The sequence below is a fragment of the Ruegeria sp. BHSA191 genome, assembly GCF_059613325.1.
Genome location: NZ_JBXWSH010000013.1, coordinates 1 through 55,914, shown reverse-complemented (window position 1 = coordinate 55,914; position 55,914 = coordinate 1). Strand labels below are relative to the sequence as shown.

Here is a 55,914-nt window from a genome sequence, read left to right as displayed (position 1 = left end):
GCGCGATGCTATGCAAGTTCCGCAACAACGGCCAGACCTGCGTCTGCGCCAACCGCATCTATGTGCAGGCCGGTGTCTATGACGCCTTTGCCGCCAAGCTTAAGGCCGCGGTCGAGGCATTGAAAATCGGCGACGGCCTGTCCGAAGGAACAACGACCGGTCCGCTGATCAGCGACGAGGCGGTGGCAAAGGTGCAGGAGCACATCGCCGACGCCAAGGCCAATGGCGGCGCGATCCTGACCGGTGGCCTGCCGCACGATCTGGGCGGCACCTTCTTTCAGCCCACGATCATCACCAACGTGAACCAGGACATGAAGGTCGCGCAGGAAGAGACCTTTGGCCCGCTGGCGCCCCTGTTCAAATTCGAGGACGAGGACGAGGTGATCGCGATGGCCAATGACACGATCTTCGGCCTCGCCTCGTATTTCTACGCCAAGGATCTGAGCCGCGTGTACAAGGTGGCCGAGGCGCTGGAATACGGCATCGTCGGCATCAACACCGGTATCATCAGCTCGGAACTGGGGCCGTTCGGCGGCGTCAAGCAATCCGGCCTGGGCCGTGAAGGCAGCCATCACGGCATCGACGAATATCTCGAGATGAAATACATCTGCATGGCGGTCTGACCGAACCGGCCATGACACGAAGGGCGCCCGACGGCGCCCTTTTTCTTCCGACAATCGAAAAACCCCACGCTCCGAAGGAACGCGGGGCTGGCGATAATCGAGGGAGGAAGCGATTATCGGATCGGTCGGTTGCCGCCTCAGTTCACGGGCTTGGCGTCGACCACGTCCTTTTCGATGGCCTTGGCCGAGGTGATCGCGATCCGGCGCGGCTTCAGCGCCTCCGGCACCTCGCGTTTCAGGTCGATATGCAGCATACCGTTTTCTAGGCTGGCGCCGGTTACGCGGACATGATCGGCCAAGGCGAAACGGCGTTCGAAGGCACGGGTGGCGATGCCACGGTGCAGATAGGTACGCTCCTTGTCGTCAGCGGCCTTCTTGCCGGCCACGACCAACGCGTTTTCCTTCACTTCGACCGACAGGTCATCTTCGCCAAAACCGGCGACGGCCAGCGAGATGCGATAGGTGTCGGCATCGGTCTTTTCGATGTTGTAGGGGGGATAGCTGGGTTGTGACACTTCGCTGGTCAGAACCCGGTCCATGATATCGGCGATCTGATCAAAGCCGATGGTTGCACGATGCAACGGTGCAAAATCAAAACTGCGCATTGTCGTCATCCTCATGTCAGAGCGATCTACGATTTGCCCTCCATCCGGACGGGCGGTGATGTTCAACGGGCCCCGATATGGCGGCCCGCCAGACATGAGATGGGAAGCGGTTCGGCGCGGTTCAAGACCCGCCCGGGCGGATGAATTTCGCGCCCGAGCCGGATTTGCCCGAGCCGACCTGCAGCCGCTTGATCGAGGCCTTGGGCTGCGGCGCATCACGCCGCAGGATCGCCTTCAGGTCCGTCACGATCCCCGACAATTCCATTCCAAAGCCGATCTTGCCCCGACCGTCGTTGCCCACGGCCGAAACGACCGACAGGATCTGCCAGCGCGGCCCGTTGCGGGCCAGAATGGCCGACCCGGACGATCCGAAGGTGATGTCGCAGTTGAAGGTGATCAAGCCCTGCCGCCGCTCGAGGATCCGGCAGGACCGCTCGCGCGTGATCGCCTCGGACCGGCCACGGCCATAGGATGCGATGCTGATCTCGTTTCCGGCCACCCGGCCGCTGTGCAGGGCAAAGGGGTTGGCGATGCCATAGGGGATGGGCTCTTCCAGCCGCATCAGGGCCACGTCGGCGCGCACGCTTTCCGGCGACAGGCCCGCCTTGGGGTCATAATCGGGATGCGCGGCGATCTGCACCACCTTGCGTTCGGCCAGCGCGTGGCCATTGCTGAGGCCCGCGCGAAACGTGACCTCGCCCGGCGCATAGGGCTGCCCGGTGGTTCGGTCCATCGCGCAGTGGGCTGCGGTCAGCACCAGATCCTGCGCGATCAAGGTTCCGGTGCAGAACGACCGGGTTCCGATATCCAGGCGCCCGATCGCCTCCCAGCCGTACAGGTCGTCGCGGTCGGTCAGGCGGCGTTTGCCGCTGTCCTGGGCCAGCGCGGCGCCTGCCAGGACACCCAGGCAAAGCGCTGCCCTGAACATCACCCCGATCATGGCCGCACGAACCTTGCGCCCAGGTTCTTGCCCGCACCCGACGCGCTGCCTGACAGGCCAAAGCCCCGCCCTGCGGACAGTTCGGCCTGCAATACCTCGAGCGATTCTTCCAACGCCGTGCCCAGCGCCACGCGCTTTCCTTCCAGTTCGGCCTTGGCTGAAACGACCGACACGATGCGTGGGTGATCGCCCGAGAAGGAAAAGATCGGCGCCCCCGAGGCGCCGAAATCCACATCGCAGGACATCACCAGAACCCCGGATTGCCGCGCCATGACCGAGCAGACCTCCTGCAGCGAGGGGGCCTCGGCTCGGTCATGCGCATAAGACACGACACCGACATCCTCGCCGCGCGACGGGCGATAGCCGGTCTCGAACGGAACGACGGCGGTGTTGCGGATGGGCTGCCACAGCTCGATCAGCGCGATGTCATGGCGCACACGGGTGACGGTGGCCCTGCCGTCATAGTCATAATCGGGGTGGATTACCGCCTGCCGCGCCGCACGATAGGCCGAGGCCCGTCCCCGCCGCCAACCGGCCAGAAACTCAATTCGCGACGGGTCGATACGTTGGCGCGTGGCCTTGTCGAACAGGCAATGCGCCGCAGTCAGGACAAGAGTCGGGGAAATCAGCGCACCGGTGCAGAACCCGGTGCCGTCGATGTCCAGCCGCCCGACCGCCATCCAGTCGCGCCCCGCCTCCGAGGTCTCGAGGCTTTGCAGCCCGGTATCCTGCGCCATGGCCGCCATCGGCAAGACACACAGCGCAATCGCCCTTATCCATCTGCGCACGCGGTTCTCCGGCTATTTGGTTTCGGGCCATGGTGGTACGCGCCGCGTTTGGCGAAAATAGGGCAGGGCCGAGCCACGGCGATTCCTCCATCGACTGATGCGCCGGCGCACCAAGCCCGCTCACCGCAGGATCGGCACCGTATCCGCAGGCTGTCCGGCCCGGTTCAGCGCGGGAGGCCGAGGCCCGCCCGTGGCCCAGTCCAACAGCTCGACCGTGTGCACGATGGGCAGTCGGGTGCCCGACCCGATCTGCATCATGCAGCCGATGTTCCCGGCCGCGATCAGATCGGGGTTCTTGGCCTCCAACGTGCGCACCTTGCGCTGTTTCAGCTTGGCCGAGATCTCGGGCTGCATCAGGTTGTAGGTGCCCGCGCTGCCACAGCACAGGTGGCTGTCGGCGGGTTCGACCACCGAGAACCCCGCCTTTTTCAGCAGATCCTTGGGATAGGTTTTGATCTGCTGCCCGTGTTGCAGCGAGCAGGCCGCGTGATAGGCCACCGTCAGCCCCTTGTCGTCGCCCTGCGGCAAGTCCAGCTGCATCAGGATTTCGCTGACATCCATGGCAATGCCCGACACCCGCGCCGCGTCCTCGGCCAGCGAGTCGTTGCGGAACATGTGCCCGTAATCCTTGACGGTGGTGCCGCAGCCCGAGGTGTTGATGACGATCGCATCCAATCCCTTGCCGTCCATCTCGCGCGTCCATGCGCGGATATTTGCGGCGGCGGTGTCATGGCTTTCGCGGGTCTTGCCCATGTGATGGGTCAACGCCCCGCAACAGCCGGCGCCCTCGGCCACAACGACCTCGCAGCCCAGCCGAGTCAGCAGGCGGATCGTGGCATCGTTGATGTCGGTGTTCAGCGCCTTTTGCGCACAGCCCGTCATCAGAGCCACGCGTTTGATCGCCTGCCCCTTGGGCGCAAAGCTTTGGGGGTCGTCATTGCGGCTGACCGGCGGGATGTGTTTCGGCGCCATGTCCAGCATCGCCTTCAGGCGCGCGTCGGGCATCAGAAAGCGGAACGGCCGCCCCAGCTTGGCCCCGATCAGCGCCCAGCGGAACCGCATCGGATAGGGCAGGATCCGTGCCAGAACCCACCGCAACGCCCGGTCCGAGAAGGGTCGCTTGTAGCGGTTTTCGATATATTCGCGGGCGTGATCGACCAGATGCATGTAATGCACGCCCGACGGGCAGGTCGTCATGCAGGCCAGGCAGGACAGGCAGCGATCGATATGCTTGACGGTCTTTTCATCCGGCACACGCTCGTTTTCCAGCATGTCCTTGATCAGGTAGATGCGCCCGCGGGGGCTGTCCAATTCGTCGCCCAACACCTGATAGGTCGGGCAGGTGGCGGTGCAGAACCCGCAATGCACGCAGTTGCGCAAAATCTCGTTTGCGCGGCGGGTGCCGGGGTCTTTCAACTGGTCTTCGGTGAATGTGGTCTGCATCGCCCTATCCCATCAGCCCGGGGTTGAACACGCCGCGCGGGTCGAATTTCTGTCGAATCCCCTGTGTCAGAGCCGCAATGCCCTGCGGTTCCGGCTGAAACCGGCCTAGCCGGGCAAAAGTATCGGCCCCGGCCCGCACCAGCGTGGCGTGGCCGGAAAACGCGCCGATGCGCGCGCGCAGGTCGGTGCCTGCGGGCACCAGCGCCCAGATCAGCCCCCCGCCCCAGTCGAACAAGGTCCGGTCGGCCTCGGCCCGCGCGGCGATTTCGGGCGCATCCCCGGGTTTGACCGAGATCCGCCAGACATCGCCTGGCGTGTCGGCAAAATCGACCGCATCGCGGATACTCTGCCACAGCTCAGCCGATGGCTCGACCAGATCAACCGCGCCAAACTGGCCCAGCAGGTCCTGCAGGCGCCCGGTGCGATACGAGACGGACGCAGCAAACCCCTCGATCCGGATCAAGGCGCGCTGCTGCTGCGGATCATAGGCTGCTCCGGAGACTTCAAAGGGTGATTTCAGCGCCTCGGACAGGATGCGAACCGCAGTCGCGGCGTCCTTGGCGGGTACGGCCAGCGTCGCGCTGGCCTCGGGTTTGGGCAGCACCTTCAGTGACACCTCGGTCAGCACGCCCAGCGTGCCCCAAGACCCGGCCATCAGCTTGACCAGGTCATAGCCGGTGACGTTCTTCATCACGCGGCCGCCATTCTTGATGATCTGCCCCTGCCCGTCGACAAAGCGCACGCCCAACAGGAAATCGCGGCAAGCCCCGGCCTGGATCCGGCGCGGCCCCGAGACGTTGGCGGCCACGACACCGCCGATCGTGGGCGCGCCCGAGGACCCCAGCAGGCCGCGATGGTCCATCGGCTCGAAAGCCAGCTGCTGGCCTTCGGCCTCCAATGCCGCCTCGATCTCGGCCAGCGGCGTTCCGGCCTGCGCAACAAGCGTCAGCGCCCCGGGCTCGTACAGGGTGATCCCGCGCAGCCCCTCGGTGCCCAGCACCCGGTCGGGGCTGGTCACACCGCGCGTGCCGCCACCGAGAACGCGTATCGGTTCGTTCAGGCCGGTCACGATTTCGGCCAGTTCAGACTCTGATTCAGGTCTCATTGCGAGGTCCGTTCTGTCTTGGGATTCATTCCGCCGCCATCGGCACGACGCGTCGGTCCGCGCTGGCATCCAGCGGGAACACCTTGGCGGGGTTCAGCAGCCATTTCGGGTCGAACACGTCCTTGACGGCCATCTGCGCCTCAAGGTCCTGAGGCGCGTATTGATGATGCATCAGGTCGCGCTTCTCGATGCCCACCCCATGCTCGCCGGTCAGGCAGCCGCCGGCATCCACGCACAGTTTCAGGATCTCGGCCCCGAAGGCCTCGCATTTTTCCAGATCGCCGGGCTTGTTCGCATCGAACAGGATCAACGGGTGCATGTTGCCGTCGCCGGCATGGAATACGTTGCCCACGGGCAGGCCAAACTCTTTGCTCAGTTCGCCGATGCGGCGCAGCACGTCCGGCAGGGCCGACACTGGGATCGTGCCGTCCAGGCACATATAGTCGTTGATCTGCCCCATCGCACCAAAGGCCGATTTCCGACCCAGCCAGATGCGGGCGCTTTCCTCGGCCGACTGGCTTTCGCGCAGCTCGACCGGGTTGTGGCGTTTGGCGATCTCGACGATCTTGGCCAACTGGCTGTCGATCTCGGCGTCCGAGCCCTCGACCTCGACGATCAGCAGCGCCTCGCAGTTCGGATAGCCGGCATGGGCAAAATTCTCGCAGGCCTCGATGCACAGCCGGTCCATGAACTCGATCGCCACGGGCAGGATGCCGGATTTGATGATGTCCGAGACGCATTCACCCGCCACCGCGTTGTCATCAAAACCCATCAGGACCGGGCGCGCGCCCTCGGGCTTGCGCAGGATGCGCAGCGTCGCCTCGGTGACGACCCCCAACTGCCCTTCCGAGCCGCAGATCACGCCCAACAGGTCCAGCCCGCCGGAATCCAGATGCGCGCCGCCGATCTCGACCACGCGGCCATCCATCAGCACCATGGTCACGCCCAGCAGGTTGTTGGTGGTCACGCCGTATTTCAGGCAATGCGCCCCGCCCGAATTCATCGCGATATTGCCCGCGATGGCGCAGGCCAGCTGCGACGACGGATCGGGCGCATAGAAGAAATCCTGCTCCTCGACCGCGCCGGTGACGCTTAGATTGGTGCGGCCGGTCTGCACGCGGATGAAGCGGTTGTCATAGTCGACCTCAAGCACCTCGTTCATGCGGGCCACGCCCAGGATCACGCAATCGGCGGTGGGCAGCGCCCCACCGGCCAGCGAGGTCCCAGCCCCGCGCGGCACGACCGGCACGCCTTCGTCATGGCAGATGCGCAGAATGTCCGAGACCTCTTGCGTCGAGGACGGCAGAACCGCGATCATCGGCGCGCATTTGTAGGCGGTCAGGGCGTCGCACTCATAGGCGCGGGTTTCGGCCGGGTCCGCGATGATGGCATCTTCGGGCAGGACCTGCCGCAGACGGGCAAGCACGTTAGCCTTGCGGGCCAGAACGTCGGGGTTGGGCTTTGGCATGTCCATGGCGGGTCCTCCAGTTTGGTAAAATAATATTACCAATTTCTGCATCTGGCAAGTTGCCTTCGTCGGACGTACTGTCGCGCCATGACATTGACCGAACGCGCCCTGCTGTTTTCGCCTCTGGACTACGCCGCCATCCTGTTGTTGCTGATCGCCTGGCAATGGATCGGCTGGCGGATCGAGAACCCCGCGCCCGGCAAGCGCTCGGTCGCGGTGATGATGGACGAATTCCGCCGCTGCTGGATGCGCGAAATGGTGACCCGCCAGCCCCGCATGTTCGACGCCCAAGTCGTGGGCACGATGCGTCAGGGCAGCACGTTCTTTGCCTCGACCACAATGATCGCCATCGGGGGCGGGCTGGCCCTTCTGGGCAATACCGAGCGGCTGTCGGGCGTCGCCAAGGATCTGGCGATAGGCAGCGCACCGGCCATGGTGTGGGAGGTCAAGATCCTGACCGTGCTGCTGTTTTTGTCGAATGCCTTTCTGAAATACGTCTGGGCGCACCGGCTGTTCGGCTACTGCGCGGTGCTGATGGCGGCGGTGCCGAACGACCCCGAGGATCCGCAGGCCTATCCCCGCGCGGCGCAGGCGGCCGAGATCTGCGTGACCGCCGCGCGCAGCTTCAACCGCGCCCTGCGCGCCACCTATTTCGCGCTGGCTTCGCTGGCCTGGATCCTGGGCCCGATCGCGCTGATCATCGGCACGCTTCTGACGCTGGGAGTCCTGTACCGGCGCGAGTTTGCCTCGCATTCCCGCGCGATCCTGCTGAGCCTGCCGCCGGACACGCAGACGTGATCGCGCCCCGCCCGATCAGACCCTAGACTGGCGAGATGCGACACCTGATCCTCTGCCTGTTTCTGGCCGCCCCGGCCCTCGCCGACCCGCCGACGGTCGAAAATGTCACCGCGACGCGCACGGGTAAGACCTGGCGATTCGACGTGACCATCCGCCATCCCGATACCGGGTGGGACCACTATGCCGATGGCTGGCGCGTTCTGGCAATGGACGGGACCGAGTTGGGGATGCGAGTGCTGCATCACCCGCACGAGACCGAGCAGCCCTTTACCCGGTCGCTGGGCGGAGTCGCGATCCCCGAAGGCGCGAGCCAGGTTCAGGTGCAGGCCCGGTGCAGTGTCGATGGCTGGAACGCGGACACCACGCTTGTGATGTTGGAATAATCGTCAGAACACGCCCAGCGACAGCCCGGCGCCAAGCGCGGCGCCGATCTCGCGGCATTTGTCCAGTTCATCCTCGGGGATGGTCTTTTCCGCCAATATCGCCTCGGGCGTCTGGGCATGGGTGCAGACAATGAGGGGCGGCTGCACCTCTTTCAGGCGCCAACCGGTGGTGATGCGCGCCAGTTGCCGCGCCGCGTTCTGACCGTCGGACCCGGCGCAGATCATCTGCGCATAGGGCCGCCCCTCGATCCTGCCCAGAACCGGGTAGTAGCAGCGGTCGAAGAAATCCTTCATGACGCCTGACAGCGCCGCCAGGTTCTCGGGCGCGCAAAAGACGTATCCGTCGGCCGCCAACAGATCGTCGGACCCCGCCTGCGCGGCGGGCTTCAGGCTGACCTCGGCCTCGGCGCTGGCCGCCTGTGCGGCCGCCTCGGCCATCTGTCGGCTGCCGCCGGTGCGCGAATGGTAGACGATCAGTAGACGGGCCACAGCGGTCAGGCCCGATGATACGGGCCGCCCGACAGGATCGTCGCGGCACGATAGAGTTGTTCGGACAGCATCACCCGGACCAGCATATGCGGCCAGACCATCGCGCCGAAAGAGATCGAGAAATCGGCTTCGGCCCGTAGCTCCGGGTCGATCCCGTCGGCGCCGCCGATGACAAAGGCCAGATCCTGCCGGCCCATGTCACGCCACCCGGCCAGCTTCTGCGCGAAATCGGGTGACGACATCACCTTTCCTCGCTCGTCCAATGTGCAGATCACCGCCCCGCCGGGCAGCGCCTTGCGCAGCAAGGCGGCCTCGGCGCCCATACCGGCGTTCTTCTTGTCTTCGACCTCGATCACGCGCGCAGGCCCCAAACCCAGGCCGCGGCCGGTCCGGTCGAAACGGGTCAGATAGTCGTCAAGCAGGGTTTTTTCCGGTCCGGCGCGCAATCGCCCGACCGCACAAATGCTGATACGCATGTCGCTCTCGCCGCCGACCCTTCAATACGGGCCGGGATGGCGCCTCAGTTGGCCGAGGCGCTACCGCCCTGAGGCAGCCACATCTTTTCCAGCTGGTAGAATTCGCGCACTTCGGGGCGAAAGATATGGACGATCACATCGCCCGTATCGATCAGTACCCAGTCGCCGGCATCCTTGCCTTCGACCTTCGAGGTGAACCCGAATTCCTGCTTGATGCGATCCGTCAGCTTTTCCGACATCGCCGACACCTGTCGAGTCGACCGGCCCGACGCGATGACCATGTAGTCGGCCACCGAGGATTTTCCGCGCAGATCGATCTGCACGACGTCTTCGGCCTTGTCGTCGGAAAGAGAGGAAAGAACGCGCTCAAGCAGCTTTTCGCTGATTGGCTGAGACTGGGCCATCACCGTGGCCCGATCGTCGGCGGGCAAACCCGCCTGTGTATGCAGAGACAGGACATGGTCCTCCTTGATAAAGCGCCGCCAAACCCCGGCGCCGGGGTAGTAATAAGGTAGCAAGCCGATTGCAACAATTCAATGAATCGCGGGCCGTGTGCGCACAGGCGTGATCACTCCGTGTCGATTTGTTGCGCAACCACGCCGGTCTGCCCCTGGCCCAGAAGGCGCACCTCGCGCTGCGGGAAGGGGATCGAGATGCCCTCGGCCTTGAACGCGTCCCACAGCGCCAGATAGACATTGCCGCGGATGTTGGTCAGGCCGGCGGTCGGGTCGCGGATCCAGAACCGCAACACGTAGTCGACGCTGCTGTCGCCGAATCCGGTGATGTGGCAGACCGGTTCGTGCTTGCCACCGCTCAGCACGCGCTTGACCGTTTTCACCGTCCGCACGGCGGTCTCGCGCACCGTGTGCGGATCGTCGCCATAGCTGGTGCCGAAGGTCAGATCCAGCCGGACGAACTCGTCGGAATGGGACCAGTTCACCACCTGTCCGGTAATCAGATCCTCGTTCGGGATCAGGTATTCGCGCCCGTCGCGGGTGACGACCGAGACATAACGAGCGCCCAGCGCGTTGATCCAGCCGAATGTGTCGCCCAGCGAGATCACGTCGCCCGGCTTGATCGACCGGTCCATCAGGATGATGATCCCCGAGATCAGGTTCGATACCACCTTCTGCAAGCCGAAACCGATGCCCACGCCCACCGCGCCGGACAGCAGCGCGATCCCGGTCAGGTCGAAGCCCAGCGTGCGGATCCCGACCAGAAAGACCAGCCCGTAGAGAGCCACCTGGATGCCCTTGGCCAGCAGAACCTGCATCGAGGGCGAGATGTCGTCGTTGCTTTTCAGCCCCCGTTCAGCCGCCCGGGTGCCCAGTCGGGCCAGAACCAGCAACGTGCCAATCAGCAAGATTGCCTTGAGGATCCCGAGAACCGAGATGTGCATCTCTCCGATCGTGATCGCGACCCCGTCCAGAAACTCGGCCACGTCGTCGGTCAGGCTCAGTGCCACCAGCGTAGCATAGACCCACATCGACCAGCGAAAGATGCGCCGGATCGTGCGGTTGCGTACAAGATGCGACAGCAGCGCAATGACCAGCCACGCGGTTGCCAGCGTTGCCAGAACGCCGATGATATAGCTGCGCGACGGCCATGTGACCTGCTGCATCACCAGGTAGACGCTCCAGGACAGAAGCACGAAATAGACCAATGTCAGGCGCCGCATGAACTGGACCAGAGTCCGTAGCCGCCATTTGGGCCAGCCGCTTCGCGCCCTTGCCCATGTTTCCCATCTGCCAAGTGTGGCGGCCTTCAGAACAAAGGATGCGGCCACCAGAAGCAGCACGATCAACAATTGATACTGACGCCATCCCGGGGTCACGATCAGCTCGATCAGTGCTCCGAACTGAAGCAGGAATGCCTCGACCATTGTATCGAACAGCTCGGAAATCGAGCGGGGGATCAAGTCGTTGTCCAATCGCGCCTCCTGCCTGCCAGCTTGACCAGCTATGCGCCGGTATGCAAGGCACTTGGCGGCCACTGGATTGAACCTTGATTGACAGGCGCTCGCGATATATCTGGATCGCATGAGATTCAATCAGGCCCCTGCTCCCAACCTGCAAGACCGCGCGCGCCTGCGTGAACGGTTCTTCGGGGCCGCCCGCACGGTTCTGGCCCGCCTATAATCGGCGCCCAGCCACTCGCCAGCATTTCTCAATACAGACGGGAGAGGACCGATGTCCCCCAAAACACTCTATGACAAGATCTGGGATGCCCATGTCGTGCACGAAGCCGACGATGGTACCTGCCTTCTTTATATCGACCGCCACCTGGTGCACGAAGTGACCAGCCCGCAGGCGTTCGAAGGCCTGCGCATGGCAGGCCGCAAGGTGCGTGCGCCGGAAAAAACGATCGCCGTGCCGGACCATAACGTGCCCACCACACCCGATCGCGTGAACGGGATCGAAAACCCCGAATCGCGCATCCAGGTCGAAGCGCTGGACAAGAACGCCCGCGATTTCGGCATTCACTACTACCCGGTGAATGACATTCGTCAGGGCATCGTTCACATCGTGGGCCCCGAACAGGGCTGGACCCTGCCGGGCATGACCGTGGTCTGCGGCGACAGCCACACCGCCACTCACGGCGCTTTCGGCGCGCTGGCCCACGGCATCGGCACCTCCGAGGTCGAGCATGTTCTGGCCACTCAGACGCTGATCCAGAAAAAATCCAAGAACATGAAGGTCGAGATTACCGGCAAACTGCAGCCGGGCGTGACCGCCAAGGACATCACCCTGGCTGTGATCGGCGAAACCGGCACCGCCGGCGGCACCGGTTATGTGATCGAATATTGCGGCGAGGCGATACGCGACCTGTCGATGGAAGGCCGCATGACCGTCTGCAACATGGCCATCGAGGGTGGCGCACGGGCCGGCCTGATCGCGCCGGACGAAAAGACATTCGAATACGTCAAAGGCCGCCCGCACGCCCCGAAGGGCGCGCAGTGGGAGGCCGCTCTGGCCTGGTGGAAGACGCTCTATTCCGATGACGACGCCCATTGGGACAAGGTCGTCACCATTCGCGGCGAGGACATCGCCCCCGTGGTCACCTGGGGCACCAGCCCCGAAGACGTTCTGCCGATCACCGCCACCGTACCCAACCCCGAGGATTTCGAGGGCGGCAAGGTCGAGGCCGCGCGCCGCTCGATCGAATACATGGGGCTGCAGCCGGGCCAGAAACTGAGCGACATCGAGATCGACACGGTCTTCATCGGTTCCTGCACCAACGGCCGGATCGAAGACCTGCGCGCCGCCGCCGAGATCCTGAAAGGCAAGAAGATCAAGGACGGCATCCGCGCCATGGTCGTACCCGGCTCGGGCCTCGTCCGCGCGCAGGCCGAAGAGGAAGGCATTGCCGAGATCTTCAAACAGGCCGGCTTTGAATGGCGCCTTGCGGGCTGCTCGATGTGCCTGGCGATGAACCCCGACCAGCTGAGCCCGGGTGAGCGTTGCGCCGCAACCTCGAACCGCAACTTCGAAGGCCGTCAAGGCCGCGGCGGACGCACCCATCTTCTCAGCCCGGCCATGGCTGCCGCCGCAGCAATCACTGGAAAGCTGACAGATGTGCGCGAATTGATGTAAGCTTCCCTCATCATTGATTTTTTGAGGGAGAGAATGAAATGAGTGATTGGGTCAAATGGCTCCTGATGGGGCTGCTGTCGATTGTGTTCGGCATCTTCGTTCTGGGTGCGCCCATCGTGGCATCGGTGGCGGTGACCGTGGTCACCGGCGCACTGCTGCTGATCTCGGGCGTGCTCCAGGTCGTGGGCGGGTTCTCGGTGGAAGGCACCGGAAACAAGATCCTGGCCTTCATCATGGGCGCCGTGATGCTATTTCTGGGCTGGTCCTTTCTGGCCCATCCGCTGCAGGGCGTGCTGACGCTGGCCACGGTGGTGATGATCCTGTTCATCGCCGGCGGTCTCGCCCGGATCATCCTGTCGTTCCAGATGCGCGGCACGCAGTATTTCTGGCCCACGCTCATTTCCGGCCTGCTGTCCCTGGCGCTGGCCGCCTACATCATGGCCAATGCCTCGGTCGGACTGGCGCTCAGCCTGCTGGGAATCCTTTTGGGCATCGAGATGCTGTTCAACGGGTTCGGCCTGATCTTCATGGCGTTCTTCGTCAAGAACGCCGGCAACGAAACGACGGAAGCGAAACAAGCTTGAAACGCGGGGCATGGGGCCGGGCCTCTCCCGCAGGAGTGTGAACATGGAAAAGTTTGAAAAAGTCCACGGCGTGGCCGCCCCCATGCCCCTGATCAATATCGACACCGATATGATCATCCCCAAAGTGCACTTGAAAACGATCAAACGTTCGGGCCTGGGCGTCGTGCTGTTCGACGAGATGCGCTATCACGATGACGGGCGAGAGAACGAAGAGTTCGTTCTGAACAAACCCGCCTATCGCAACGCCGAGATCCTGGTGGCCGGCGACAATTTCGGCTGCGGCTCGTCGCGCGAACACGCGCCTTGGGCGATCAAGGATTTCGGCATCAAGGTCATCATCTCGACCAGCTTCGCCGACATCTTCTTTAACAACTGCTTCAAGAACGGCATCTTGCCGATCGTGGTCGAGGACGAGCATCATGCCATCCTGATGGAAGATGCCCACAAGGGCGAAAACGCCCGCATGACCGTGGACCTCGAAGAGCAGAAGATCGTCACCTCGGACGGGGTCGAGATCACCTTCGACATCGACCCGCACCGCAAGCACTGCCTGCTGAACGGCTTGGACGATATCGGCCTGACGATGGAGAAGGCGCACCACATCGACCAGTTTGAATCCCAGGTCAGCCAGGCCCGCCCCTGGACGTGACGCGGGCGGCGAATCTGCCGATACTCAACCAGACGGGGTCGCCGCGGCGGCCCCGTTCGCGTCTTAGGGGTTGACGGCCAAGCAACCACAACATGTAGTCACACCCGACGAGCCAGCGACGATTCTGCGGCGCAATTGATGCAAAGCCGCACCAGTTTCGCCATCATTTTGCCTGAAATCACCTGTTTCCTGCCCATCGGCTTGAGCAAAATGCCGCTTGTCGCTGATGATGGCGCCAATCGGCATCCGCCACTTGGGAATGGGCGGGCACAAGTTGGAATTGAGTCGGCAAAGAAACGACGGGTCCGGTTTGGAAAGGGTTCGGATAGTGATTGCACGCACAACAGGGGCGGCAGTTCGTGGGATTTTAGTAGCGCTTCTGGTGCTGACCCCCGCGCTGTATCTGCCGGTCTCGGCCACCAACGGTACCGAAGTTGTCGTCTTTGTCGCCATCCTGGCATTCATCCTGACCTTTGCCGAATACAACTCGGCCTTCCCCAGCTTCATCGAGTTCCGCGACGCGCCGCCCGTCAACCGGCTGAGGTTCGTCGGGCTGATGTCGATGGTGTCGGTCCTGACCCTGATCTGCAAGAACGTCTACACGCCAACGGATCTGACCAGCGCCGCCTATTCCGTGGGCCTGGCCGTGGCCAATGTCGTCGACTTTCCCTATTCACCGGTCCGCCTGGTGGTCCTGATGCTGCCGACCGAGGCCAGCGCAACGCTGACCGAACTAGTCCGCATCACCGCAAGCGTCGCCTATGTCGCGGCGCTGGTGACGATCGCCAGCTTCGTCTATGCGGTCAAGGTCCGGGGATGGCCCACGGGGAACGGGGCCTTCAACGTCTGGACCAATCTGCCCCTGTTCGACCCGACCAAGGGCGGAGACGTGGTGACCCGCCTGCAGCGCGACGGGCGCCTGAACATTTCGATCGGCATCCTGCTGCCGTTCCTTATCCCTGCGCTGATCAAGCTGCTGACCAATGTCATCGATCCGCTGACGCTAGCGAACCCGCAGACCCTGATCTGGACCATGAGCGCTTGGGCCTTCCTGCCCGCCAGCATAATCATGCGCGGCATCGCCACGCTGCGAATCGCCGGGCTGATCGTCGAAAAGCGGCGCGCCTATTCCACCTCCGAGGCCACCCAGACCGCATGATCCGCATTCTGGTTCTGGCGCTGCTGCCTTTTGCGGCCCAGGCCGACCCCCTGCGCGTGGCCAGCTTCAACACCGAGTTGCAGCGCGATGGGCCGGGGTTGATGCTGCGAGACATCCGCAAGGAGACACCGCAGGTCCGCGCCGTCGTCGATGTTTTGCTAGCCACGGCGCCGGATATCGTCGCCCTGCAGGGGGTGGACTGGGACCATGACAACCTGGCTCTGTCGGCGCTGACCGATCTGCTGGCGGCTGCGGGTCTGGATTATCCCTATCAGTTCGCCCGTCAGCCCAATTCGGGGCTGATGTCCAACCTCGACCTGGACGGAGACAGCAGGCTTGGCGGGCCGGGCGACGCGCAGGGCTGGGGGCGTTTCACCGGCAATGGGGGAATTGCCGTCCTGTCCCGGTATCCGATCATCGAAAGTCAGATCGCAGACTACTCGACCCTGCTGTGGAAGGATCTGCCGGACGCAACGCTTCCCAGCCGGGACGGCGCCCCGTTTCCCTCGCAGCAGGCGCAGTCGGTCCAACGGCTCTCCTCGACCGCGCATTGGGTCGTTGCGATCGATACGCCGCAGGGCCGGTTGACCCTCATGACCTTCCACGCCACCCCGCCTGTCTTTGACGGCCCCGAGGACCGCAACGGCCTGCGCAACCGCGATGAAATCCGGTTCTGGTCCGTTCTTCTGCGGGGCGATCTGGGGCCGGCGCCGACCCGCCGCTTCGTAATCGCCGGAGATGCCAATCTGGACCCCGAGCGCGGAGAAGGCCACACCGAGGCCCTGCGTGCCCTGCTGACCAACCCGTTGGTTCAGGATCCGCGACCGACAGATGCAACCGGCGCAGACACCACCGTCACCTGGAAAACCGTCGGAGACCGCCGCGTCGACTATGTGCTGCCATCGGCGGATTGGGTGGTCGAAGATGCCGGCGTGTTCTGGACCGGAGCGGACGGTCAGCCCCATCCCGCGGCCCGAGCGGCAAGCCGGCACCGGCTGGTCTGGGTCGACCTGACCGGATCGGGCGCGCAGGACCGGCAGGCCGGTACCGACTGACGTGCCGCCCACCCTTGCCGACCTGCGCCCGCATGACGCGTGATACCCGGGCAAAACGGTCGGAACGCCTCATTGACCATATGCCCCGCAAACGCTAGGCCCGGTTCTGAAAAACGCAAGGAGACCGCTCATGCCCAACCCCTCGCTCCTCATCCTGCCCGGAGACGGAATCGGCCCCGAAGTGATGACCGAAGTGCGCAAGATCATCGACTGGTTCGGCGCCAGGCGCGATCTGAAATTCGACGTGAGCGAGGATCTGGTCGGCGGTGCCGCCTATGACAAGCACGGCGTTCCTCTGGCGGATGAGACGATGGCCAAGGCGCAAGAGGTCGACGCGGTTCTGCTGGGCGCCGTAGGCGGCCCGAAATACGACGATCTGGATTTCAGCGTGAAGCCCGAGCGCGGCCTGCTGCGCCTGCGCAAGGAGATGGACCTGTACTCGAACCTGCGCCCGGCCCAGTGCTTTGACGCGCTGGCCGATTTCTCGTCGCTGAAAAAGGACGTGGTCGCCGGCCTCGACATCATGATCGTGCGCGAGTTGACCTCGGGCGTCTATTTCGGCGAGCCGCGCGGCATCTACGAGGAAGGCAATGAACGCGTGGGCATCAACACCCAGCGCTACACCGAATCCGAGATCGAGCGGGTCGCGCGTTCGGCTTTTGAGCTGGCGATGCGCCGCAACAAGAAGCTGTGCTCGATGGAAAAGGCCAACGTGATGGAATCGGGCATCCTGTGGCGCGAGGTGGTGACCCGCGTGGGCAAGGATTACCCCGAGGTCGAGCTGAGCCACATGTATGCCGACAACGGCGCCATGCAGCTGGTGCGCGCGCCCAAGCAGTTCGACGTGATCCTGACCGACAACCTGTTCGGCGACATCCTTTCGGACTGCGCGGCGATGCTGACCGGGTCGCTGGGCATGCTACCTTCGGCCTCGCTGGGGGCGCCCATGGCCAACGGCCGGCCCAAGGCGTTGTACGAGCCCGTCCACGGCTCGGCCCCCGACATTGCTGGGCAGGGCAAGGCCAACCCGATCGCCTGCATCCTGAGCTTTGCCATGGCGCTGCGCTATTCCTTCGATCAGGGGGCCGAGGCCGACCGTCTGGAAGCCGCCATCGAGAAGGTGCTGGCCGATGGTGTCCGTACCGCCGATCTGCTGGCCGAAGAGGGCGTGCAGCCGGTGTCGACCACCGAGATGGGCGACGCGATCGTCGCCGCGCTGGACGCCAGCCTTTGAGCTTTGATCCGGGCGGCGCCGCGCGCCGCCCGTCCGATCATCCGCGGCCTAGTTGCCGCCGAAGATATCCTTCAACAGATTGTCGACCGCCCGCGCGAAACTGCCCTGCTGTCTGCGGCGGGGCTGGGATTGCTGCGTGGTCTGAACCGGAGCCGCCGGCGCCAGCATCGGCAGGGGCGTGGGGGTCATGCCCTCGGTCACGCGCAGCATGGTTTCCCGCCAGATCTCGGCCGGCAGCCCGCCGCCGGTGACCCCTTTCAGGGGCGTATTGTCGTCATAGCCCATCCAGACGCCGGCCACATAATCGGCAGTGAAGCCGATGAACCACGCATCCCGCGCGGCCTGGGTCGTACCCGTTTTGCCCGCCACCTGCCATCCGGGCAGCTTGGCCCGCTGACCGGTGCCTTCGGACACCACTCGCTCCATCATCCAGATCAGCTGTTTGGCGGCCTCGTCGCGGATCACCCGTTCGCCGATCCCGGTCGTCGTCACCATCACCGGCGTGTCATCGCCCAGCAGCTTCAGCTCGGTCAGGCCATAGGGTTCCACCGCCGAGCCCCCGTTCAGGATACCCGCATAGGCGCCGGTCATCTCGATCAGCGTGCTTTCCGACGCGCCCAGCGCCAGCGCAGGACCCGCCGCCAGATCGCTTTGGATGCCGAAGCCGCTGGCCACCGTGCGCACATTGTCCAGCCCGGCCACCTCGGCCACCTTGACGGCCGGAATGTTCAGCGAGTTCTTGAGCGCATCCGCCAGCGTAACACGACCGTAGAACTTGTTGGTATAGTTCTTGGGGCACCACTGGCCGGACCCCGGGATGTCGATGCAATAGGGCTCGTCCACCACCGTGGCCAGCGGTGAGTAGCCAAGCTCCAGCGCGGTGGCATAGACGAAGGGTTTGAACGAGGACCCGGTCTGGCGCAGCGCCTGCGTCGCGCGGTTGAACGCGCCCGACACCTTGGTCTTGCGCCCGCCCACCATGGCCCGGACCGCACCATCGGCCGACATCACCACGATCGCGGCCTGCGCCTTCGACCCTTCGCTGACCTTTTCGTCGAACACCTGTTTCAGCGCCGCCTCGGCCGCCTGCTGGATCCGCTGGTCCAGCGTGGTCTTGATCACCACGTCCTCGGTGGTGTTGCGGGTAAAGAACTCGGGGCCGCTGGCCATGACCCAGTCGGCAAAATAACCGCCAGCGCGCGCGGCGGCGGCCTCGGACAGCTCGGCCGGGTTGTTGCGCGCCGCGGTCGCCTGTGACGCGGTCAGGTAACCCTGATCCTCCATCAGGCTGATCACCACCTTGGCCCGGTCCTGCGAGCGCTGCAGGTTGTTGGTGGGCGCATAGCGCGTGGGCGCCACCAACAGCCCCGCCAGCATCGCCGCCTCGGCCGCGTCGACCTCGGCCGCGGACTTGCCAAAATAGCGCTGGCTGGCCGCCTCGAACCCGCGTGCGCCGGCCCCCAGAAATGCCCGGTTCAGATAGATGGTCAGGATCTCGTCCTTGGAATACTTGACCTCCATCGCCATCGCGTAGATCGCTTCCTTAGCCTTGCGCCACAGCGACCCCTGGCGGCAATCGGCCTCATACGCCGCTTCCGACTCCCACTGGCTCGGATCATACGGGACACCCAGACACAGCAGCTTGGCCGTTTGCTGGGTGATGGTGGACCCACCATGCCCCGACAGCGGCCCGCGCCCTTCCGACAGGTTGATCCTAACCGCGCTGGCGATGCCGCGCGGGCTGATGCCGAAGTGACGATAGAACCGCTTGTCCTCGGTGGCGATGACCGCGTTCTTCAGATGGGGTGACACGGTATCGGCGGTGATGACGCCGCCGAACTGATCACCGCGCCAAGCGAAGACCTTGCCGTCGCGGTCCAGCAGGGTGACCGACCCACGCGCGCGCCCGTCCAGCAGGGCATCGACCTCGGGCAACGTGCTGTAGACGACGCCGACCGCCAGCGCAATCAACAGCGCCACCACCGCCCCCACGCGCCAGGTCAGGCCCCAGATCAGCCGTCCGATCCATCGGAGCAGCCGGCGAAAGAAACCGCCTTGCCCGCCACCCGAACGCTTGCGCCGGGTTTTGCGCGTTGTGGTCTTGCGCGCCGTCGCCTTCTTGCCCGCCGGTTTCGCCGACCGCTTGGTAGACGCGGTCTTGCGGCCTTCGGACGGATACCGTTTGTCCGCCACCAGCGGTTTTCGACGCTTGGACTCAGTCATGCTCAAACTCTGCCCGTTTTTGCTTTTGTGGCACCATACCGTGCTGTCGCGCCCATGTAGAGGTGTGAAATAGCAGCAATTCCCCTCTCACATTTGCCTGTTTTTTGATCACTTCACATATTTTGTGCAAAAAATGTGCAACTTTGACCCTCTTCCCCAGCGTCTTTTTGCCGAAATCGTTCCTTGAGCGGCCATGTCGGGCTCTTTTTCTGCAGGTGCAAAGCCGGACCCACCGGAACAGAAGAGGGGAAAGACGTGAAACTGATCATTGCGACAATCAAGCCGTTCAAGCTCGAGGAGGTGCGCGAGGCACTGACCGAGGCGGGCGTGCGCGGCATGATGGTGACTGAGATCAAGGGCTTCGGCTCGCAATCCGGTCACACCGAAATCTATCGGGGTGCCGAATACGCGGTGAACTTCGTGCCCAAGATCAAGCTGGAAATCGTGGTGCCTGCCGCGATGACAGACCAGATCGTCGAGACCATCACCAAAACCGCCAAGACCGGCAAGATCGGCGACGGCAAGATTTTTGTCCTCGATGTCGAGCAGGCCCTGCGCGTGCGGACCGGGGAACTCAACGAAGAAGCGCTCTGAGCGCCGCCACCGACAATCATTCGAGGACTGAACATGAACCTGATGAAATCACTCATCCCTGCCGCCGCGATCGTCGCGCTGCCGCAGATGGGCCTGGCGCAGGAGACCGCCGCAACCGGCGAAACCGCGCAGCATACGCAATATATCCTGACTTCGCTGCTGTTCCTGATGGGCGGCTTCCTGGTGTTCTGGATGGCCGCGGGCTTTGCCATGCTCGAGGCCGGTCTGGTGCGCTCCAAAAACGTGGCCATGCAGTTGGTCAAGAACATCGGCCTGTTTTCTTTTGCAGCCATCATGTACTGGCTGGTCGGCTTCAACCTGATGTATCCGGGCGACGGCTGGACCATCACCGGCATTCTGGGTGCCTTCTCGCCCACCTCGTTGGAACCGGTCGGCCTTGAAGGCGTCGAAACCGATCTGTCCTATGCGTCGGTCGGTTCGGACTTCTTCTTCCAGCTGATGTTCTGCGCCACCACCGCCTCGATCGTGTCGGGCACCATGGCCGAGCGGGTCAAGCTGTGGCCCTTCTTCATCTTCGTGATCGTCCTGACCGGTGTCATCTACCCGATCGAAGCCTCGTGGCAGTGGGGCGGCGGCTGGCTGTCCGAAATGGGCTTCAGCGATTTCGCAGGCTCGACCCTTGTGCATGCCGCAGGTGGCTTTGCCGCACTGGCCGGTGCGATCGTGTTGGGCCCCCGGATCGGCAAGTACAGCAAGGACGGAAAGGTCGTTCCGATCCCCGGCTCGAACCTGGCGCTTGCCACCCTGGGTACGTTCATCCTGTGGCTGGGCTGGTTCGGTTTCAATGGCGGCTCGCAGCTGGCCATGGGCACGATCGGCGACATGGCTGACATCAGCCGCATCTTCGCCAACACCAACATGGCCGCTGCCGCCGGCGCCGTCGCTGCCCTGATCCTGACCCAGGTGTTGTATGGCAAGGTCGACCTGACCATGGTTCTGAACGGCGCGCTGGCCGGGCTGGTCTCGATCACCGCGGAACCGCTGGCACCGTCGCTGTTCCAGGCACTGATCATCGGCGGCATCGGTGGCGTGATCGTAGTCTACACCGTGCCGCTGCTGGACAAGATGAAGATCGACGACGTGGTCGGCGCCATCCCGGTTCACCTGATCGCGGGCTTCTGGGGCACCTTCATCGTTGCCTGGACCAACGGCGACGCATCCTTCGTGACCCAGATCATCGGCTTTGCAGCCATCGGGATCTTTGTCTTCGTGGTGAGCTTCATCCTGTTCTCGATCCTCAAGGCCACCGTCGGCCTGCGGGTCGGCGAGGAAGAAGAGATCAACGGCCTCGACATGGGCGAGCTGGGCATGGAAGCCTATCCCGAGTTCTCGAAGGGCTGAACCCTTTTCAAACCAAACAAAAAACCCGGGCATTCGTGCCCGGGTTTCTTTTTTGAGAAATGTCTGAGCTCAGACGCCGACGTCGATGATGGCCTTGGCGAGGATCGGCACGGTGGCATCATTCAACCCGGCGATGTTCATGCGGCTGTCGCCGACCATGTAGATGCCGTGTTCGACCCGCAGCTTCTCGACCAGTTCGGGCGAGGCGCCAAGGCGCGAGAACATGCCGCGATGCTGGGCCAGGAAGCCGAACCGGTCCGATCCGCTCAGCCGCTGCAGCTCATCCGCCAGTTGGCGGCGCAGGCCCAGCATCGACAGGCGCACCTCTTCCAGTTCGGCCATCCAATCAGCGCGCAGACCCTCATCCATCAGGATCGTGGTCACCACGCGCGCGCCGTGATCCGGCGGGAACGAATAGTTCTGGCGGTTCAGAAACGCCAGCGTGCCCTGGTTCAGCGCGGTCTGGCCCGCATCGGCGCTGACAGCCATCAGCAGGCCGGTGCGCTCGCGGTAGACACCGAAATTCTTCGAGCAAGACGCCGCGATCAGGCATTCCTTGACCGAAGAAGCGACCAGCCGGGTCGCCTGCGCATCCTCGTTCAGACCGTCGCCAAAGCCCTGATAGGCGATGTCGATCATCGCCACCAAGCCGCGGTCGTTGATCAGGTTCACCACCTCTTGCCACTGCACCATGTTCAGGTTGGCGCCGGTTGGGTTGTGGCAGCAGCCATGCAACAGCACCACGTCGCCCGCCTTGGCAGTCTTGAGGTCCTCGATCATGCCGTCGAAATCGACGCCGCGGGTTTCCTCGTCGAAATAGCGGTAGGCGACGGTTTCGATGCCCAGATAGTTCAGGATCGAGATGTGATTGGGCCAGGTCGGGTTCGACACGAACACCCGGGCCGAGGGGTTAGCCATGCGGATCAGTTCGAATGCCTGACGGCAGGCACCGGTGCCGCCCGGTGTGGCCACGGCGGCAATATTGGCGCGCGGCACGCTGGTGCCCAGTATCAGCGCGATCATCGCATCGGCATAGGCCGGGTCACCGGCCAGCCCGGTATAGGCCTTGGTCTGCTGTTCTTCCCAGATGCGATGCTCGGCGGCCTTGACCGCGCGCATGACGGGCGTCACGCCCTCGGCATTCTTGTAGACGCCGACGCCCAGGTCGATCTTCTGCTCGCGCGGGTCATCGCGATACATCTGCATCAGCGCCAGGATCTTGTCGGCTGGCTGCGGCTTGAGGTTCTCGAACATCAGGAGTCTCCGGTTGCGACGGGCAGGGTCGGGAAGGCGCCCCATTCGGCCCAGCTGCCGTCATAAAGTGCATGGTCTTTCTTGCCCATGCGCTCGAGCGCAAGGCTGAGGATCGCGGCGGTCACGCCCGACCCGCAGGTGGTGATCGCAGGTTTCGACAGATCGACGCCTGCGGCTTCGAACACCGCGCGGCAGTCCTCGGGCGATTTCATGGTGCCATCGGGGTTCAGCAACTGTCCGAAGGGCACGTTGCGCGAGCCGGGGATGTGCCCTGCCCGCAAACCTTCGCGCGGTTCGGGCTGGGTTCCGGCGAAACGGTCGGCCGCGCGGGCGTCGATGATTTCGTGATCGGCCAGCTTGGCGGCGGCCGATACCTGGGTCACGTCGCGGACCAGGTGGTTCTGCACACGCACGGTCATGTGGCGGTCACGGATGACGGGGGGCAGATCCTCGATCTCGCGCCCTTCGGCGACCCATTTGGGCAGGCCACCGTCCAGAACCGCGATGTTCTCTTGCCCCATCAGGCGGAACAGCCACCAGACCCGCGCCGCCGAAAACAGGCCCGCGCCGTCATAGACCACAACCTGATGGCCGTCGCCCACGCCCATGGCCCGCAGGCGCGACATGAATTTCTCGACCGGAGGGGCCATGTGCGGCAGGTCCGAGCGGTGGTCCGAAATCTCGTCGATGTCGAAGAACCGTGCGCCGGGAATATGTCCGGCCTCGTACTCGGCCCGGGCGTCGCGCCCTTGCTGCGGCAGGTACCACGAGGCGTCGAGGATCCGCAGATCCGGGTCCTTTAGGTGGGCGGCCAGCCATTCGGTGGAAACAAGGGTTTTTGGATCGTCCAGCATCAAAGCCTCCCCTATACGCGCAAGGATTTCCCTATACGTGCAAGGGTGCGGGTTCAAGGCTGGATCGGGTCCCTGCGGCCCTATCGCACCCGTCGCAGGCGGAAATGCTGGATGATGCCGATCACGCTGATGGCGATCCAGAAGCTTTCGATCAGCATCGAGGCCAGGTTGAAGTTCTGCAGCAGCGAATAGACGATCAAAACCGACCCTACCAGGTTGACCACCGGAAAGGCCAGATCGTCGGAATTCATCATCCGCATCTGGGTGGCGAAATAGGCCGCAACCACGATCAGCGCCCCGAAGGACCCGATGCCATCGGCCAGCGTCAGGCCGTTCAGGAATTCCGTCATCGGGTCATCTCCTTCCGCCGTATCAACCGGCCGCAGCGGTCGCGGGCCGGTGTCCGTAGTGATGCATGTTCAAGAAGGCCGCGCCCTCGGGCCCGGCGCGATAGCCATGCGGCAGGTCGGCCGGAAAGCGCAGCCCCTGGCCCGCGCTCAGCGGCACCCATTCGCCGTTCCGCAGCACCTCGAGCGCGCCGCTCAGTACAAAGACTTCCTCGGTTACGCCGGCGGCATGGGCGGGGGATTCGTGGCATTGGTTGCGGTCCAGTTCGACGTGAAAGGTCTCGGCCCCCAGAACCGGGTCGAAGGGAAAGACGATCTTGACCTTCAGACTGCCCGGAAAGGTCACGGTGCGGAACCGGGCCGCATCCGCCGGGTCGCGCAGGGCGCTGGTGCCGATCAGCGCGCTCAGCGGCATCTGGAACCCCTTGGCGATCTTCCACAGCGTCGCGATGGTGGGGCTTGATTCTCCGCGTTCGATCTGGCCCAGCATGGCCTTGCTGACCCCGGTCAATTCGGCCGCTTTGGCGAGGCTCAGCCCCGATGCCGTCCGGACGTCTCTGAGTTTCAGGGTGATGTCGTCCGATTCCATGGCCACGTCCCGCGATTTACCTTGTGCGTTATAACGCACATGTGCTACGTGCGCTATAACGCACGCAACCCTGGTTTTGCAACCGGGCAAAAGGGAAACAGCATCATGCCAATGTACCGATCCAGAACTTCGACCCATGGCCGCAACATGGCCGGTGCCCGCGGCCTGTGGCGCGCCACCGGGATGGGAGACGACGATTTCGGCAAGCCGATCATCGCCATCGTCAACTCGTTCACGCAATTCGTGCCGGGGCACGTCCACCTCAAGGATCTGGGTCAGATGGTCGCCCGCGAGGTCGAGGCCGCCGGCGGTGTAGCCAAAGAGTTCAACACCATCGCCGTCGATGACGGCATCGCCATGGGCCATGACGGGATGCTGTATTCGCTGCCCTCGCGCGAGATCATCGCCGACAGCGTCGAATACATGGTCAACGCGCATTGCGCCGATGCGATGGTCTGCATCTCGAACTGCGACAAGATCACCCCGGGCATGCTGATGGCGGCGATGCGGCTGAACATCCCGGCCATCTTTGTCTCGGGCGGCCCGATGGAGGCCGGCAAGATCGACATTGCTGATCTGGATGTGAAGAAGATCGACCTGGTCGATGCCATGGTCGCCGCCGCCGATGACAAATACACCGACGAGCAGGTCAAACATATCGAAGAAAACGCCTGCCCCACTTGTGGGTCGTGCTCGGGCATGTTCACGGCGAATTCCATGAACTGCCTGGCCGAGGCGCTGGGTCTGGCGCTGCCGGGCAATGGCTCGACCCTGGCCACCCATGCCGACCGCAAGGAGCTGTTCCTGGAAGCCGGGCGTCGCATCGTCGAGATCACCAAGCGTCACTATGAGTTGAACGAAAAAGGCTTCCTCCCGCGCGAGATTGCGACCTTCGAGGCCTTCGAAAACGCCATGAGCCTGGACATCGCCATGGGCGGCTCGACCAACACGGTGCTGCACCTGCTGGCCATCGCGCATGAGGGCGAGGTGGATTTCACCATGTCCGACATGGACCGCCTCAGCCGCAAGGTTCCCTGCCTGTGCAAGGTCGCGCCCAACACTGAAAACGTCCACATGGAGGACGTGCACCGCGCGGGCGGCATCTTCTCGATCCTGGGTGAGCTGAGCCGCGCCGGTCTGCTGCATGACGACTGCTGTACGGTGCATTCGGCCACAATGGCCGAGGCGATCGCCAACTGGGACATCAAGGTGACCAACAACCCCAAGGCGCAGGAGTTGTTCAAGGCCGCGCCGGGCGGTGTACGCACGACACAGGCCTTCAGCCAGTCGAACCGCTACAAGGAACTGGACACAGACCGGGCAAACGGCGTGATTCGGTCCAAGGAACATGCGTTCAGCCAGGATGGCGGTCTGGCCGTTCTGTTCGGCAACATCGCGCGCGACGGCTGCATCGTGAAGACCGCAGGTGTGGATGAGAACATCCTGAAATTCACCGGCACCGCCTATGTCTGCGAAAGCCAGGACCAGGCGGTGAACGACATCCTGACCGGCAAGGTCAAGGAAGGCGACGTGGTCGTGATCCGGTATGAAGGCCCCCGCGGCGGGCCGGGCATGCAGGAGATGCTGTACCCGACCTCGTACCTGAAATCCAAGGGCCTGGGCAAAGCCTGCGCACTGCTGACCGACGGGCGGTTCTCGGGCGGCACCTCGGGCCTGTCGATCGGCCACGTCTCGCCCGAGGCGGCCGAAGGCGGCGAGATCGGTCTGGTGCAGAACGGGGACACGATCGAGATCGACATCCCCAACCGCTCGATCCACCTGGCCGTATCCGACGAGGAACTGGCCGAACGCCGCAAGGCGCAGGACGCGAAAGGCTGGGAGCCGGCCCAGCCGCGCAAACGCAAGGTGTCCACGGCGTTGAAAGCCTATGCGAAGCTGGCCACCAGCGCCGCAAAAGGCGCGGTGCGTCAGGTCTGAACGCTGACGGCCCGCGTCATGCGGGCCGGTCCGTTGCCTGAATCCAAAGGGCTCCCGCGTCTGACAGGACCCATCGGCTGCGCCGCTGCCTCCGTCAGCCTTGGGCCGGGCGCCGCGCTGTGCGCGTCGCCCAGCCCAACCAGAGGAGGTGTCTCGCCAGAGACATCGAGGATGGGTGGGAGCACCCCTGCCTATGAGATCAATCACCCAGCTTGGCGTGAATCTCATCCAGATCGATTTCACCCGTCGGCATCTTGTTGGCCGGATTTTCGAAATCGTATTTGAACAGTTCAAAATCCTGCTTGTAGATCTCGTAGACCAGATGCATCGACAGGTCGTCGAAATAGTCCTCGACCGGATGCGCGCGTTTGGGGCCGTGGCCTTCGGACTCGTTGAAGCGCGGGATTTCGGACAGAGTCACAGGGTGGGGCGTTTCGATCTGATCCAGCACGCCCTGCATGCCCTCGTTGAACTTCTCGGTCCAGAATATCCGGTCATAGCGCCCGCCATTCACGATGAAGGTCGAGACATGCCCCGACATGGCCGACCAGTGGATGTCCGGGTCCATCGGTCGGCGCCAACGGATCGTGTCGCGGGCAAACAGAAGAAACCGGCGGAAACTGGCGATCTGGTCGAATTCGCCCTTGCCGTCTTCGCCCCCGACCTCGATCCCGTAATTGTAGATCAGCGTCGGCACCAGATTGCCCCGGTACCGTTTCCCGTTGCGCTGAATGCCGCAGATCTTGTCGAAGAACGAACTGAGGATCCGCGTATAGGGGTTGCGCACGCAGGTGAAGGCGAAGGACTTGTGCCCGCGCACATTGGCCGAGATCACATCCTGGCTGTGGTCAAACGCCCATTTGTGCATCCCGTCTTTGGCGTCGTGGATATCGCCATCAAAGAACCGGCCATGATCGGAGTAATACATGATCTGCCCGATGGTCGAGCAGGCGCATTTGGGCACCACGCGATAGACCATGCTTTCGCTCTCGGTCATCCATGTGCCGGGAAGTCCCATCTGCCATGCCTCCTCTGCCAGCCGAGTCTCAGGGTGATGAGCCAGCTTTTGGCGCCAGACAAGCAAAAATATTCTGTTTATTCAATCGTTCATCCTCAGTATCACGGTCGGAACCGGGCAGTAACGGAAAACAACCACGCCAATGGCCAGAATCGCCTATGTTCTGCTGTGTCACAAAGACCCCGACGCGATCATCGCGCAGGCCCAACGCCTGACGGCGGTCGGCGACTACATCGCGATTCATTTCGACGCCAGCGCCTCGGCGGCCGATTTCAGCCGCATCCGGGACGCATTGAAAAACAGCCCCAACGTCGCCTTCGCCAAAAAACGGATCAAATGCGGCTGGGGCGAATGGTCGTTGGTGCAGGCTTCTCTGCATGCGGTGCAGGCCGCGGTCGAGGCCTTCCCCCGCGCCACCCATTTCTACATGCTGTCGGGCGACTGCATGGCGATCAAGACTGCGGAATACGCCCATCGCTTTCTGGATGAAAACGACAAGGACTTCATCGAAAGCCACGATTTCTTCGCCAGCGACTGGATCAAGACCGGCATGAAGGAAGACCGGCTGATCTATCGCCACTATTTCAACGAACGCACCCAGAGCAAACTGTTCTATGCCGCCTACGAGGTCCAGAAGCGCCTGGGGCTGACTCGCGAGATCCCGGAGGATCTCCAGATCATGATCGGCAGCCAGTGGTGGTGCCTGCGCCGCCGCACGATCGAGGCGATCCTCGCGTTTCTGCGCCAGCGCCGGGACGTGATCCGGTTCTTCGCGACGACCTGGATTCCGGACGAGACCTTCTTTCAGACCCTCGTGCGGCACCTGATCCCGCGCTCGGAGATCGAGAACCGCACACTCACGTTCCTGATGTTTTCCGACTACGGCATGCCGGTGACCTTCTACAACGATCACTACGACATGCTGCTGAGCCAGGATTACCTGTTCGCGCGCAAGATCAGCCCCGAGGCACATCAGCTGAAACAGAAGTTGGGGGCGCTCTATGCCAGCGAAGGGGTCGCGTTCCAGATCTCGAACGAGGGCCGCAACCTGCATGGTTTCCTGACGGGCCGCGGCCGTGTGGGCCGCCGTTTCGCCCCCCGCTTCTGGGAGGTCGCCAACACGATCGGCCCCGATCGCGACCTGTATCTTGTAGTGTGCAAGAAATGGCACGTGGCCAAACGGCTGATCGACCAGATCGCCTCTGAAACCAACCTGCCCTGCATCGAATACCTGTTCAACGAAGAAGCCGCCCCCCTGCCCGATCTGGGCGGGATCGAGACGACGCTGGTCAAGCGGTCACGCCATCGCCGCGCGGTGATGCGGCTGCTGTTCGATCATTTCGACACCGACAAGCTGGTCATCTGCCTGGACCCGGCCAGCCTGGACATCGTGCAGGATTTCTGTTCGGACCGTGCCCGCACCCACGTTCTGGAGGTGCAATGCACCTATTCCGACGACTACCTGGTGGGGCATGCCCACCGGGTCGGGCTGGCCGGGCAGAACTCACCCGCCGCCACGGTCCAGCGTCTGCTGCCCACGATCCGCAGCGATCTGGCCTATGAATCCGAACAATTGCGCAGCGCCGGGCTGGACCGATTCCACCGGCTGCGCGAAACCGGAGAGCCGGCGGAAAACGTCGACGCGATCTCAAAGTTTCTGGGGGTGCCTGAAGAAACCGCACGTGCCATTTTGCGGCTGGACTACCTGTTCGCCGATTGACGGCCCGGCCGCACCGGGCCGCCGGACCGGGCGGTCAGATGTCGAACTTGACGCCCTGCGCCAGGGGCAGCTCGGCCGAATAATTGATCGTGTTCGTCTGCCGCCGCATATAGCCCTTCCAGGCGTCCGAGCCGCTTTCGCGTCCGCCACCGGTTTCCTTCTCACCGCCGAACGCGCCGCCGATCTCGGCGCCCGAGGGGCCGATATTCACGTTGGCGATGCCGCAATCGGACCCGGCGGGCGACAGGAACTGCTCCGCCTCGCGCATGTTCAGCGTGAATACGCAAGACGACAGGCCCTGCGGCACGTCGTTCTGCATCTCGAGCGCCTCGTCGAAACCGTCGTAGCCCATGACATAGAGGATCGGCGCAAAGGTTTCGGTCTTCACGATCTCGGTTTGGCCCGGCATTTCGGCGATCGCGGGCTGTATGTAGACACCGCCCTCGGGCACACCGTCGGTGACGCGCTTGCCGCCGAAGACGGTGCCGCCCTCGGCCTCGGCCGCCTTCAGCGCGGCCTCCATCGCCTGCCCCGAGGCCTCATCCACCAGCGGCCCGACCAGCGTGCCTTCGGCCAGCGGATCACCGATGGGCAGACCGGCATAGGCTTTTTTCAGCCGCGCAACCAGATCGGCACGGATCGAGTTGTGCACGATCAGCCGCCGCAGCGAGGTACAGCGCTGACCCGCGGTGCCCACGGCCGAGAACACGATGGCCCGCACCGCCATTTCCAGGTCGGCCGAGGGGCCCACGATCATGGCGTTGTTACCGCCCAGTTCCAGGATGCACTTGCCGAACCGCTGCGCCACGATCGGCGCGACCGCGCGGCCCATTCGGGTCGAGCCGGTGGCCGAAATGATCGGCACCGTCTCGCTGGCCACAAGCGCCTTGCCCAGATCGGCGCCGCCGATCAGCAGTTGCAGCAGCCCGTCGGGCGCGTCGCCGAACCGAGCCACGGCCTTTTCAAAGATCTTCTGACAGGCCATCGCGGTGAGGGGCGTTTTCTCGGACGGTTTCCAGATCACCGGATCGCCGCAGACCAACGCCAGCGCCGCGTTCCACGACCAGACCGCGACCGGGAAGTTGAAGGCCGAGATCACGCCGACCGGCCCGGCCGGGTGCCACGTCTCCATCATCCGGTGGCCGGGGCGTTCGGAGGCGATGGTCAGGCCATACAGCTGCCGCGACAGGCCGACGGCGAAATCGCAGATGTCGATCATCTCCTGCACTTCGCCCAAACCTTCCGAGGTGATCTTGCCGGCCTCCCAGCTGACCAGCGCGCCCAGGTCCTCCTTGGCCGCGCGCAATTCCTCGCCCAGCAGGCGGATCAGCTCGCCCCGGCGCGGGGCGGGCACGGTGCGCCAAGCCTTGAAGGCCGCCGTGGCGCGGGCAAAGACCGCGTCCATGTCGGCAACAGGCGTTTCATGCACCCGCGCCAGCACGCGGCCGTCGATGGGCGAGCGGACCTCCAGCGTGCCGCCGGTCAGCTCGGCCGCCGTCAGGCCCAGTTTTTCGAGTGTGTGTTCTGCAGTCATGACTACGTCTTTCATGTTCAGGCCGCCTTGTTCTGGGGGGTCACTTCGCCAGCGCGGTACAGCTGGCCGAATTCGGTGTTCAGGAAATCATCCAGCCGGACCTGCTCTTGCCGGACAAAGCCTTGGGTGGGCAGTGCGCCGGTGCGCATCAGATCGACCACGCCCAGAACGCCGGCGGCGGTGGTGATCTGGATCGCACTCCAGACCTGGCCGTCGATGGTGCGGGCAAAGGATTTGTTGATCAGGGATTTCTCGCGCAGTGCCCCGTCGATCATGCCCTTGGCCGTGCAATAGACCAGAACCACGTCCTGATCGGTGCGCGGCAGCGCAGATTCAAAGATGTCCTTCAACAGGTCGCGGCGCTGGCCCAGGCCCAGATCCGTCAACAGCAGTTTCAGGATGTCGCGATGGCCGGGATAGCGGATCGAGCGATAGGACACCGCCCGGGCCTTGCCGGCCAGCGTCTCGGGCAACGTGCCCAGGCCGCCCGAGGTGTTGAAGCATTCGTATTCCACACCGTCATGGCCGATGATCTCGTAATCCTCGAGCGGCGCGGTCTTGACCCGCTCGCCATTCACGATGGCGTCGCAAGGGTTGCAGTATTCGTTGATCAGCCCGTCGGTGGACCAGGTCAGATTGTATTTCAGCGCATTTGTCGGATAGAGCGGCAGCGCGCCCACCCGCATGTGCAGGCTGTCCAGCGTGTCGAACCCGGCCGCAAGAGAGGCCCCCGCAATGCCAACGAAACCCGGTGCCAACCCGCATTGCGGCATGAAGGCGGTGCCGCTGTCGCGGGCCAGTTCGCGCACGGCGTTCGTGGCGGCGACATCCTCGGTCAGGTCGAAATAATGCGCACCCGCGGCCTTGGCTGCCTTGGCGATGGCAGGCGTCAGGAAAAACGGTGCGGCCGAGATCACCGCATCGAACCCTGCAACCCCCTGTGCCAGCCCGGCTTCGTCGCCCGCGTCGATCTGGCGGGTGGTGATGCCCTGCCTGTTCAACGCCGACAGGGCCGTCAGGTCATGATCGGCCACGGTTACAGTGTAGTTGTGCGATTTCTTCAACAGGGCGGCGATCATCTGTCCGATCTTCCCGGCCCCGACGACGCAGATGTTCCAACTCATTGCGCGCCTCCTCCTCTGCTCTGGTTCCAGTATGACCGCGCCGCCGTCCGAGCACAGCAATCGAGTTGACGAAACGGACAGCTTTTCCGTCATATTGACGGTAATTGAATCAAAATGTCAGATCGAGATCCGCAGCGCTTCGAAACCTGAAGTCAGGGGAGGAAATGCTTTGCAACCGATTGCACCATTTTTGCAATGATGCGACATTCAACAGATCCAATCGACCGCATAGAGGAGAGCAAGCAGTTGGGCGTTACGCTGAAGGAAGTTGCGGCCTTGGCCGGGGTGTCGCGGTCGGCTGTGTCGCGCACCTTCACGCCGGGCGCCTCGGTCTCGGCCAAGACCCGCGCCAAAGTGGAAAAGGCCGCCAAGGAACTGGGCTACAGCCCCAACGCGCTGGCCTCGTCGCTGACGACGGGGCGGACCAAGCTGATCGGCCTGATCTCGAACAACTTCCACAACCCGATCTTCCTTGAGGTTTTCGACCAGTTCACCCGCGCCCTGCAGGAACGCGGGCTGCGCCCCCTGATCGTGAACCTGACCGACGAGACCGAGCCCGCCAATTCTGTGCGCATGCTGCGGCAATATTCAGTGGATGCGGTAATCGTCGCCTCGTCGACCCTGCCACCCAGCTTTGCCAAGGCGTTCCACGATGCAGGGGTGCCGGTGGTGCACACCTTCGGGCGCTCGGCGACCTCGCCCGAGGTGCATGTGGTGGGCATCGACAATGTGGAATGCGGACGCATGGCCGCGCGCGAGTTGGTCGCGCGGGGCTATGCCAGCGTGGGCTACCTGGGCGGGCCAGTCGATGCGACCTCGGCGCTGGACCGGCAACGGGGCTTCATCGAGGAAATGGCCAACCATCCGCAGATTCCGGTCAGCCACTCTTTCGCCGGGGCTTATTCCTTCGAGTCCGGCCGGGCCGAGATGCTGCGCCTGCTGGCGGGTGAGCCGGCGCAGGCCTATTTCTGCGGCGACGACATCCTGTCGATCGGGGCGCTGTCGGCGCTGGCCGACCACGGGCTGAAACCCGGCACCGATATCGGGATCATCGGCCTGAACGACATGGAGATGTCGCGCTGGGAATACATCAACCTGACGACCATCCATCAGCCGATCAAGCAGATCATCACCGCGTCGGTCGATCTGGTCGAAGAGATGCTGAAGACGCCCGATCGCTACCCCGAGGCGCGGATTTTCCCCTGCCGGGTGATCGAGCGGGGCACGTTGCGGCCCCGCCCCTGATCAGCGGAACATCGGCGGGCGCGCGTCCTGCCAGGCGCCCTCCGCCCGGGCCGAGGCCACCGCTGCGTGCACCGCGGCAATCGAGCGGACGCCATCGGCGGCATCGGGCAGCCCGTCCCGCGGCTCACCCCGGATCGCGTCTGCCAAATCGCAATAGATATTGGCCACGGCCAGCGGAAAGCCCTCGGGATGGGCAATCGCCACGCGCGACAGGCGCATCGCGTCTTCATGCAGGCCGCCCTCTCCCTTTTCGATGATCTGCGTGCGTCCACCGACCGGTGTGTAGAACAGCTGGTTGGGATGTTCGGACGCCCAGCGCAACCCACCGGTTTCGCCGAAGACCTGGATATCGAACCCGTGCTGCCGCCCGATCGCCACGGACGAGGTCCACAACCGGCCCACGGTGCCGCCCTCCATCCGAAAATTGACCATGGCGTCGTCTTCCAACTGACGGCTGGGAATGGTCGAGGCCATGTCGGCCGACAGCGTCGCGACCTCGTCATCGCAGATGAAGCTGGCCATGTGCAGCGCGTGGATGCCGCAATCGGCGAATTGCCCCGACACGCCCGCCATGGCCGGATCATAGCGCCAGCGCACGCGCGGATTGTCCGCGTCGGTGGCATCCCCATGATGGCCGTGGCTGAAATTGGTGACGACCAGGCGCACCTTGCCGATCTCTCCGGCGCGGACCATGGCGCGGGCCTGTCGCACCATCGGATAGGCCGAATAGCAGTAGTTGACCGCACAGATCTTGCCCGAGGCCCGGGCCACGCGCACGATCTCCTCGCCCTCTTCCACGGTCATGGTCATCGGCTTTTCGCACAGGACGTTGAACCCGGCCTCGAGATACGCTTTAGCGATCTCGAAATGGGTCGCGTTCGGGGTGGCGATGGTCACAAGGTCGATCCGGTCGGGCCGGTCCTTTTCGCCGGCCAGCATTTCCTGCCAGTCGCCATAGGCCCGGTCGGCGGGCACACCCAGCCGCTGCGCATAGGCGCGTCCCTCTTCGGGCCGGTGGTCCAGCGCGCCGGCGGCGAATTCGAACAGGCCGTCGGCCTGTGCGCCCAGACGGTGGGCGGGCCCGATCTGGCTGCCTTCTCCGCCCCCGATCATGCCCCATTTCAACTTTGCCATGGTCTTGGTCTCTCTGCGAACGATGTTGGAAAACGTGTCGGGCCTAGAACGCGCTGACGTCCTGCCAACCGCGACTGTCGGCTGAGGCCAGAGCTGCGGCCAACACCCGGTTGACCTCGTGCCCGTCCCGGAAGGTCGGCCAGATGTTCCGGCCGGAGTGAATGGCGGTCAGAAAATCCTTGGCCTCGATGATGATCTGATCCTGATATCCGGTGCCGTGGCCGGGACCCTGGCAAAAGGGCTCATAATCGGGATGCGCCGGACCGGTCAGGATCTTGGTGAAACCGCGCTGGGCCTCGGGGCCTTCGCGGCGATAGAGCCACAGGGCGTTCTGATCCTCTTGGTCAAAACGGATCGCGCCCTTGGTGCCTGAGATCTCGTAGGCATAACCCATCTTGCGGCCGGTCGCGATGCGGCTGAAATAAAGGTTCCCCATGACGCCGTTTTCAAACCGGCACATCATCTGGGCTTGATCGTCATTGGTAACCGCGCCGCCCGGGCGGGTGTGGTGAACGGTTTCCACATCGGCCATAACCTGCGCGATCGGCCCAACCAGAGCCAGCGCGCCATTGACCATGTGCGGCGCCAGATCACCGATGGTGCCGTTGGCCATACCGGTCGTGCGCCAAGTCGCCGGGGCCTCGGGGTCGGCATAGAAATCCTCGGTATGTTCACCGCGGAACCATGTGATGTCGCCAATCGCGCCGTCGGCGATCAGCTGGCGGGCAAACTGGCTGGCCGGGGTGCGGATATAGTTGAACCCGACCATGTTGACGGTGCCCGAGGCCTCGGCCGCCGCCACCATGGCGCGACTGTCCTCAAGCGACGCGCCCAGCGGTTTTTCGCACAGCACCGGCTTGCCCAGCGCCAGCGCCGCCTCGGCGATCTGCCGGTGCGTGGACTGGGGCGATGCGATCACGACGGCCTCGACCGCCGCGTCAGTGACCAGCGCCTGCCAGTCGGCCGTGGCGCGTCGGAAGCCGTAGGCGGCGCGGTAGCGTTCGGCGCTATCGGGGCTTGAGGCGCAGATCATCTCGAGCCGCGGTCTGAGCGCGGTGTCAAACACTGCGCCCACGGCGGACATGGCCACCGAATGGGCCTTGCCCATATAGCCGCCTCCGACGATTCCAATTCCGATTTCTGGCATTTTGGGCGGCTCCGAACATACTGATTGCAACCGGTTGCAAAATCAGTATCGTGAGAATCGATCCAATGCAAGATCCATCGGATCGGCGGGTCAAAATGCCTGGGAGGAACAGTTTGAGTCACTTGATCGACGGAATCAAAGGAAACCGGTTTGCCGTTTTCGGCCGGGCCGGCATGGACCTGTTCGCCGATCCGGTCGGTGTCAAAAGCGAACATGCCGACATGTTTCGCGCCGATCTGGGCGGCTCGTCCGCGAATATCTGCGCAGGTCTGGTCAAGCTGGGCAGCCAGGCGTCGCTGATCACCTCCGTCTCGGATGACGCGGTAGGTCGGTTCTGCCTGAACAAGCTGCACCACTACGGCGTGGACACGTCCTACATTCGCGTCGTCGGCGGTGAATACCGCACGTCTCTGGCCGTCTATGAAAGCTGCATCGAAGACTTTCAGAACGTCATCTACCGAAACGGCGCCGTCGATTTCCAGGTCACCGCAGATGACATGGACCGAGTCGACTATGGCCGCTTCAGCGCAGTAATCTCGGCCGGAACCGTGTTTGCCGCCGAACCGTCGCGCAGCGCCACGTTCCGCGCCTTCGACAACGCGCGCAAGGCTGGCCTGCCGGTGATCTTCGACATCGACTACCGGCCCTACAGCTGGCCCTCGGCGCAGGTCGCCGCGGATGTGCTGTCGCGCGCGGGCGAGGCCAGCGACATGATCGTCGGTAATGACGAAGAGTTCGGCTTCATGGCCGGCGGGATCGAGAAAGGCTTCCGGAAAGCCTGCGATCTGGCCGAGAAACCCGGCCGCATCGTCATCTACAAGATGGGCGAAAAGGGCGCCGTCACCCTGACCGACGGGCAAGAGATCCACACGGGCATCTACCCGGTCACCGCCGTCAAACCCAACGGCGCGGGCGACAGCTTCATGGCCGGGCTGCTGGCCTCGATCGCGGCGGGCCATTCGCTGGAACAGGCGGTGTTGCGCGGATCGGCCTGCGCCTCGATCGTCGTGTCCAAACCAGGCTGCGCGCCCGCCATGCCAACCACCGAAGACCTGGACGCTTTCCTTGCGTCCCACCCCGGCCCCACCCCGGCCGGATAGGAGAGCCCGATGCACATCCCCCCGTTCGACAACCAGAACAAACCCATCGTCGATGTCGATGACCCAACCGTGCCGCTGAACTATTTCAACATCGTCAAGTTGAAGCGGGGCGAAGCTTTTGAATATCAGGTCCCGGGATACGAGACCTGCATCGTGCCCGCCACCGGCAGCGTCGACGTGGATGTCGAGGGCGTGAACTTTGCCCATCTGGGCAACCGGGGCGAGGATGTCTGGGACGGCGAGCCCGAGGGCGCTTATGTCCCGTCGGGGGCCCGGGCGCAGATGGTTTGCGTGTCGGAGACGGCCGAGGTGTTCGTGGCCGGCGCAAAGTATGACAAGGTGCTGGACCCGTTCGACGTGCGCGAGCACGACTTGGTGCAATATGGCAGCGACGACACCAAGACCCATCGCAAGATCAAGCATATCCTGGGTCAGAAACAGCATGACAAGGTCGGCCGCCTGCTGGTGAGTGAGCTGTTCACCGTGGGTCAGGGCGGCTGGTCGGGCTTTCCCAGCCACAAGCACGACACCAACCGCCTGCCGGACGAGACCCGGCATGACGAAACCTACAATTTCCGTTTCAAACCCAACTGGGGCTCGGGCCTGCAGATGTTGCAGCGCGAGGACAACGAACCGGGCGATGCCTATCACATCGTCGATGGCTCCACGATCTGCATCGACAAGGGCTATCACCCCTGCTGCGTTCTGCCGGGATACGAGATGTATTACTTCACCATCCTCGGCGGGCTGACCCAACGGTCGCTGGTGCAGTATTTCCAACCCACCCATGCCTATCAGATCGAGACGATCCCGGGTATCAAAGACATGATCGCCAAATTCAAATGACCCTCGCTACGCTCAAAGACGTCCTGCAACCCGCCTATGAACAGGGCTATGCCGTCGGCGGCCTGGTGACGCTGGGCTGGGAGGACATGCGCGCCTATGTCGCCGCGGCCGAGGCCGAGAACGCCCCGGTGATCCTGCAGGCCGGCCCCAGCTGCCGCGAACACACGCCGCTGCCGATCCTGGGCAAGATGTTCCGGTATCTGGCCGAGAACGCCTCGGTACCCGTCGTGGCGCATCTGGATCACGGCTATACGTTCGAGGATTGCAAGATCGCGCTGGACAGCGGGTTCACCTCACTGATGTTCGACGGATCGCGTAAGCCGCTGCAGCAGAATATCGACGAGACCGCCGAGATTGCCGAAATGGCCCGCGCCGCGGGTATCTCGTGCGAGGGCGAGATCGGATTCGTCGGCTATTCCGGCGGCGAAGGCTCGGCCGGGACCGACCCGGACGAGGCAGCCACCTTCGCCGCCCAGACCGGCGTGGATGCGATGGCGATCTCGGTCGGAAACGTCCACCTGCAGCAGAACAAGGAAGGCGGGCTGGACGAGGACCGCATCCGCCGGATTCAGGCCGTGACCAACGTGCCGCTGGTGATCCACGGTGGATCAGGTGTGCCGGTCGAACAGCGCGCGCGGCTGGCGCGTGAAACCGCGATCTGCAAGTTCAACATCGGGACCGAGCTGCGCATGGCCTTCGGTGCCGCCCTGCGCGAGGCCGTGAACCGCGACCCCGACCGGTTCGACCGGGTGACTATCCTGAAGGAAACCCATGACCCGGTTGAGGCTGCTGCCCGCACCGTGATCCGCGCCTTTGGTGCGCCGCCGCAGCGGTGACGCTCAGAGCGTGAATGCCGACCGGAAGGCGTCCAGCGCGTCTTCCGGATCGCCTGAGGCAAAGGCTTCCATCCCGACAGGGCCACGATAGCCTAGGTCGTTCAATGCACGCGCCACTGTGGCATAATTGATCTCGCCGGTCCCGGGCTCGCAGCGGCCGGGATTGTCGGCCACCTGCACCTCTCCGATCCAGGGCAGGCATTTTTCACACCAGCGGATCAGGTCCCCCTCGCCGATCTGGGTATGGTAAAGGTCGAGATTGATCCGCAACTGCGGACGATCAATCGAAGAAACCAAGGAAAGCACGTCCGCCGTTGACCCAAACGGACAGCCGGGATGGTCTAGCAGATTCAGGTTTTCAAGCGTGAACACCACATCGTTGGCCTCGGCCAGATCGCAGATGCGGTTCAGGGTGTCCCGAGCCTTGAGCCACATCGACCCTGTGACCACGTCATGCTGCCAGATCGGGATTCCGCCATCGCCCAGACCGGTGCCATGCAGGTTCAGACGTGCAACGCCAAGTCGCTTGCCGACCTGAATTGTTTCGGCGGCCGAAGCCAGCAGCATATCGGCCCCGTCATCATCAGCCAGCCGCCCCCGAAGATAGCCGTTCATGATGGTGAAACTGGCGCCGGTTGCGATCAGCTTGTCAATATCGAGATCCGGCCAGTTCCACAGCCCGACGCCGAACCCCAACTCGGCCAGCCGGGCGGCGCGCCATTCCATCGGCCTGTCCAGCCACAGCATCTCGGCACAGGCCGCAAGTTGAAACGGTTGAGGCATTGATTTCGCTTTCGGCATGAAAGTACTCAGATCGAGCCGCCCTCGACCATGAAGTTCCCGGCACTGCACATGGCCGCGTCGTCCGAGGCCAAAAACAGCACCATCCGCGCCACATAGACCGGGTCGATCGGGTCGGGCAGGCATTGGCGGTCAATCTGTTTGGCCAGCGCTTCGGGGGTGACCCACAAGTCTTTCTGGCGCTGGGTCATGATCCAGCCGGGCACGACCGTGTTGACCCGGATCCGGTGATCGCCCAGTTCCCGCGCCATGGTGCGGGTCAGGCCGTGCACAGCGGATTTTGCGGTGGCATAGGCGGGAAAGCCCGCGCCGGCCTCCCACCACGAGTTCGAGCCGATATTGATGATCGACCCCGCGCCCTTGTCGATCATGCCGGGCGCCACGGACTGGATGGCAAAGAACATATGGCGGAGGTTGGTCGCCATGCGCTCGTCCCAATAGTCCGACGTTACCTCGCGCCAGTCGTGCCGGTCGTCATGCGCGGCGTTGTTGACCAGAACGTCCGCCGCGCCCAGCGCGCCCGCCAGCTCGTCAAAAGCGGACCGCAGCGCCGCGATGTCGCGCAGGTCGCAGGCGGCAAAGGCGTGGGTTCCGTCCAGTTCGGCCAGCAGCGCATTGCCGCCCTCGGCGTTGATGTCAACAAAGCCGACCTTGGCCCCCTGTTCGGCAAATCCGCGCACGATCTCGCGCCCGATGCCCGAGGCTCCGCCGGTCACGAACACCGTGCGCCCCTTCAGGCTGGGATAAATGGCAAAGGCCTTGGTCATTTGTCGCGCTCCATGATCCATTCGACTTCGGGCGCCGGAACGAAACGCCATTTGCGCAGCGGCCCGGCCATGACGTTCAGGTAATACATCTCGAACCCATAGGGCGCCCCGCAGGGGTGGTGCCCGCGCGGCACCAGTACCACATCGCCATCGGACACGGCCATGGTTTCGTCCAACTGACCGTCATCGGTATAGACGCGCTGGATGCCAAAGCCGCTGGCCGGGTTCAGGCGGTGGTAGTAGGTCTCTTCCAGATAGGTGATGCGGGGATAGTCATCCTCGTCATGCCGGTGGCTGGGGTAAGATGACCAATGGCCGCTGGGGGTAAAGACCTCGGTCACCAGAAGGCTGTCGGCATAATCTTCGGCCTCCATCGCGATGTTGTTGATGTGGCGCGTGTTCGTTCCCTTGCCGCGCTCGGTCAGGGTGATGCCCTCGGGCCCGATCCGGCGCGGGGCATGGCCGCCCTTGCCCGGGGCCGAGCACACGGCGATCACGCAATCGGTTTCGGCCGTGGCCTCCCACTCGGTGCCGTTGGGCAGGTACAGGCAATGGGGCGGAGATTTTTCGAACACGTTCATCCGGTCGCCCAACACGCCCCAATCCTGCCCGGCGCCGGTGATCCGGGCCTTGCCCTCGACCATCACCAGAATGACCTCGCGGTCGCCGGTGACCTCGGCGGCGCGGTCGCCCGCCCGCAGGTGAAAAAGACCAAAGCCCACATAGCGCCAGCCGGCGCTGGCGGGCGTGATGTCATGCACCTTACCATGGGTTCCGAACGGTTTTCTCAGAAGTTCTGCCATCGGTTTCACCTGTGTTGGGGCAGCACCGGCCGCCCGGGTTCCCTCATGCCGCCTGCCGCAACCGCAGCGCGTCCAGCGCCTGTTCCAACTGCGCCTGCGTCCAGCTTTCCGACACCGCCCGGCGCAGGATGTCCGCCTGGCTGGGCGGAGCGTTCCCACCTATCGGCGGATCGGTATCCAGATTGGTCGGAAAGGGATAGCCTTCGGCCGTGGCCGCGATTGCGGCGCCGATGCGGGCATCATCCAGATCGCCGCGCTGTTTCAATGCCACCAGCGCGGGGAATACGGCCAGACACATCGCGTTGCGATCCACAGCTTCCATCGCGCGCCCGAAGGCCGACGAAACCTGCAACAGGTTGGCCATCCGGTGGATGTCGGCGCTGCTGTTTTCGCCGGCGGCATGGAACAGCGCCGGGTTGAAGAACACCGCATCGCCCTTGGCCAGCGGCAACTGGATGCAGGCCTGTTCGAAATGCGCCCGATGCGCGTCGTCGTGGAAGGCGACATAGCCGGGGCCATAAAGCTGCGAGAACGGCAACAGTTTGGTCGGGCCACTTTCGATGGGCATGTCGCAATGGGCAACCGCGCCCTGCAGGGTCAGCGCGGCGGTGACCATATGGGCATGCGACGGGAACTGCGCCGCCTTGTCGGCGGTCTGGAACCCCAGGTGATAATCGCGATGCGCCTGCTGCGCCTTTCCACCCGGCCGCACCTGGTTTATCTGCGCGGTCATCTGGTAATCGGGACCCAGCCAAGCCTCGCAGGCGGCGGCAATCGCCGTGTTGCCGAAATAGAGCGCAAAGCCCTCGGGGTCGCGCAGGCATTGCTTTTGCAGCGCGTTCCACACCCTGTCATTCGCGCCCGAGGCCGCAAAGTGATCGCCTTCGCCGCCATCGGCCTGACGCTCATCTTCGATGATCCGGCGAAACACCTCGGTTGCCCGGTCGATGACCGTGGTATCGGCATAGGCGCCTTTCAACGCGATCACCCCGGCAGATCGGCCCAAAACCCAGCCCCATTCCGCCAGCAGGGCGCGCCGGGCTTCGGGTGTTTCCAAGGCGGGCCGCAGCGCGTGCATGTCATAGACCGGCACGTTCTTTTCCACCGCGGCCGCGTGGGGTACCTGCTCGGGCCGCAGACTCTGCGAGGTCAGCGCCTTGAATTCGTCCAGATCACAGGACTCACGACCGAAATAGCCGACGAAACCAGGTTGCTGACGGACCATGAAACGCTCCTTTCCCATGGCGGCGCCCCGGGGGGCGAAAGATCAGGCCGTGATCGTCAAGCCGGCCTGACCGCAGACCTCGACGATGTGGTCATAGCCCATCTTCGAGTATTCATAGGGCGGGGCCTTGGCCGGGTCCTGCTCGGCCTCGACCACGATCCAGCCTTCGTAATCCATGGCTTTCAACGCATGGGCGACCTCCTGAAAGTCGATGCAGCCATCGCCGGGAACCGTGAAGGCCCCCGCGATCACCGCATCCAGGAAACTGCGCCGGTTGCCGCGGGTGTCGCGCACGACGCCGGGGCGGATGTCCTTGAAATGCACATGATGCACCCGGTCGCCCCAGCGGTTCAGCGTGGCCAGCACATCACCGCCGCCAAACAGCAGATGCCCGGTGTCAAAGCACAGTTTCACCTCCGGCCCGGATCCGTCCATCAGCCAGTTCACGTCATCTTCGCTTTCTATGATCGTGCCCATGTGGTGGTGATAGGCCATCGGCATGCCCTGATCGGCCATCCACTTGGCCAGTTCGGTGATCTTGGCGCCATAGGCCCTGATCTCATCCTTCGACAGCTGCGGGCGGTCATTGACCGGGGTGCCGATCTGGCCCTGAACCGTGTTCGAGCATTCGGCATAGACGATGCAGGGGCTGTTCAACGCCACGAACTGTTCGACCTGCGCGCGCACGGCGTCGCGTTCAGCGGCGAAATCGTTGACCAGCGAATTGCCCGAACACCAGCCACCGCACAGGGCAATGTCGTTGCCTTCCAGATAGGCGCGCAGGCCTGCAGTATCGGCGGGCATACGCTGCCCGCGCTCGACCCCGGTATAGCCGATCTGACGCGCCTCTTTCAGGGCTTGTTCCATCGTGAACGCCGCCGTCAGGTCGGGCAGGTCGTCATTTTGCCACGCAATCGGAGAGATGCCGATCTTCACGCTCATTTGGTGTTTCTTTCCTTGATAGCAGCCTCGTAGGCTGCGCGTTTTTCATTCACTTCGGGGCGGGTGCTGACCTCGGGCACCGCCACCTCCCACCACGTACCGCCATATTCGGTCGAGGGGTACGGGTCGGTGTCGATGACGATCACATAGGGGCCTTTTACGTCGCCGCGTTTGGCCAGCGCCTCTTCCAGCTCGGCGATCGAGCCGACCTTGACCGAGGTCGCCCCCATCGCCGCCGCGTGGGCCGCAAAGTCGATGGCCGAGGGCGTCTCGTGCACCGCATGGTCCAGCAGGTTGTTGAACTCGGCCCCGCCGGTGCCCATCTGCAGCCGGTTGATGCAGCCAAAGCCCCGGTTGTCGGTGATCACCACGGTGAAGGACACGCCCATCATCGCTGCCGTCGCCAGTTCCGAGTTGGCCATCATGTAGGTGCCGTCCCCGGTGAAACAGATCACGTCCCGGTCGGGCTGGGCCATCTTGATGCCCATGGCGCCGGCGATCTCGTAGCCCATGCAGCTGAAGCCGTATTCCATGTGATAGGCCCCCGGACGCGGCGCCTTCCACAGCTTGTGCAGCTCGCCCGGCATGGTGCCGGCGGCGCACATCACCACCGTGTCGTCATGCGCCGCGCGCTGTACCGCGCCTACCACCTGCATGTCGGTGGGCAGCGCGTTGGCGTCGCCCGGCGCATCCGTCAGCGCATCGACCTTGGCAAACCACTCGGCCTTGAGCGTGTCGGGAACCGGCTGGGGGCGATAGCCCTGCAGGGCCGCACCCAATTCCTCGATCCCGACCCGCGCATCGGCCAGCAGCGGCATCGCGCCGTGTTTCGCGGCGTCATAGGCGGCGGTGTTCAGGCAGACCATCTTGCGCTCGGGGTTGGAAAATAACCCCCAGGACCCGGTGGTGAAGTCCTGAAACCGCGTGCCGATACCCAGGATCAGATCCGCCTCGGCGCACACGGTGTTGGCGGGTTCGCCCCCGGTCACGCCGACCGGGCCCAGGTTCAGCGGGTGATCCCAGGCCAGGGCCGATTTGCCGGCCTGCGTCTCGGCCACGGGGATGTTGTGGGTCTCGGCAAAGGCCTGCAGCGCATCGATCGCGCCGGAGTAATGGACACCGCCGCCGGCCACGATGATCGGGCGTTTGGCCGACCGGATGGCCTCGGCGGCGCGGGCCAGCTCGCTTTCGTCGGGGCGGATGCGGCGCTGGTGCCAGATGCGCGGCTCGAAGAAGCTGAGCGGATAGTCATAAGCCTCGGCCTGCACGTCCTGGCAAAAGCCCAGGGTCACCGGCCCGCAATCGGCCGGGTCGGTCATGGTGCGGAAGGCGCGCGGCAGGACAGTCAGCAGATGTTCGGGCCGGGTGATCCGGTCGAAATAGCGGCTGACCGGGCGGAAACAGTCATTGGCGCTAACGGTGCCGTCGGTGAAATCCTCGATCTGTTGCAGAACGGGGTCAGGGCCACGGCTGGCGAACACATCGCCCGGCAACAGCAGCACCGGCAGGCGGTTCACATGAGCCAGCGCGGCGGCCGTGACCATGTTGGTCGCCCCCGGCCCGATCGACGAGGTGACCGCCATGGCCCGGCTGCGCCGCATCTGCTTGGCATAGGCGATCGCGCAATGGGCCATGGTCTGTTCATTGTGACCGCGATAGGTGGGCAGGCTGTCGCGCACGCCGTAGAGCGCTTCGCCCAGACCGGCCACGTTGCCATGGCCGAAAATCGCCCAGACACCGGCGATGAAGGGCTCGCCGTCTTCGTTCATCTGCGCGCCGAGGTAACGCACCAGGGCCTGCGCCGCGGTCAGTCGGATTGTCTTGCTCATCATGATCCCTTTCAGAACGAGGCCGCCGTGGGCAATCAGTTGCAATCATTCTGTCGTGAAAGGATCCGACACGCCCACCACCCAGACCGGGTGGCCCGGCCTGCCGGACCCTGGTGATACTGGCGCCCCCCATGATGCGGGACACCGGGGAGAATCCTTCAGACGGTGCCGCCCAGCGACCCTTCCAACTCGGCCATCTCCTGCCCGCCGGCCATCATGTCCTGCAGCTCTTCGGGCGAGATCTCGCCGCGCCGGGCGGTGCCCAGCGTCTTGCCGCGGTTCAGAACCGTGAACCGGTCGCCCACGGCCAGCGCGTGCCGGACATTGTGGCTGATGAAGACCACGCCGATACCCTGGCTGCGCACCTTGTCGATGGTGGCCAGCACGTTCGAGGTCTGCCGCACGCCCAGCGCCGAGGTCGGTTCGTCCAGGATCAGGATCTTGGCGCCGAAATAGACCGCTCGGGCGATCGCCACGGTCTGGCGCTCGCCCCCCGACAGGGTGCCTACCGCCTGATCGGGGCCACGCAGGTTGATGCCCATCTTGCGCATCTCTTCCATGCAGACCTCGTTGGCGTGCTCGATGTCGAACCGTTTCAACAGGCCTTTCCCCTTGGTCGGCTCGCGCCCCATGAAGAAATTGCGCGTGACGCTCATCAGCGGGATCATCGCCAGGTCCTGGAACACGGTGGCGATGCCCGCCTCCATCGCGTCGCGAGGCGTGTCGAAGGACATCGGCTGACCTTCGAAATAGATCTCGCCCTTGGTGGGTTTGTGCACGCCCGACATCGTCTTGATGAAGGTCGATTTGCCCGCCCCGTTGTCACCCAGCAGGCAGTGGCATTCACCCGGTTTGACGTCGAAGCTGACGCCCGCCAACGCGATGATATTGCCGAAATGCTTTTCGATGTCCTTCATTTCGACGATCGGGGCCACATCCCTGACCGCGTCGCCGTGATGGAACTTGGTATCTTCGGTCATGTCAGCGCTCCCCGGTTACGCGTTTGCGGATCGCGTTGTTGAACAGAACGGCGATCAGCAGCATCGCCCCCAGGAACACCTGGAACCAGTCCTGATCGAAATCGGTATAGGTCAGGCCGATGACCACCATGCCGAAGATGATCGCCCCGAAGAACGCTCCGATGGCCGAGCCATACCCGCCGGTCAGCAGACAGCCGCCGATCACCGCGGCGATGATCGCCTCGAACTCCTTCTGGAAGCCGCGCCGCGCGTCGGTCGAGCCGGCGTCGATCACGGTGATGATCGCCACCAGCGCGGCGCAGCAGGCGGTCAACATGAACAGGGATATCTTGACCCGGTTCACCGGTACGCCCGAGTTCGACGCGGCAACCCGATCGCCGCCCGAGGCGAAGATCCAGTTGCCGGCCGGAGTGCGCAGCAGAACATAGGTGGCGGCGATGGCGAAGGCCACGAACCACAGGATTTCAACCGGGACACCCGGCACTTTGGGCGCGCCGCTTTTGAAAGTGTCGATCAAGCCCTTTTCGGCCAGCCAGGTGAACAGGCTGCCGAAGGCTTCGCCGGAAAAGAACGGCGCGAGCCAGTCATTTTCGACCTGGTCGCGCACTCCGCGCAGCTGGGTCGACCCGCCAGTGGCGGCTTTGAGCCCCACCAGGGACAGGCCACGCAGAATGAACAGAAACGCCAGCGTCACGATGAAGGATGGCAGGCCCGAGCGGATGACGATGGTGCCGTTGACTGCCCCGACAAAGGCCGCAAAGGCAAACGTCATCGGGATCGCGGCCGCCAGCGGCAGTTGCCAGGTCACCACGCAGACCCCGAAGAACAGGCCGGCAAAGGCCACCATGGAGCCGATCGACAGGTCAAACTCGCCCCCAATCATCAGCAGCGCCGCGCCGATGGCCAGAATACCCAGTTGGGCGGCCGGGGTCATGAAGTTCATGATGCCGGCAAGCGTGAACATCGATTCATCGGCCGTGATGGCGAAGAAGATGAAGACAAGGATCGCCCCTGCAATGGCCCCCAGTTCGGGCCGCTTCATCAGCTTGGTCAGGAACGGTTCCTTTTTGATCCGTTCGTCCACCGCCACTTGTGCAGACTCGGTCATGGTTTCCTCCCGTTTGGCAGGGGCGGCGCCCTAACGCCGCCCCGATTTTCAGCCCGCCGGTATCAGCGGATGCCCTGAGCGGACAGCTCGACCACCTGACCGGCCTTGTCGGCGGTGATCAGGTTCGGACCGGAAGGCACGTTGCCGCCCGGCATCAGGCCGTACTTGGCGTTCAGCGCCATGAATACGACCGGCAGATAACCCTGCAGATACTGCTGCTGGTCCACCGCAAAGGCCGCGTCACCGTCGACGATCGACTGCAGGAAGTTGGCCGACAGGTCGAACGAGGCCACGTTCACGTCGCGCCCCGACCCTTTGACGGCGGCCACGGCGGGCTCACCGGCCGAGCTTGCGCCCAGCGCCATCACGGTATCGACGCTTTCATCCGCAGCCAGAGCCGCCGACACTTTCGACTCGATCTCGGACGGGTCGTTCGACGTGGGCAGAACGGTCACGTTGCCGCCAAAGCCCTCGGTGAAACCGGCGCAGCGCAGGTCCAGCGCGACGTTGCCGACTTCGTGGTTCACACAGATCGCATTCTTGCCGCCCATTTCGGCCAGCTTCTCACCGGCGGCCTTGCCGGCGTCGAACTCATCCTGGCCGACATGCAGCGCCGCGCCCAGCTCCTTGGACACGTCCGAGCCCGAGTTCATCGAGATTACCGGGATGCCCGCGGCAACCGCGCGTTCGATCGAGGGGCCAAGCGCGTCGGCATCCGGGATCGAAACGATCAGCCCGTCGGGTTCCTGGTTCACGGCGGCGTCGATCAGCTGCGACATGGCGACCATGTCGAAAGTTTCGGGCGCGCGGTATTCGACGTTCACGCCCATGTCCTTGCCGGCCTGCTCGACGCCGTTCTTGACCACGTTCCAGAACGCGTCATTCGCCTGGCCGTGCGACACGACCACGATATCCTGCGCAAAGGCCGGAGTGGCCAGCGCCAGCGCGCCGGCGGCGAGCGCCCCTTTGAAAAATTTGTTCATTACGTTTCCTCCCACTAGGACAGATCATTTCCTTGTCCGGGTCTTAGGACCCTTTCATTCGACCGAGGCCGAATCTCTGCCGTCCCGTAGAGCTACGAGACCATTTCAGTTTCCGCATCTGGCGTCATTTTGCAACCGGTTTCAAAAATTCCTCCAATCGGACCGGCGCGCCGGTCCGCGCCGAGCGGGTCGCGGCCTCGGCCATCGCCAGCGCGGCGACCCCGTCTTCCAGGGTGACCGGCACCTGGCTTCCGGTGGTAATCGCCGTCACGAACGCATCCCATTCGGCGCGATACGCCGCCATGTAGCGTTCGAGAAAGAAATAGGTCGGTTTGGCACTGAGGACCCCATCGGCGGTTGATTTGACGACCGTGTGTTCCAGAACGTTCTGCGCCTGCAGCAATCCGCCCGAGCCCAGAATTTCAACGCGCTGGTCATACCCATAGACCGCGCGGCGCGAATTCTTGATGACCGCGATCCGCCCATCCGCATAGGTCATGGTGACGACAGCGGTATCGACATCACCGGCGGCGGCGATTTCCGGGTCGACGACCGAGGTTCCGACCGCCGAGATGGTTTCGGGCAGCGCGCCCATCATGTAGTTGGACAGGTCGAAATCGTGGATCATCATGTCCCGGAACAGCCCGCCAGACACTTTGATGTAGCCGACCGGCGGCGGCGCCGGATCGAACGAGGTCACGGCCAGCAGTTCGGGCGCACCGATCTCGCCGTCCTGCAACGCGGCCTTTAGAGTCGCGAAATTCGGGTCGAACCGGCGGTTGAACCCGATCATGACGGGTTGCCCGTTCTGCGCGGCGACGCGCTGACAGGCCATGGCGCGGGCCAGGTCAAGGTCCACCGGCTTCTCGCACAGCACCGCCTTTCCCGCAGCGGTTGCGGCCTCGATCAGGTCCGAATGGGTATCGGTCGGCGTCGCGATCAGGACCGCGTCGATCTGCGGGTCCGCGATGATGTCATCCGAACGGCGCATGTCGGCACGATGGGCCGCGGCCAATGTTCGGGCGTTGTCCTCGATTGCATCCGAAACCGCGGACAGGGCACTGTTCGGGTGCTGCGAGATCGTCCGCGCATGAACCTGCCCGATACGACCCGCCCCAAGCAATCCGACCCTGAGCATTTCGATCCCCCCAGATTATAAATCTGAGGGGACCATGTTATTTTTTGCAACCGGTTGCAAGCCTTTTCTTCGGGGTGGGGCGCCACTAGTGACAGCGGCAACCGGACAAGCGCCAGGCGCGCTGTTCCAATACAGCCTACCGCGACAGACAATCGGCCAAAGTCTGCGCCATGTTGCGGATCGTCTGCGGATACAGATCCGCGCCCGGCTCAAGATTCGCCCCCAGCGGGTCTATGACAGCAGTCTCGGCCGTTGACCCCTCCAAAACGGTTGCGACGAGACCCGGGTTGAATTGCGGCTCGGTCAACACGCAATCGACGCCTTCGTCACGAATGCGCGCCCGGATTTCCGCAAGTCGCGCGGGCGACGGGTCGGTCGCGTCGCTGATCGAGATCGCACCGGAGGCCGGGAAATCGAACGCGTGCTCGAAATACTGATAGGCATCGTGGAACACGACGAACCGCCCGCCCCGGACCGGCGCAAGCATGGTGGTCAGTTCATCGGTCAGAGCCGACAGATCCTCTTGCGCAGCTGCGGCGTTGGCGTAGTAGGTGCCTGCATTCTCGGGATCGGCCGCCGAAAGCTGTGCTGCGATCAAGGTCAGCCAGTTTTGGGCGTTTTGCGGCGACAGCCAGGCGTGCGGATCATGCGCGCCATGTGCATGACGATGTTGGTCCGCGTGGTCATCGTCATGCTCGTCCTCGTGGCCATGGGCGTCATGGTCGTCGTGCTCATGATTGTCGTGATCCGCATGGTCGTGCCCTTCATGGTCAGCATGATCATCGTGATCGGCATGACCATCATGGTCGTGTGCTTCGAACAAAGCCCCTTCGCGGATGTCCAAAAAATGCGTGCTATCGGACTCCAGCAGGGTGGTCACGGTCGCCCCGCCCGCCAGCGAATCGATCGCACCTTCCAACCAGGGGGTCAGATCTTTTCCCATCCAGAACACCAGATCGGCCTCTTGCAGCGCGGCGGCTTCGGACGGACGCAGATTGTATTCATGGGGCGAAGCGGTGGGCGGCACGATCAGGTCAGGGCTGCCCACCCCGGCCATGACCCGCACCACCAGCGAATGGACCGGCGCAATATCGACAGCCACGCGGGGCACATCTGCCATGGCCGCGCCCCCGAGCAAGACCGCGGCGATCGTTTTCAAGACAAGCGTTCTGGACATCGGACTCTCTGTGTGATTTTATAACATAGCGAGCGACATACATGATATGAAATAACATGACAAGTGATCCGCAATCCCTGCCGTCCGACCACACGGCCCCGGTCGGCTTTCGCGCACATGACCATGACAGTTGCGTTGAAACGGCCCTAGCCGCGGCCGAAGCACGGTGCAAGGAACGTGGGCTGCGCCTGACCCCGGTCCGGCGCAAGGTGCTCGAGATGTTGTTGCAGGAACATCGCGCGATGGGCGCCTATGCCATTCTGGATCGCCTGCGCGAAGCGGGATTCGGCTCTCAGCCACCTGTGGCCTATCGGGCGCTGGAATTCCTTGTCAAAAACGAGTTTGCCCACAAGATCGAGCGCCTCAACGCGTTTGTCGCCTGCTCGCATCCCGGGGCCACCCATTCGCCGGCCTTCATGATCTGTCGAAAATGCGATGCGGTCGCCGAGGCACAGGCGGCAACGGCAAAGGGAGGTTTGGGCGCCGCCGCCCGCGCGGCAGGGTTCGAAATCGAACGCACCGTGGTGGAAGCCGAAGGCTTGTGCCCGGATTGCACCGAAAAGGCCCAATAATGCCCCTCGTAGCCGTTGAAAACCTCAGCCTGCGCTACGGCGCCAACACCGTTCTGCGCGACGTGGACATGGTGATCGAACCGGGCGAGATCGTCACTATCGTCGGCCCCAACGGGTCGGGCAAGACCAGCCTGTTGCGGGCCGTTATCGGCGCGGAGAAACCAAGCTCCGGCCGGGTAATCCGCAAGCCCGGCCTCAAGCTTGGCTATGTGCCACAAAAGCTGCATATCGACCCGACACTGCCGATCTCGGTCGAACGGTTCATGCGCCTGACCCACCCGGTGACGCACAAAGACTGCGTCGCGGCCCTGAACCGCGCCGGTGCGCCCGACCTGATGAAGCGCCAGATGTCGCAGCTGTCCGGCGGGCAGTTTCAGAGGGTTCTGCTGGCGCGCGCGCTCATCGACCAGCCCGATCTCCTTTTGCTTGACGAAGCGACCCAGGGCCTGGACCAACCCGGCTCGGCCGCCTTCTATCGTCAGATCGAGGAGGTTCGTAGGGAAACCGGCTGCGCCATTTTGATGGTCAGTCACGAGTTGCACGTGGTCATGAGCGCCTCGGACCGGGTCATCTGTCTCAATGGGCACGTGTGCTGCGCGGGCTCTCCGGCGGTGGTGGCCTCGGCACCGGAATACCGGGCACTGTTCGGAACGGGCACCGGCGGCGCGCTGGCCTTGTACCGCCACGACCATGACCACGCCCATGACCAATGCGACACCACGCGAGAAGCTGCTGAATGATGCTTGATGATTTCATGATACGCGCCACGCTCGCGGGGGTAGGCGTCGCCTTTGCCGCGGCCCCTTTGGGATGTTTCGTCGTCTGGCGCCGTATGGCCTATTTTGGGGATGCGACCGCCCATGCCGCGATTCTGGGCGTGGCGCTCTCATTGGCATTTCAGATGTCGGTCTTCACCGGCGCCCTGGTCGTTGCTCTTCTGATGGCCCTGACGGTCACCATGCTGTCACGGCGCGGCTACGCGATGGATACGTTGCTGGGCGTCATGGCTCACTCGGCGCTGGCTTTCGGGTTGGTGGCGGTGTCCTTCCTGTCCGGCGTACGAATCGACCTCATGGCGTATCTCTTCGGCGACATCCTGGCAGTGTCGCCCGCGGATCTGGCCGTGATCTGGGGCGGGGCCGCTCTTGTCGTCGCGCTGATCGGCTGGCGCTGGTCGCGGTTGCTGACGGCGACATTGAACGAGGATCTGGCCTATGCCAGCGGATTCGACCCAAGGAAGGAACAACTGATTCTGACGATTGCTCTGGCCGTGACGGTGGCGGTTGCCATCAAGGTCGTTGGCGTGCTGTTGATCGCAGCGATGTTGATCGTTCCGGCCGCTGCCGCCCGCAACCTTGCGCGATCGCCCGAAGCCATGGCCTTGGCCGCAGCGGCCATTGGTGGGGCGTCAGCAGTTGCCGGACTTCGTGCCGCCTATATGGCGGACACGCCGGCAGGCCCGACGATCGTCTGTGTGGCAGCCCTCGTTTTTGCTTGCCTGAGCTTGTTCGCACCGAGCGTTCAGGGCCGCCGCTAGGATCCCGGATCCCAACGGGTCTTTTCGTTTTAGACCGATCCGGTTGCCTTGGCGTGCCACTTCGTGGTGGTCCGGTTTGATTGTTAGTTCATCGTGGGCCTTGCGACCATCGGGACGACGCTTTGGGGCGCGGTTGGGCGGTAGCCCAATGCGCTGTGCGGCCTGACGGTGTTGTAGTGTGTGCGCCAATGCTCGATCAGGATTTGAGCTGCCCGAAGGGTGTAGAACAACTCGCCATTCAGCAACTCGTCCCGGAACCGCGCGTTGAAGCTTTCACAGTATCCGGTTTCCCAGGGTGATCCCGGCTCGAAATAGGTCGTCTTTGCCCGGACCGCCGCGATCCAGTTCCGCACCTTCTGCGCGATAAGTTCCGGGCCATTGTCGGATCTTGTATATTGGGGCGGTCCGCGCAGTATGAACAGGTTCGTCAGCGCATCCAGTACGTCCGTGGAGTTGAGTTTGGGATCGACGCGGATCATAGCGCCCGTATTGATCGGCCAACTCGATGATGTCGTCCGTTAGACGTTGCTCATCGGCACGGCCATGGGGCACTTCGCGCTGGGTGGATCGGTGCTGACCGAGCGTGCGACAGGCGCGGCGCTCAGACACGCCAAGCTCCCGCCGCACATGGTCGATGCATTTCCGACGACGCGAAGGGCTCAGAAGTTTCCCTTCGCAGCTTCCGTCAGAACGAGATTGTCCAGCGTCTGGTCGGATATTTGCCAAGAGGGTAAACGTGATCCGTCGCGAAACCCTCTATGAGCATTTCCTCTGTCCCGTGTCGCGTCGTCGCCGCTGAGAGGCCTCGGGGCTGGACGTAATTGATTGAACCCTTTGAGGAGCGGAGGGACGCGCTTTCAGCGCCATGTCGCATATAAAAGCCGCGCTGAGGGCGGCGCTAGCGTATTGTAATATATGTTGGAATTTGGTTGCGGGGAGAGGATTTGGCCTATACCGAACGTTAACGGAACTATTAATCTAAGAAGCCATCTCTACGCATTCCCTGTCTGTTTGAAATAATGGCCGTTTTGGACTAAAAAGTGACAATCAAGAAACCCGTTTCAAGGTCCGCACTGAGCCCTTACGGACATGATCCAGCTCTGACGCTCGCAGATGCGGCGTAAAATCGACTGAAGCTTTCAGCTGCGCCGCAAAAAATGCGGTCGTTCATGATGACCGCACCGAGTTCCCGGGCATCAATGTCCGAGTTTCGGACCAAACGGACCTTCATCCATTCCGTCTCAATCGGCGCGATAGCGGCTCAAACTGGTCATTGATTTCAGGCGCAGAGAAGTTCCGTTTCGAGCCCTTTTGTGACCGATGCTGCGCCACGCACTAAGGTCTGAGATGGGTCTATTTTGTTGAAAAACTTGCCCTTGATCGGAACCGAAGTCGCTGATTCAATTTCCGTGTTAGATGGGGGATTGAACGATGATGGGACCGAGGCAGGAAGCGCAGGCATCACTGTTCTATGAGTTCTCACTCGAAGATCACGTGCCTCAGGGCCATTTGTTGCGGTCGATTGACCAGTTTGCCGATCTGAGCGGCATCCACGCCCACCTGGCGGATTGGCTTTTCACACGCCGTTCGCGGTGGCCCGCCAATGCTGCAGAAGAAAAGAATGAGGTCACTCAGGTGCAGTGCAGCTTTTCTTCTCAAGACAACGGTTGTGGTGTATGGCGATTTCGCAAGTCGATCACATCCCCAAGAGCACGCGGGCAGCTCGGGCCAGCACCATCGGATCGAGGTCAGTGCGTGCCACTGCTGGCGGCGGGTCCACCCGCCCTGTCAAGCTCGACACGGCAGCGCGCGCGGAGCGCACAGAATACTCCACTGTGAAAACGCAATCCCGTGGCAGCTCGCAATATTGCCCGATCACCGCAAAGTTCCGCGCGCCAATCGGGCGCACATCGGGACGATCTCCTGGGCGACGCGGCATGAACTGGCTGGTAATGAACGGCATCCGACAGGGCAGTACGCGCGCGCCATTGAACCATGCCTTTTGCGCATTGTTCAGCCTCAGATGACAGGAGAGCTCGGAGATGATCTCATCACCCGTGGCCTCCCACATGGGTTTGTGTACGAAATCGCCGGAACGTTCACCCCGCAGCCCATAGCCCCAGAACGTGTATGTGCCATGTTTCTGACCGCGAAAGTGGGGCTGGTGAAAGAGCACGATGGAAAGGGTCCAGGCAGAATCGGCAAAGGTGACAAGTCCTCCGGTTCCGGTCCGATTGTTGGTGTAATCCTCCATGAACTCAAAGAAATCCGGACCATCCAGGGTGGCGGTGAAGGAATGCCAAGCGGTCTTGCCGGTGTCGCTGCAGAACGCCTCGGGATGGCCAAAGCCTTCATGTTGCGCCGCGAGCTTGCGCCAAAGCAACCAGGCGCCGCCCTCTCTATCCTCCAAGGATGGTGCGCGGTTATTTGAACCCATGACAGACGAGTCAGTCATGGAGCCGAGAGTCAGATAGACGCGATCAGATTCGGTTATCGGTGCCGTAGTGCCATCCGCAAACTCCAGAGCGGTGACGCGGCGGTCCCGGCTTGCACCCTCAATCCTCACATCGACGACCTGCGCGCCGATGGCGATATGAACCCCCCTGTCTTGCAACCAGGTCACGATAGGTGCAATCAGCGAGTCGTACTGATTGTACCGAGTGCGCAGGATCCCGGCGATCCGGGTGAAGCCGGGAAACAGGTGGATGAACCGCCGCAAGTAGCGCCGCATCTCGCTTAGCGCGTGCCAAGGCTGAAACGAGAACATGGTGGACCACATCAGCCAGAAATTGCTTTCAAAGAAGGATGGCTTGAACCAGTCGTCGATTCTCTGGGAGCCCAGGCTGCGTTCCGAATGCAAGATCAGACGGTTGATATCGATGATGTCACGGGCTTCGAGCGTAAGGTCGTAGCGATCCGCAGCCGGTTTTCCGTCACGCACAAGGCGGCAGTTGGAGGATCCTGTCACCATGCCATTGAAAGCCAAAATGTCCTCGGTGACGGAGACGTTGGGGTCGTCCACTGAAGGAATGGTGTCCAGAAGGTCAAAGGTGCAAACGAAATGCTCTTCGAACATCCGACCGCCGCGGATCAGGTATCCATCCGCAGCGTTACCAGACCCGTCGAGAGACCCCCCGGTTACGTCGAACTGTTCATAAATTCGGACTCTTTCGCCTTCGACACCCGCGTCCCGGACAAGGAATACGGCCGCTGCCAACCCGGCAATACCGCCACCCACAATATGGTGCTCTACATGTGGTACGTCGGCTGGCATGGCGTATGGCCCTTTCGTTGTGGACAATGCTCTTGTGGCACAGTTCCCGTGGCATGGCGTTGTCCCAAATCAAGGCAAGGCGCCTTGAAGCAAGCAGGCGCAGCGAAAGTCCCCTATCCGGAACTTAGTTCCCTTTCTCGTGTGATGCAGCATCCGCTTTGGGTTCGAAGCAGTCGTTGCTTGAATTCAACTTAAAGTCTGCTCTGCGGGCGATACAGACTTAGAATGTCTCTGTCGCTACGCGTTATGTGTGCACCTTAGAAAGGTTGAGCAGACTTTACATCACAGTGAAGGATTTTGCGACGGGCAGGTCTAATCTTTGGGTAGCGGAGGGACGCGCTTTCAGCGCCATGTCGCATATGAAAGCCGCGCTGAGGGCGGTGCGAGGGTATTGTAATATATGTTGGAATTTGGTTGCGGGGAGAGGATTTGAACCTCTGACCTTCAGGTTATGAGCCTGACGAGCTACCTGGCTGCTCCACCCCGCGCCATTTTTTTGGCGTTCGGCCTGCAGAGATTTT

At 63.2% G+C, this 55,914-nt stretch carries 53 protein-coding genes, 1 tRNA gene and 2 pseudogenes (1 of these 56 only partly in view); 22 read left to right on the top strand and 34 right to left on the bottom strand.

Going from position 1 to position 55,914, the window contains the following annotated elements; translation table 11 throughout:
* Positions 1 to 623: the final stretch of an NAD-dependent succinate-semialdehyde dehydrogenase gene (locus AC2FNS_RS13155; RefSeq protein WP_496712771.1), read on the top strand. 853 nt of this gene lie to the left of the window's left edge; only the last 623 of its 1,476 coding nucleotides appear in the window; the start codon falls outside the window, past its left edge; its stop codon occupies positions 621 to 623.
* Between the two features lie 137 nt (positions 624 to 760).
* Here the strand turns inward: AC2FNS_RS13155 and AC2FNS_RS13150 are convergent, their stop codons facing one another.
* The 6 genes from AC2FNS_RS13150 to AC2FNS_RS13125 all read right to left on the bottom strand — a co-directional run bounded on the left by AC2FNS_RS13150 (position 761) and on the right by AC2FNS_RS13125 (position 6,978).
* On the bottom strand, positions 761 to 1,228 hold the full coding sequence (locus AC2FNS_RS13150; RefSeq protein ID WP_005979400.1) for an Hsp20 family protein: 468 nt from the start codon (positions 1,226 to 1,228) through the stop codon (positions 761 to 763).
* Between the two features lie 121 nt (positions 1,229 to 1,349).
* Positions 1,350 to 2,156 carry a trypsin-like serine peptidase gene (locus tag AC2FNS_RS13145; protein ID WP_496712723.1) on the bottom strand — a complete coding sequence of 269 codons (807 nt, stop codon included), beginning with the start codon at positions 2,154 to 2,156 and terminating at the stop codon, positions 1,350 to 1,352.
* An 8-nt stretch (positions 2,157 to 2,164) separates the two neighbouring features.
* Positions 2,165 to 2,956, bottom strand: a complete 792-nt coding sequence (locus AC2FNS_RS13140; protein WP_496712721.1) for a trypsin-like serine peptidase — start codon at positions 2,954 to 2,956, stop codon at positions 2,165 to 2,167.
* A gap of 120 nt (positions 2,957 to 3,076) precedes the next feature.
* Entirely contained in the window at positions 3,077 to 4,399 is a 1,323-nt protein-coding gene (gene glcF / locus AC2FNS_RS13135) for a glycolate oxidase subunit GlcF (RefSeq protein WP_496727651.1), read from the bottom strand.
* A gap of 4 nt (positions 4,400 to 4,403) precedes the next feature.
* The gene (locus AC2FNS_RS13130; protein WP_496712613.1) at positions 4,404 to 5,504 is read right to left on the bottom strand and encodes an FAD-binding protein; all 1,101 of its coding nucleotides are present in this window, start codon (positions 5,502 to 5,504) and stop codon (positions 4,404 to 4,406) included.
* Positions 5,505 to 5,529: 25 nt separating this feature from the next.
* Complete coding sequence (locus AC2FNS_RS13125; protein ID WP_496712611.1) at positions 5,530 to 6,978, bottom strand: FAD-linked oxidase C-terminal domain-containing protein; 1,449 nt, start codon at positions 6,976 to 6,978, stop codon at positions 5,530 to 5,532.
* A gap of 81 nt (positions 6,979 to 7,059) precedes the next feature.
* On the opposite strand from AC2FNS_RS13125, the gene AC2FNS_RS13120 reads away from it, so the two are divergent.
* A complete protein-coding gene (locus tag AC2FNS_RS13120) occupies positions 7,060 to 7,770 on the top strand; it encodes a DUF599 domain-containing protein (RefSeq protein ID WP_496687470.1) in 711 nt (236 codons plus the stop codon).
* Between the two features lie 35 nt (positions 7,771 to 7,805).
* Positions 7,806 to 8,153, top strand: coding sequence for a hypothetical protein (locus AC2FNS_RS13115; protein WP_496712609.1), 348 nt, complete (start codon positions 7,806 to 7,808; stop codon positions 8,151 to 8,153).
* Positions 8,154 to 8,156: 3 nt separating this feature from the next.
* On the opposite strand, the gene AC2FNS_RS13110 is transcribed toward AC2FNS_RS13115, so the two are convergent.
* From AC2FNS_RS13110 to AC2FNS_RS13095, 4 genes are all read right to left on the bottom strand, one after another.
* Positions 8,157 to 8,642: a flavodoxin family protein gene (locus AC2FNS_RS13110; protein WP_496687465.1), complete on the bottom strand. Its 486-nt coding sequence runs from the start codon at positions 8,640 to 8,642 to the stop codon at positions 8,157 to 8,159.
* A 5-nt stretch (positions 8,643 to 8,647) separates the two neighbouring features.
* The gene (gene rlmH / locus AC2FNS_RS13105; RefSeq protein ID WP_496680528.1) at positions 8,648 to 9,118 is read right to left on the bottom strand and encodes a 23S rRNA (pseudouridine(1915)-N(3))-methyltransferase RlmH; all 471 of its coding nucleotides are present in this window, start codon (positions 9,116 to 9,118) and stop codon (positions 8,648 to 8,650) included.
* A gap of 44 nt (positions 9,119 to 9,162) precedes the next feature.
* Positions 9,163 to 9,522: a ribosome silencing factor gene (rsfS, locus tag AC2FNS_RS13100; RefSeq protein WP_149775947.1), complete on the bottom strand. Its 360-nt coding sequence runs from the start codon at positions 9,520 to 9,522 to the stop codon at positions 9,163 to 9,165.
* A gap of 164 nt (positions 9,523 to 9,686) precedes the next feature.
* Positions 9,687 to 11,048, bottom strand: coding sequence for a mechanosensitive ion channel family protein (locus AC2FNS_RS13095; RefSeq protein WP_496712608.1), 1,362 nt, complete (start codon positions 11,046 to 11,048; stop codon positions 9,687 to 9,689).
* A gap of 109 nt (positions 11,049 to 11,157) precedes the next feature.
* Between AC2FNS_RS13095 and AC2FNS_RS13090 the strand changes: the two genes are divergently transcribed.
* From AC2FNS_RS13090 to leuB, 7 genes are all read left to right on the top strand, one after another.
* Positions 11,158 to 11,256 (top strand): isopropylmalate isomerase, encoded by a 99-nt coding sequence (locus AC2FNS_RS13090; protein ID WP_496687460.1) that lies wholly within the window; start codon positions 11,158 to 11,160, stop codon positions 11,254 to 11,256.
* A 51-nt stretch (positions 11,257 to 11,307) separates the two neighbouring features.
* Complete coding sequence (leuC, locus tag AC2FNS_RS13085) at positions 11,308 to 12,711, top strand: 3-isopropylmalate dehydratase large subunit (RefSeq protein WP_496712607.1); 1,404 nt, start codon at positions 11,308 to 11,310, stop codon at positions 12,709 to 12,711.
* A 38-nt stretch (positions 12,712 to 12,749) separates the two neighbouring features.
* Positions 12,750 to 13,295 carry an HdeD family acid-resistance protein gene (locus AC2FNS_RS13080; RefSeq protein WP_496680532.1) on the top strand — a complete coding sequence of 182 codons (546 nt, stop codon included), beginning with the start codon at positions 12,750 to 12,752 and terminating at the stop codon, positions 13,293 to 13,295.
* A gap of 43 nt (positions 13,296 to 13,338) precedes the next feature.
* A complete protein-coding gene (gene leuD, locus AC2FNS_RS13075; RefSeq protein WP_496680533.1) occupies positions 13,339 to 13,944 on the top strand; it encodes a 3-isopropylmalate dehydratase small subunit in 606 nt (201 codons plus the stop codon).
* A gap of 328 nt (positions 13,945 to 14,272) precedes the next feature.
* On the top strand, positions 14,273 to 15,103 hold the full coding sequence (locus AC2FNS_RS13070) for a hypothetical protein (protein ID WP_496712605.1): 831 nt from the start codon (positions 14,273 to 14,275) through the stop codon (positions 15,101 to 15,103).
* A complete protein-coding gene (locus AC2FNS_RS13065; RefSeq protein ID WP_496712604.1) occupies positions 15,100 to 16,158 on the top strand; it encodes an endonuclease/exonuclease/phosphatase family protein in 1,059 nt (352 codons plus the stop codon). Before AC2FNS_RS13070 ends, AC2FNS_RS13065 begins: the two co-directional genes overlap by 4 nt.
* Before the next feature lie 130 nt (positions 16,159 to 16,288).
* Positions 16,289 to 17,392 (top strand): 3-isopropylmalate dehydrogenase, encoded by a 1,104-nt coding sequence (gene leuB / locus AC2FNS_RS13060; protein ID WP_496712602.1) that lies wholly within the window; start codon positions 16,289 to 16,291, stop codon positions 17,390 to 17,392.
* 48 nt (positions 17,393 to 17,440) lie between these two features.
* Here the strand turns inward: leuB and AC2FNS_RS13055 are convergent, their stop codons facing one another.
* A complete protein-coding gene (locus AC2FNS_RS13055; RefSeq protein ID WP_496797497.1) occupies positions 17,441 to 19,615 on the bottom strand; it encodes a transglycosylase domain-containing protein in 2,175 nt (724 codons plus the stop codon).
* A 255-nt stretch (positions 19,616 to 19,870) separates the two neighbouring features.
* On the opposite strand from AC2FNS_RS13055, the gene AC2FNS_RS13050 reads away from it, so the two are divergent.
* Together AC2FNS_RS13050 and AC2FNS_RS13045 are read left to right on the top strand one after the other, a co-directional pair.
* Positions 19,871 to 20,209 (top strand): P-II family nitrogen regulator, encoded by a 339-nt coding sequence (locus tag AC2FNS_RS13050; RefSeq protein WP_093963790.1) that lies wholly within the window; start codon positions 19,871 to 19,873, stop codon positions 20,207 to 20,209.
* A 33-nt stretch (positions 20,210 to 20,242) separates the two neighbouring features.
* Complete coding sequence (locus AC2FNS_RS13045) at positions 20,243 to 21,571, top strand: ammonium transporter (protein ID WP_496712598.1); 1,329 nt, start codon at positions 20,243 to 20,245, stop codon at positions 21,569 to 21,571.
* 69 nt (positions 21,572 to 21,640) lie between these two features.
* Here the strand turns inward: AC2FNS_RS13045 and AC2FNS_RS13040 are convergent, their stop codons facing one another.
* The 4 genes from AC2FNS_RS13040 to AC2FNS_RS13025 form a co-directional block, all read right to left on the bottom strand.
* Positions 21,641 to 22,825 carry an amino acid aminotransferase gene (locus tag AC2FNS_RS13040; protein WP_496712597.1) on the bottom strand — a complete coding sequence of 395 codons (1,185 nt, stop codon included), beginning with the start codon at positions 22,823 to 22,825 and terminating at the stop codon, positions 21,641 to 21,643.
* Positions 22,825 to 23,679 carry a 3-mercaptopyruvate sulfurtransferase gene (gene sseA / locus AC2FNS_RS13035; protein WP_496680546.1) on the bottom strand — a complete coding sequence of 285 codons (855 nt, stop codon included), beginning with the start codon at positions 23,677 to 23,679 and terminating at the stop codon, positions 22,825 to 22,827. The genes AC2FNS_RS13040 and sseA overlap by 1 nt, the downstream gene beginning before the upstream one ends.
* An 80-nt stretch (positions 23,680 to 23,759) precedes the next feature.
* The gene (locus AC2FNS_RS13030) at positions 23,760 to 24,029 is read right to left on the bottom strand and encodes a CBU_0592 family membrane protein (protein WP_496712595.1); all 270 of its coding nucleotides are present in this window, start codon (positions 24,027 to 24,029) and stop codon (positions 23,760 to 23,762) included.
* 22 nt (positions 24,030 to 24,051) lie between these two features.
* Complete coding sequence (locus AC2FNS_RS13025; RefSeq protein WP_496712594.1) at positions 24,052 to 24,615, bottom strand: helix-turn-helix domain-containing protein; 564 nt, start codon at positions 24,613 to 24,615, stop codon at positions 24,052 to 24,054.
* A gap of 105 nt (positions 24,616 to 24,720) precedes the next feature.
* On the opposite strand from AC2FNS_RS13025, the gene ilvD reads away from it, so the two are divergent.
* Positions 24,721 to 26,553, top strand: a complete 1,833-nt coding sequence (gene ilvD / locus AC2FNS_RS13020) for a dihydroxy-acid dehydratase (protein ID WP_496712593.1) — start codon at positions 24,721 to 24,723, stop codon at positions 26,551 to 26,553.
* 199 nt (positions 26,554 to 26,752) lie between these two features.
* Here ilvD and AC2FNS_RS13015 read toward each other — a convergent pair whose 3' ends face one another.
* Positions 26,753 to 27,571: a sulfotransferase family protein gene (locus AC2FNS_RS13015; protein WP_496712591.1), complete on the bottom strand. Its 819-nt coding sequence runs from the start codon at positions 27,569 to 27,571 to the stop codon at positions 26,753 to 26,755.
* 142 nt (positions 27,572 to 27,713) lie between these two features.
* Between AC2FNS_RS13015 and AC2FNS_RS13010 the strand changes: the two genes are divergently transcribed.
* Positions 27,714 to 29,291, top strand: coding sequence for a DUF5928 domain-containing protein (locus AC2FNS_RS13010; protein ID WP_496712589.1), 1,578 nt, complete (start codon positions 27,714 to 27,716; stop codon positions 29,289 to 29,291).
* Positions 29,292 to 29,325: 34 nt separating this feature from the next.
* Here AC2FNS_RS13010 and amaB read toward each other — a convergent pair whose 3' ends face one another.
* Complete coding sequence (gene amaB, locus AC2FNS_RS13005; RefSeq protein ID WP_496712614.1) at positions 29,326 to 30,825, bottom strand: L-piperidine-6-carboxylate dehydrogenase; 1,500 nt, start codon at positions 30,823 to 30,825, stop codon at positions 29,326 to 29,328.
* A gap of 17 nt (positions 30,826 to 30,842) precedes the next feature.
* Positions 30,843 to 31,949, bottom strand: a complete 1,107-nt coding sequence (locus AC2FNS_RS13000; RefSeq protein ID WP_170342542.1) for a saccharopine dehydrogenase family protein — start codon at positions 31,947 to 31,949, stop codon at positions 30,843 to 30,845.
* 246 nt (positions 31,950 to 32,195) lie between these two features.
* On the opposite strand from AC2FNS_RS13000, the gene AC2FNS_RS12995 reads away from it, so the two are divergent.
* Positions 32,196 to 33,194: a LacI family DNA-binding transcriptional regulator gene (locus AC2FNS_RS12995; RefSeq protein ID WP_496680586.1), complete on the top strand. Its 999-nt coding sequence runs from the start codon at positions 32,196 to 32,198 to the stop codon at positions 33,192 to 33,194.
* Here the strand turns inward: AC2FNS_RS12995 and AC2FNS_RS12990 are convergent, their stop codons facing one another.
* Entirely contained in the window at positions 33,195 to 34,328 is a 1,134-nt protein-coding gene (locus AC2FNS_RS12990) for a Gfo/Idh/MocA family protein (protein ID WP_496712588.1), read from the bottom strand.
* 43 nt (positions 34,329 to 34,371) lie between these two features.
* Positions 34,372 to 35,475 carry a Gfo/Idh/MocA family protein gene (locus AC2FNS_RS12985; protein ID WP_496712586.1) on the bottom strand — a complete coding sequence of 368 codons (1,104 nt, stop codon included), beginning with the start codon at positions 35,473 to 35,475 and terminating at the stop codon, positions 34,372 to 34,374.
* Positions 35,476 to 35,570: 95 nt separating this feature from the next.
* Here AC2FNS_RS12985 and iolC point away from each other — a divergent pair, with 95 nt between their 5' ends.
* Genes iolC through AC2FNS_RS12970 form a run of 3 tightly spaced genes read left to right on the top strand, consistent with a single transcriptional unit; the run spans position 35,571 to position 38,257 of the window.
* Positions 35,571 to 36,575 (top strand): 5-dehydro-2-deoxygluconokinase, encoded by a 1,005-nt coding sequence (gene iolC, locus AC2FNS_RS12980; RefSeq protein WP_496712584.1) that lies wholly within the window; start codon positions 35,571 to 35,573, stop codon positions 36,573 to 36,575.
* A 9-nt stretch (positions 36,576 to 36,584) separates the two neighbouring features.
* Positions 36,585 to 37,421: a 5-deoxy-glucuronate isomerase gene (locus tag AC2FNS_RS12975; protein ID WP_496712583.1), complete on the top strand. Its 837-nt coding sequence runs from the start codon at positions 36,585 to 36,587 to the stop codon at positions 37,419 to 37,421.
* Positions 37,418 to 38,257, top strand: a complete 840-nt coding sequence (locus AC2FNS_RS12970; RefSeq protein ID WP_496712581.1) for a class II fructose-bisphosphate aldolase — start codon at positions 37,418 to 37,420, stop codon at positions 38,255 to 38,257. Before AC2FNS_RS12975 ends, AC2FNS_RS12970 begins: the two co-directional genes overlap by 4 nt.
* 3 nt (positions 38,258 to 38,260) lie before the next feature.
* On the opposite strand, the gene AC2FNS_RS12965 is transcribed toward AC2FNS_RS12970, so the two are convergent.
* The 11 genes from AC2FNS_RS12965 to AC2FNS_RS12915 form a co-directional block, all read right to left on the bottom strand.
* Positions 38,261 to 39,040 carry a TIM barrel protein gene (locus AC2FNS_RS12965; protein WP_496712579.1) on the bottom strand — a complete coding sequence of 260 codons (780 nt, stop codon included), beginning with the start codon at positions 39,038 to 39,040 and terminating at the stop codon, positions 38,261 to 38,263.
* 26 nt (positions 39,041 to 39,066) lie between these two features.
* The gene (locus AC2FNS_RS12960) at positions 39,067 to 39,825 is read right to left on the bottom strand and encodes an SDR family NAD(P)-dependent oxidoreductase (protein ID WP_496712578.1); all 759 of its coding nucleotides are present in this window, start codon (positions 39,823 to 39,825) and stop codon (positions 39,067 to 39,069) included.
* A complete protein-coding gene (iolB, locus tag AC2FNS_RS12955; RefSeq protein WP_496680566.1) occupies positions 39,822 to 40,628 on the bottom strand; it encodes a 5-deoxy-glucuronate isomerase in 807 nt (268 codons plus the stop codon). Before iolB ends, AC2FNS_RS12960 begins: the two co-directional genes overlap by 4 nt.
* Positions 40,629 to 40,671: 43 nt before the next feature.
* Positions 40,672 to 41,853, bottom strand: a complete 1,182-nt coding sequence (locus AC2FNS_RS12950; RefSeq protein ID WP_496712577.1) for a phytanoyl-CoA dioxygenase family protein — start codon at positions 41,851 to 41,853, stop codon at positions 40,672 to 40,674.
* A gap of 42 nt (positions 41,854 to 41,895) precedes the next feature.
* Positions 41,896 to 42,795: a myo-inosose-2 dehydratase gene (gene iolE, locus AC2FNS_RS12945; RefSeq protein WP_496712575.1), complete on the bottom strand. Its 900-nt coding sequence runs from the start codon at positions 42,793 to 42,795 to the stop codon at positions 41,896 to 41,898.
* The gene (iolD, locus tag AC2FNS_RS12940) at positions 42,792 to 44,624 is read right to left on the bottom strand and encodes a 3D-(3,5/4)-trihydroxycyclohexane-1,2-dione acylhydrolase (decyclizing) (RefSeq protein ID WP_496712573.1); all 1,833 of its coding nucleotides are present in this window, start codon (positions 44,622 to 44,624) and stop codon (positions 42,792 to 42,794) included. The genes iolE and iolD overlap by 4 nt, the downstream gene beginning before the upstream one ends.
* A 158-nt stretch (positions 44,625 to 44,782) precedes the next feature.
* Positions 44,783 to 45,604, bottom strand: a complete 822-nt coding sequence (locus AC2FNS_RS12935; RefSeq protein WP_496712572.1) for an ATP-binding cassette domain-containing protein — start codon at positions 45,602 to 45,604, stop codon at positions 44,783 to 44,785.
* 1 nt (position 45,605) lies between these two features.
* Positions 45,606 to 46,712: an ABC transporter permease gene (locus AC2FNS_RS12930; protein WP_496680574.1), complete on the bottom strand. Its 1,107-nt coding sequence runs from the start codon at positions 46,710 to 46,712 to the stop codon at positions 45,606 to 45,608.
* A 62-nt stretch (positions 46,713 to 46,774) separates the two neighbouring features.
* A complete protein-coding gene (locus AC2FNS_RS12925) occupies positions 46,775 to 47,695 on the bottom strand; it encodes a sugar ABC transporter substrate-binding protein (RefSeq protein ID WP_496680575.1) in 921 nt (306 codons plus the stop codon).
* Between the two features lie 124 nt (positions 47,696 to 47,819).
* Complete coding sequence (gene iolG / locus AC2FNS_RS12920) at positions 47,820 to 48,833, bottom strand: inositol 2-dehydrogenase (protein WP_496713646.1); 1,014 nt, start codon at positions 48,831 to 48,833, stop codon at positions 47,820 to 47,822.
* 136 nt (positions 48,834 to 48,969) lie between these two features.
* Positions 48,970 to 50,010, bottom strand: a complete 1,041-nt coding sequence (locus AC2FNS_RS12915; protein ID WP_496713644.1) for a zinc ABC transporter substrate-binding protein — start codon at positions 50,008 to 50,010, stop codon at positions 48,970 to 48,972.
* 56 nt (positions 50,011 to 50,066) lie between these two features.
* Here AC2FNS_RS12915 and AC2FNS_RS12910 point away from each other — a divergent pair, with 56 nt between their 5' ends.
* Genes AC2FNS_RS12910 through AC2FNS_RS12900 form a run of 3 tightly spaced genes read left to right on the top strand, consistent with a single transcriptional unit; the run spans position 50,067 to position 52,119 of the window.
* Positions 50,067 to 50,582: a transcriptional repressor gene (locus tag AC2FNS_RS12910; RefSeq protein ID WP_496713642.1), complete on the top strand. Its 516-nt coding sequence runs from the start codon at positions 50,067 to 50,069 to the stop codon at positions 50,580 to 50,582.
* Entirely contained in the window at positions 50,582 to 51,322 is a 741-nt protein-coding gene (locus AC2FNS_RS12905; protein WP_496713640.1) for an ATP-binding cassette domain-containing protein, read from the top strand. Before AC2FNS_RS12910 ends, AC2FNS_RS12905 begins: the two co-directional genes overlap by 1 nt.
* Entirely contained in the window at positions 51,322 to 52,119 is a 798-nt protein-coding gene (locus tag AC2FNS_RS12900) for a metal ABC transporter permease (RefSeq protein WP_496713649.1), read from the top strand. Before AC2FNS_RS12905 ends, AC2FNS_RS12900 begins: the two co-directional genes overlap by 1 nt.
* An 83-nt stretch (positions 52,120 to 52,202) precedes the next feature.
* On the opposite strand, the pseudogene AC2FNS_RS12895 reads toward AC2FNS_RS12900, so the two are convergent.
* Positions 52,203 to 52,838, bottom strand: a pseudogene (locus tag AC2FNS_RS12895) (integrase core domain-containing protein); the annotation flags it as partial.
* Positions 52,839 to 53,550: 712 nt separating this feature from the next.
* Between AC2FNS_RS12895 and AC2FNS_RS12890 the strand changes: the two are divergent.
* Positions 53,551 to 53,691: pseudogene (locus tag AC2FNS_RS12890) on the top strand (IS5/IS1182 family transposase); the annotation flags it as partial.
* Between the two features lie 124 nt (positions 53,692 to 53,815).
* Here AC2FNS_RS12890 and AC2FNS_RS12885 read toward each other — a convergent pair.
* Both AC2FNS_RS12885 and AC2FNS_RS12880 read right to left on the bottom strand, forming a co-directional pair.
* The gene (locus AC2FNS_RS12885; protein WP_496797499.1) at positions 53,816 to 55,393 is read right to left on the bottom strand and encodes an oleate hydratase; all 1,578 of its coding nucleotides are present in this window, start codon (positions 55,391 to 55,393) and stop codon (positions 53,816 to 53,818) included.
* 411 nt (positions 55,394 to 55,804) lie between these two features.
* Positions 55,805 to 55,881 (bottom strand) — tRNA-Met (locus AC2FNS_RS12880).
* Positions 55,882 to 55,914 lie beyond the last annotated feature (33 nt).

Coding starts and splice junctions, on each gene's coding strand:
- AC2FNS_RS13010 (WP_496712589.1), top strand. CDS start 27,714: ATGGCCAGAATCGCCTATGTTCTGCTGTGTCACAAAGACCCCGACGCG.
- AC2FNS_RS12990 (WP_496712588.1), bottom strand. CDS start 34,328: ATGGCAAAGTTGAAATGGGGCATGATCGGGGGCGGAGAAGGCAGCCAG.
- AC2FNS_RS12930 (WP_496680574.1), bottom strand. CDS start 46,712: ATGACCGAGTCTGCACAAGTGGCGGTGGACGAACGGATCAAAAAGGAA.
- AC2FNS_RS13055 (WP_496797497.1), bottom strand. CDS start 19,615: ATGACTGAGTCCAAGCGTCGAAAACCGCTGGTGGCGGACAAACGGTAT.
- AC2FNS_RS12935 (WP_496712572.1), bottom strand. CDS start 45,604: ATGACCGAAGATACCAAGTTCCATCACGGCGACGCGGTCAGGGATGTG.
- AC2FNS_RS13080 (WP_496680532.1), top strand. CDS start 12,750: ATGAGTGATTGGGTCAAATGGCTCCTGATGGGGCTGCTGTCGATTGTG.
- AC2FNS_RS12925 (WP_496680575.1), bottom strand. CDS start 47,695: ATGAACAAATTTTTCAAAGGGGCGCTCGCCGCCGGCGCGCTGGCGCTG.
- leuC (WP_496712607.1), top strand. CDS start 11,308: ATGTCCCCCAAAACACTCTATGACAAGATCTGGGATGCCCATGTCGTG.
- AC2FNS_RS12915 (WP_496713644.1), bottom strand. CDS start 50,010: ATGTCCAGAACGCTTGTCTTGAAAACGATCGCCGCGGTCTTGCTCGGG.
- glcF (WP_496727651.1), bottom strand. CDS start 4,399: ATGCAGACCACATTCACCGAAGACCAGTTGAAAGACCCCGGCACCCGC.
- AC2FNS_RS13030 (WP_496712595.1), bottom strand. CDS start 24,029: ATGACGGAATTCCTGAACGGCCTGACGCTGGCCGATGGCATCGGGTCC.
- AC2FNS_RS13065 (WP_496712604.1), top strand. CDS start 15,100: ATGATCCGCATTCTGGTTCTGGCGCTGCTGCCTTTTGCGGCCCAGGCC.
- iolG (WP_496713646.1), bottom strand. CDS start 48,833: ATGCTCAGGGTCGGATTGCTTGGGGCGGGTCGTATCGGGCAGGTTCAT.
- iolB (WP_496680566.1), bottom strand. CDS start 40,628: ATGGCAGAACTTCTGAGAAAACCGTTCGGAACCCATGGTAAGGTGCAT.
- leuD (WP_496680533.1), top strand. CDS start 13,339: ATGGAAAAGTTTGAAAAAGTCCACGGCGTGGCCGCCCCCATGCCCCTG.
- AC2FNS_RS13145 (WP_496712723.1), bottom strand. CDS start 2,156: ATGTTCAGGGCAGCGCTTTGCCTGGGTGTCCTGGCAGGCGCCGCGCTG.
- AC2FNS_RS12960 (WP_496712578.1), bottom strand. CDS start 39,825: ATGACCAAGGCCTTTGCCATTTATCCCAGCCTGAAGGGGCGCACGGTG.
- iolE (WP_496712575.1), bottom strand. CDS start 42,795: ATGAGCGTGAAGATCGGCATCTCTCCGATTGCGTGGCAAAATGACGAC.
- AC2FNS_RS12970 (WP_496712581.1), top strand. CDS start 37,418: ATGACCCTCGCTACGCTCAAAGACGTCCTGCAACCCGCCTATGAACAG.
- AC2FNS_RS12985 (WP_496712586.1), bottom strand. CDS start 35,475: ATGCCAGAAATCGGAATTGGAATCGTCGGAGGCGGCTATATGGGCAAG.
- amaB (WP_496712614.1), bottom strand. CDS start 30,825: ATGACTGCAGAACACACACTCGAAAAACTGGGCCTGACGGCGGCCGAG.
- AC2FNS_RS12950 (WP_496712577.1), bottom strand. CDS start 41,853: ATGGTCCGTCAGCAACCTGGTTTCGTCGGCTATTTCGGTCGTGAGTCC.
- AC2FNS_RS13125 (WP_496712611.1), bottom strand. CDS start 6,978: ATGGACATGCCAAAGCCCAACCCCGACGTTCTGGCCCGCAAGGCTAAC.
- AC2FNS_RS12905 (WP_496713640.1), top strand. CDS start 50,582: ATGCCCCTCGTAGCCGTTGAAAACCTCAGCCTGCGCTACGGCGCCAAC.
- AC2FNS_RS13130 (WP_496712613.1), bottom strand. CDS start 5,504: ATGAGACCTGAATCAGAGTCTGAACTGGCCGAAATCGTGACCGGCCTG.
- AC2FNS_RS13000 (WP_170342542.1), bottom strand. CDS start 31,949: ATGAGTTGGAACATCTGCGTCGTCGGGGCCGGGAAGATCGGACAGATG.
- AC2FNS_RS13115 (WP_496712609.1), top strand. CDS start 7,806: ATGCGACACCTGATCCTCTGCCTGTTTCTGGCCGCCCCGGCCCTCGCC.
- leuB (WP_496712602.1), top strand. CDS start 16,289: ATGCCCAACCCCTCGCTCCTCATCCTGCCCGGAGACGGAATCGGCCCC.
- AC2FNS_RS13040 (WP_496712597.1), bottom strand. CDS start 22,825: ATGTTCGAGAACCTCAAGCCGCAGCCAGCCGACAAGATCCTGGCGCTG.
- AC2FNS_RS12975 (WP_496712583.1), top strand. CDS start 36,585: ATGCACATCCCCCCGTTCGACAACCAGAACAAACCCATCGTCGATGTC.
- AC2FNS_RS13150 (WP_005979400.1), bottom strand. CDS start 1,228: ATGCGCAGTTTTGATTTTGCACCGTTGCATCGTGCAACCATCGGCTTT.
- AC2FNS_RS13090 (WP_496687460.1), top strand. CDS start 11,158: ATGAGATTCAATCAGGCCCCTGCTCCCAACCTGCAAGACCGCGCGCGC.
- AC2FNS_RS13120 (WP_496687470.1), top strand. CDS start 7,060: ATGACATTGACCGAACGCGCCCTGCTGTTTTCGCCTCTGGACTACGCC.
- AC2FNS_RS13025 (WP_496712594.1), bottom strand. CDS start 24,615: ATGGAATCGGACGACATCACCCTGAAACTCAGAGACGTCCGGACGGCA.
- AC2FNS_RS12885 (WP_496797499.1), bottom strand. CDS start 55,393: ATGCCAGCCGACGTACCACATGTAGAGCACCATATTGTGGGTGGCGGT.
- AC2FNS_RS12910 (WP_496713642.1), top strand. CDS start 50,067: ATGACAAGTGATCCGCAATCCCTGCCGTCCGACCACACGGCCCCGGTC.
- AC2FNS_RS13015 (WP_496712591.1), bottom strand. CDS start 27,571: ATGGGACTTCCCGGCACATGGATGACCGAGAGCGAAAGCATGGTCTAT.
- AC2FNS_RS13045 (WP_496712598.1), top strand. CDS start 20,243: ATGAACCTGATGAAATCACTCATCCCTGCCGCCGCGATCGTCGCGCTG.
- AC2FNS_RS12965 (WP_496712579.1), bottom strand. CDS start 39,040: ATGCCTCAACCGTTTCAACTTGCGGCCTGTGCCGAGATGCTGTGGCTG.
- rsfS (WP_149775947.1), bottom strand. CDS start 9,522: ATGGCCCAGTCTCAGCCAATCAGCGAAAAGCTGCTTGAGCGCGTTCTT.
- iolD (WP_496712573.1), bottom strand. CDS start 44,624: ATGAGCAAGACAATCCGACTGACCGCGGCGCAGGCCCTGGTGCGTTAC.
- ilvD (WP_496712593.1), top strand. CDS start 24,721: ATGCCAATGTACCGATCCAGAACTTCGACCCATGGCCGCAACATGGCC.
- AC2FNS_RS12900 (WP_496713649.1), top strand. CDS start 51,322: ATGCTTGATGATTTCATGATACGCGCCACGCTCGCGGGGGTAGGCGTC.
- sseA (WP_496680546.1), bottom strand. CDS start 23,679: ATGCTGGACGATCCAAAAACCCTTGTTTCCACCGAATGGCTGGCCGCC.
- iolC (WP_496712584.1), top strand. CDS start 35,571: ATGCCTGGGAGGAACAGTTTGAGTCACTTGATCGACGGAATCAAAGGA.
- rlmH (WP_496680528.1), bottom strand. CDS start 9,118: ATGCGTATCAGCATTTGTGCGGTCGGGCGATTGCGCGCCGGACCGGAA.